Origin of the sequence: Paraburkholderia saeva (assembly GCF_907164555.1) — a bacterium.
Taxonomy (GTDB): Bacteria; Pseudomonadota; Gammaproteobacteria; order Burkholderiales; family Burkholderiaceae; genus Paraburkholderia; species Paraburkholderia saeva.
The window spans coordinates 458,848-516,518 of the sequence record NZ_CAJQZC010000004.1; the positions used below are offsets into that span (position 1 = coordinate 458,848).

At 62.7% G+C, this 57,671-nt stretch carries 49 protein-coding genes and 1 tRNA gene (2 of these 50 only partly in view); 37 read left to right on the forward strand and 13 right to left on the reverse strand.

Annotated features, from left to right (window positions below; translation table 11 throughout):
• On the reverse strand, positions 1-118 hold the 5' portion of the coding sequence (locus tag LPA36_RS13565) for a Bax inhibitor-1/YccA family protein (RefSeq protein ID WP_228877241.1). The gene continues 578 nt to the left of window position 1, outside the view; the window shows 118 of its 696 coding nt (coding positions 1-118); the start codon lies at positions 116-118; the stop codon falls past the left edge of the window.
• A 265-nt stretch (positions 119-383) separates the two neighbouring features.
• Here LPA36_RS13565 and ndk point away from each other — a divergent pair, with 265 nt between their 5' ends.
• The 17 genes from ndk to LPA36_RS13650 all read left to right on the forward strand — a co-directional run bounded on the left by ndk (position 384) and on the right by LPA36_RS13650 (position 19,686).
• A complete protein-coding gene (gene ndk / locus LPA36_RS13570; protein ID WP_228877242.1) occupies positions 384-809 on the forward strand; it encodes a nucleoside-diphosphate kinase in 426 nt (141 codons plus the stop codon).
• Between the two features lie 120 nt (positions 810-929).
• Complete coding sequence (gene rlmN, locus LPA36_RS13575) at positions 930-2,081, forward strand: 23S rRNA (adenine(2503)-C(2))-methyltransferase RlmN (RefSeq protein WP_228877244.1); 1,152 nt, start codon at positions 930-932, stop codon at positions 2,079-2,081.
• A gap of 184 nt (positions 2,082-2,265) precedes the next feature.
• Positions 2,266-3,372: a helix-turn-helix domain-containing protein gene (locus tag LPA36_RS13580; RefSeq protein WP_228877245.1), complete on the forward strand. Its 1,107-nt coding sequence runs from the start codon at positions 2,266-2,268 to the stop codon at positions 3,370-3,372.
• A gap of 83 nt (positions 3,373-3,455) precedes the next feature.
• Complete coding sequence (gene ispG, locus LPA36_RS13585) at positions 3,456-4,772, forward strand: flavodoxin-dependent (E)-4-hydroxy-3-methylbut-2-enyl-diphosphate synthase (RefSeq protein WP_228877246.1); 1,317 nt, start codon at positions 3,456-3,458, stop codon at positions 4,770-4,772.
• A 33-nt stretch (positions 4,773-4,805) separates the two neighbouring features.
• The gene (hisS, locus tag LPA36_RS13590; RefSeq protein WP_228877247.1) at positions 4,806-6,155 is read left to right on the forward strand and encodes a histidine--tRNA ligase; all 1,350 of its coding nucleotides are present in this window, start codon (positions 4,806-4,808) and stop codon (positions 6,153-6,155) included.
• 72 nt (positions 6,156-6,227) lie between these two features.
• Positions 6,228-6,857, forward strand: coding sequence for a YfgM family protein (locus tag LPA36_RS13595; protein WP_228877248.1), 630 nt, complete (start codon positions 6,228-6,230; stop codon positions 6,855-6,857).
• A 62-nt stretch (positions 6,858-6,919) separates the two neighbouring features.
• The gene (bamB, locus tag LPA36_RS13600; protein ID WP_228877250.1) at positions 6,920-8,065 is read left to right on the forward strand and encodes an outer membrane protein assembly factor BamB; all 1,146 of its coding nucleotides are present in this window, start codon (positions 6,920-6,922) and stop codon (positions 8,063-8,065) included.
• 464 nt (positions 8,066-8,529) lie between these two features.
• The gene (gene der / locus LPA36_RS13605; protein ID WP_228877251.1) at positions 8,530-9,867 is read left to right on the forward strand and encodes a ribosome biogenesis GTPase Der; all 1,338 of its coding nucleotides are present in this window, start codon (positions 8,530-8,532) and stop codon (positions 9,865-9,867) included.
• Positions 9,868-10,017: 150 nt separating this feature from the next.
• Positions 10,018-10,254, forward strand: a complete 237-nt coding sequence (gene hfq, locus LPA36_RS13610; protein ID WP_006051315.1) for an RNA chaperone Hfq — start codon at positions 10,018-10,020, stop codon at positions 10,252-10,254.
• Between the two features lie 58 nt (positions 10,255-10,312).
• Complete coding sequence (gene hflX, locus LPA36_RS13615; protein ID WP_228877252.1) at positions 10,313-11,500, forward strand: GTPase HflX; 1,188 nt, start codon at positions 10,313-10,315, stop codon at positions 11,498-11,500.
• Positions 11,501-11,549: 49 nt separating this feature from the next.
• Positions 11,550-12,938: an FtsH protease activity modulator HflK gene (hflK, locus tag LPA36_RS13620; RefSeq protein ID WP_228877257.1), complete on the forward strand. Its 1,389-nt coding sequence runs from the start codon at positions 11,550-11,552 to the stop codon at positions 12,936-12,938.
• Between the two features lie 11 nt (positions 12,939-12,949).
• Positions 12,950-13,858, forward strand: coding sequence for a protease modulator HflC (hflC, locus tag LPA36_RS13625; RefSeq protein ID WP_228877259.1), 909 nt, complete (start codon positions 12,950-12,952; stop codon positions 13,856-13,858).
• Positions 13,859-13,904: 46 nt separating this feature from the next.
• Positions 13,905-14,096, forward strand: coding sequence for a DUF2065 domain-containing protein (locus LPA36_RS13630; protein ID WP_228877261.1), 192 nt, complete (start codon positions 13,905-13,907; stop codon positions 14,094-14,096).
• A gap of 178 nt (positions 14,097-14,274) precedes the next feature.
• The gene (locus LPA36_RS13635) at positions 14,275-15,426 is read left to right on the forward strand and encodes an ATP phosphoribosyltransferase regulatory subunit (protein WP_228877263.1); all 1,152 of its coding nucleotides are present in this window, start codon (positions 14,275-14,277) and stop codon (positions 15,424-15,426) included.
• Positions 15,427-15,572: 146 nt separating this feature from the next.
• Positions 15,573-16,919 carry an adenylosuccinate synthase gene (locus LPA36_RS13640; RefSeq protein ID WP_228877265.1) on the forward strand — a complete coding sequence of 449 codons (1,347 nt, stop codon included), beginning with the start codon at positions 15,573-15,575 and terminating at the stop codon, positions 16,917-16,919.
• Positions 16,920-16,922: 3 nt separating this feature from the next.
• Positions 16,923-17,510, forward strand: coding sequence for a phosphoribosyltransferase (locus LPA36_RS13645; protein ID WP_228877272.1), 588 nt, complete (start codon positions 16,923-16,925; stop codon positions 17,508-17,510).
• A gap of 289 nt (positions 17,511-17,799) precedes the next feature.
• Positions 17,800-19,686: a potassium transporter Kup gene (locus LPA36_RS13650; RefSeq protein WP_228877273.1), complete on the forward strand. Its 1,887-nt coding sequence runs from the start codon at positions 17,800-17,802 to the stop codon at positions 19,684-19,686.
• A gap of 108 nt (positions 19,687-19,794) precedes the next feature.
• Here LPA36_RS13650 and LPA36_RS13655 read toward each other — a convergent pair whose 3' ends face one another.
• Positions 19,795-22,143: a Tex family protein gene (locus tag LPA36_RS13655; RefSeq protein ID WP_228877274.1), complete on the reverse strand. Its 2,349-nt coding sequence runs from the start codon at positions 22,141-22,143 to the stop codon at positions 19,795-19,797.
• A gap of 324 nt (positions 22,144-22,467) precedes the next feature.
• On the opposite strand from LPA36_RS13655, the gene LPA36_RS13660 reads away from it, so the two are divergent.
• From LPA36_RS13660 to LPA36_RS13670, 3 genes are all read left to right on the forward strand, one after another.
• The gene (locus tag LPA36_RS13660) at positions 22,468-23,382 is read left to right on the forward strand and encodes a coiled-coil domain-containing protein (protein ID WP_228877275.1); all 915 of its coding nucleotides are present in this window, start codon (positions 22,468-22,470) and stop codon (positions 23,380-23,382) included.
• An 81-nt stretch (positions 23,383-23,463) separates the two neighbouring features.
• Positions 23,464-23,682: a DUF465 domain-containing protein gene (locus LPA36_RS13665; protein ID WP_228877276.1), complete on the forward strand. Its 219-nt coding sequence runs from the start codon at positions 23,464-23,466 to the stop codon at positions 23,680-23,682.
• Positions 23,683-23,745: 63 nt separating this feature from the next.
• On the forward strand, positions 23,746-25,980 hold the full coding sequence (locus LPA36_RS13670) for an ATP-dependent DNA helicase (RefSeq protein WP_228877277.1): 2,235 nt from the start codon (positions 23,746-23,748) through the stop codon (positions 25,978-25,980).
• 221 nt (positions 25,981-26,201) lie between these two features.
• On the opposite strand, the gene LPA36_RS13675 is transcribed toward LPA36_RS13670, so the two are convergent.
• Positions 26,202-26,477 (reverse strand): hypothetical protein, encoded by a 276-nt coding sequence (locus LPA36_RS13675; RefSeq protein WP_228877278.1) that lies wholly within the window; start codon positions 26,475-26,477, stop codon positions 26,202-26,204.
• Between the two features lie 229 nt (positions 26,478-26,706).
• A complete protein-coding gene (locus tag LPA36_RS13680; RefSeq protein ID WP_228877280.1) occupies positions 26,707-27,945 on the reverse strand; it encodes a cupin domain-containing protein in 1,239 nt (412 codons plus the stop codon).
• A gap of 32 nt (positions 27,946-27,977) precedes the next feature.
• Here LPA36_RS13680 and LPA36_RS13685 point away from each other — a divergent pair, with 32 nt between their 5' ends.
• On the forward strand, positions 27,978-28,520 hold the full coding sequence (locus LPA36_RS13685; RefSeq protein ID WP_228877281.1) for an FKBP-type peptidyl-prolyl cis-trans isomerase: 543 nt from the start codon (positions 27,978-27,980) through the stop codon (positions 28,518-28,520).
• Here LPA36_RS13685 and LPA36_RS13690 read toward each other — a convergent pair.
• The 4 genes from LPA36_RS13690 to LPA36_RS13705 all read right to left on the reverse strand — a co-directional run bounded on the left by LPA36_RS13690 (position 28,500) and on the right by LPA36_RS13705 (position 34,751).
• Positions 28,500-29,795, reverse strand: a complete 1,296-nt coding sequence (locus LPA36_RS13690; protein WP_228877283.1) for a hypothetical protein — start codon at positions 29,793-29,795, stop codon at positions 28,500-28,502. The two genes, LPA36_RS13685 and LPA36_RS13690, sit on opposite strands and share 21 nt — an antisense overlap.
• Entirely contained in the window at positions 29,782-32,448 is a 2,667-nt protein-coding gene (gene mutS, locus LPA36_RS13695) for a DNA mismatch repair protein MutS (RefSeq protein ID WP_228877285.1), read from the reverse strand. The genes LPA36_RS13690 and mutS overlap by 14 nt, the downstream gene beginning before the upstream one ends.
• Before the next feature lie 88 nt (positions 32,449-32,536).
• Positions 32,537-33,835, reverse strand: a complete 1,299-nt coding sequence (gene lplT, locus LPA36_RS13700) for a lysophospholipid transporter LplT (RefSeq protein WP_228877524.1) — start codon at positions 33,833-33,835, stop codon at positions 32,537-32,539.
• Between the two features lie 112 nt (positions 33,836-33,947).
• Entirely contained in the window at positions 33,948-34,751 is an 804-nt protein-coding gene (locus LPA36_RS13705) for an inositol monophosphatase family protein (protein WP_228877286.1), read from the reverse strand.
• A 277-nt stretch (positions 34,752-35,028) separates the two neighbouring features.
• On the opposite strand from LPA36_RS13705, the gene LPA36_RS13710 reads away from it, so the two are divergent.
• Positions 35,029-35,886, forward strand: a complete 858-nt coding sequence (locus tag LPA36_RS13710) for an RNA methyltransferase (RefSeq protein ID WP_228877288.1) — start codon at positions 35,029-35,031, stop codon at positions 35,884-35,886.
• Between the two features lie 225 nt (positions 35,887-36,111).
• Complete coding sequence (gene cysE / locus LPA36_RS13715) at positions 36,112-36,912, forward strand: serine O-acetyltransferase (RefSeq protein ID WP_228877289.1); 801 nt, start codon at positions 36,112-36,114, stop codon at positions 36,910-36,912.
• Between the two features lie 92 nt (positions 36,913-37,004).
• Here the strand turns inward: cysE and LPA36_RS13720 are convergent, their stop codons facing one another.
• From LPA36_RS13720 to LPA36_RS13735, 4 genes are all read right to left on the reverse strand, one after another.
• Positions 37,005-37,814, reverse strand: a complete 810-nt coding sequence (locus tag LPA36_RS13720; protein ID WP_228877292.1) for a UDP-2,3-diacylglucosamine diphosphatase — start codon at positions 37,812-37,814, stop codon at positions 37,005-37,007.
• Positions 37,815-37,897: 83 nt separating this feature from the next.
• Positions 37,898-38,392, reverse strand: a complete 495-nt coding sequence (locus LPA36_RS13725; RefSeq protein ID WP_228877293.1) for a peptidylprolyl isomerase — start codon at positions 38,390-38,392, stop codon at positions 37,898-37,900.
• A 117-nt stretch (positions 38,393-38,509) separates the two neighbouring features.
• Positions 38,510-39,097: a peptidylprolyl isomerase gene (locus tag LPA36_RS13730; RefSeq protein ID WP_228877294.1), complete on the reverse strand. Its 588-nt coding sequence runs from the start codon at positions 39,095-39,097 to the stop codon at positions 38,510-38,512.
• A 51-nt stretch (positions 39,098-39,148) separates the two neighbouring features.
• Positions 39,149-39,859, reverse strand: a complete 711-nt coding sequence (locus LPA36_RS13735) for a tetratricopeptide repeat protein (RefSeq protein ID WP_228877295.1) — start codon at positions 39,857-39,859, stop codon at positions 39,149-39,151.
• 266 nt (positions 39,860-40,125) lie between these two features.
• On the opposite strand from LPA36_RS13735, the gene cysS reads away from it, so the two are divergent.
• The 9 genes from cysS to LPA36_RS13780 all read left to right on the forward strand — a co-directional run bounded on the left by cysS (position 40,126) and on the right by LPA36_RS13780 (position 50,204).
• Complete coding sequence (gene cysS, locus LPA36_RS13740; protein WP_228877296.1) at positions 40,126-41,535, forward strand: cysteine--tRNA ligase; 1,410 nt, start codon at positions 40,126-40,128, stop codon at positions 41,533-41,535.
• Between the two features lie 47 nt (positions 41,536-41,582).
• Positions 41,583-42,629: a DNA-3-methyladenine glycosylase family protein gene (locus LPA36_RS13745; RefSeq protein ID WP_228877297.1), complete on the forward strand. Its 1,047-nt coding sequence runs from the start codon at positions 41,583-41,585 to the stop codon at positions 42,627-42,629.
• 112 nt (positions 42,630-42,741) lie between these two features.
• A complete protein-coding gene (locus LPA36_RS13750) occupies positions 42,742-43,713 on the forward strand; it encodes an acetyl-CoA carboxylase carboxyltransferase subunit alpha (RefSeq protein ID WP_228877298.1) in 972 nt (323 codons plus the stop codon).
• A 40-nt stretch (positions 43,714-43,753) separates the two neighbouring features.
• A complete protein-coding gene (tilS, locus tag LPA36_RS13755; protein WP_228877299.1) occupies positions 43,754-45,181 on the forward strand; it encodes a tRNA lysidine(34) synthetase TilS in 1,428 nt (475 codons plus the stop codon).
• Positions 45,182-45,545: 364 nt separating this feature from the next.
• The gene (locus LPA36_RS13760) at positions 45,546-46,796 is read left to right on the forward strand and encodes an aspartate kinase (protein WP_228877300.1); all 1,251 of its coding nucleotides are present in this window, start codon (positions 45,546-45,548) and stop codon (positions 46,794-46,796) included.
• Between the two features lie 209 nt (positions 46,797-47,005).
• A tRNA-Ser gene (locus LPA36_RS13765) sits at positions 47,006-47,099 on the forward strand.
• 206 nt (positions 47,100-47,305) lie between these two features.
• The gene (locus LPA36_RS13770) at positions 47,306-47,485 is read left to right on the forward strand and encodes a DUF2934 domain-containing protein (protein ID WP_228877301.1); all 180 of its coding nucleotides are present in this window, start codon (positions 47,306-47,308) and stop codon (positions 47,483-47,485) included.
• A gap of 173 nt (positions 47,486-47,658) precedes the next feature.
• Positions 47,659-49,668, forward strand: a complete 2,010-nt coding sequence (locus LPA36_RS13775; protein WP_228877302.1) for an AI-2E family transporter — start codon at positions 47,659-47,661, stop codon at positions 49,666-49,668.
• Between the two features lie 179 nt (positions 49,669-49,847).
• Complete coding sequence (locus tag LPA36_RS13780) at positions 49,848-50,204, forward strand: hypothetical protein (protein ID WP_228877304.1); 357 nt, start codon at positions 49,848-49,850, stop codon at positions 50,202-50,204.
• Positions 50,205-50,306: 102 nt separating this feature from the next.
• On the opposite strand, the gene fabI is transcribed toward LPA36_RS13780, so the two are convergent.
• The gene (gene fabI / locus LPA36_RS13785; protein WP_228877305.1) at positions 50,307-51,098 is read right to left on the reverse strand and encodes an enoyl-ACP reductase FabI; all 792 of its coding nucleotides are present in this window, start codon (positions 51,096-51,098) and stop codon (positions 50,307-50,309) included.
• 328 nt (positions 51,099-51,426) lie between these two features.
• Between fabI and LPA36_RS13790 the strand changes: the two genes are divergently transcribed.
• From LPA36_RS13790 to LPA36_RS13810, 5 genes are all read left to right on the forward strand, one after another.
• A complete protein-coding gene (locus LPA36_RS13790; protein WP_228877307.1) occupies positions 51,427-53,238 on the forward strand; it encodes an extracellular solute-binding protein in 1,812 nt (603 codons plus the stop codon).
• Between the two features lie 81 nt (positions 53,239-53,319).
• A complete protein-coding gene (locus LPA36_RS13795) occupies positions 53,320-54,357 on the forward strand; it encodes a microcin C ABC transporter permease YejB (RefSeq protein ID WP_228877308.1) in 1,038 nt (345 codons plus the stop codon).
• Positions 54,311-55,453 carry an ABC transporter permease gene (locus tag LPA36_RS13800; RefSeq protein WP_407674274.1) on the forward strand — a complete coding sequence of 381 codons (1,143 nt, stop codon included), beginning with the start codon at positions 54,311-54,313 and terminating at the stop codon, positions 55,451-55,453. Before LPA36_RS13795 ends, LPA36_RS13800 begins: the two co-directional genes overlap by 47 nt.
• Complete coding sequence (locus LPA36_RS13805; protein WP_228877312.1) at positions 55,450-57,081, forward strand: ABC transporter ATP-binding protein; 1,632 nt, start codon at positions 55,450-55,452, stop codon at positions 57,079-57,081. The genes LPA36_RS13800 and LPA36_RS13805 overlap by 4 nt, the downstream gene beginning before the upstream one ends.
• A 125-nt stretch (positions 57,082-57,206) precedes the next feature.
• On the forward strand, positions 57,207-57,671 hold the 5' portion of the coding sequence (locus LPA36_RS13810; protein WP_228877314.1) for a C40 family peptidase. It continues 204 nt past the right edge of the window; the window shows 465 of its 669 coding nt (coding positions 1-465); its start codon is at positions 57,207-57,209; its stop codon lies beyond the right edge, outside the window.

A 57,671-nucleotide genomic window follows, 5' to 3' on the forward strand; every position in this document is an offset into this window, starting at 1 on the left:
CGAGGACTGTCGGAATCATCGACAGCGCGAGCAGCCAGTAGGTGTTCCTGAGTACGCGGTTGCGGGTTTCGACCGTGCTGATCGTACCGGTGCGGCCGAAATTGTAGGGCGAATTCATGGTTTCTCCTTGCGTCAGACGCAGTGTTGCGCAGTGGTTGTACAGCCCGGCTGGCCGTGATGCCGCCCGCCGCTGGTCCGTACAACCCCAAGATTACCCCGAGACCGGCAAGTTTCAATACCTGGCCGGACGGCGGATGGTGGGATGCCGGACACTTTGTTAGAGTCTTACAGTGCTGTAAGGGTTCAATCGCAATCATACAACGGAACATGCTACAATAGCGGATTCATTTGAATCTGTAACCTCTTAATTTTCTGGAGTTTTTATGGCGCTCGAACGCACCCTGTCGATTATCAAGCCGGACGCAGTGGCAAAGAACGTGATCGGTCAGATCTACAGCCGTTTCGAAAACGCTGGCCTCAAGATCATCGCTTCGCGCATGGTTCACCTGTCGCGCGCTGACGCTGAGAAGTTCTACGCTGTGCACGCTGCACGTCCGTTCTTCAAGGACCTCGTCGACTTCATGATCTCGGGTCCGGTGGTCGTGCAGGTTCTGGAAGGCGAAAACGCCATCCTGAAGCATCGTGACCTGATGGGCGCGACGGACCCGAAGAAGGCCGAAAAGGGCACAATTCGCGCTGATTTCGCGGACAGCATCGACGCGAACGCAGTCCACGGTTCGGACGCAGCCGAAACGGCCGCCGTCGAAATCGCATTCTTCTTCCCGGCAGTCAACGTTTACTCGCGTTAATCCGGGTAAGCGGCTGTCCAGGCAGTAAGGTAGAAGCAGCAGGAACGGGCGCGAACGGTACAGGCGTTCATGTGGCTTGTTGCATGAACGCAGGTTCGCACTGATATGGCAGGATTCGATATGGCGAGTAGTTCAACCGTCAACCTTCTCGATCTCGACGCACAGGGGCTCGTTGCATATTGCGACAGCCTCGGCGAAAAGCCGTTTCGCGCCAAGCAGTTGCAGCGCTGGATTCACCAGTACAACGCTGCAGACTTCGATGGCATGACCGATCTCGCAAAATCCCTCCGCGAAAAGCTGAAGGGGCGTGCAGAGATTTCGATGCCTGACATTGCAAGCGATCATATTTCCACCGACGGCACACGCAAGTGGCTGATCGACGTCGGCAACGGCAACGCGGTTGAAACAGTCTACATTCCCGAAGAAACGCGCGGCACGCTTTGCGTGTCGTCGCAGGCGGGGTGCGCGGTCAACTGCCGTTTCTGTTCCACCGGCAAACAGGGTTTCTCCCGCAATCTCACCACCGGCGAAATCATTGGCCAGTTGCGCATGGCCGAATTTGCGCTGCGCGCGTCGCGCGGTCCGGCCGGCGGGCGTGCGGTGGGCGGCGAAGGCAAGGGCGAGCGCGTCGTCACGAACGTCGTGATGATGGGGATGGGTGAGCCGTTGCTCAATTACGATGCCGTCGTGCCGGCCATGCGTCTGATGCTCGACGACAACGCGTATGGCCTGTCGCGTCGCCGTGTCACGCTGTCGACGTCGGGCGTTGTGCCGATGATGGACCGCCTGGGTGCGGATCTGCCTGTGGCGCTCGCGGTCTCGCTGCATGCGCCGAATGACGCATTGCGCGACGAGCTGGTGCCACTGAACAAGAAGTATCCGTTGCGTGAGTTGATAGCAGCCTGTCAGCGGTACCTGAAGGTTGCTCCGCGAGATTTCATTACATTTGAATATTGCATGCTCGACGGTGTGAACGACACCGAAAAGCATGCACGGGAACTGCTGGCCATCACGCGGGACGTGCCATGCAAGTTCAATCTGATTCCGTTCAATCCGTTTCCGGAGTCGGGGCTTCTGCGTTCGAAGCAGGACCAGATCAAACGGTTTGCGCAGGTGCTGATGGACGCAGGTGTCGTCACGACAGTGCGCAAGACTCGCGGCGACGATATCGATGCTGCCTGCGGTCAGCTGGCAGGTGCGGTCAAGGATCGCACCCGTCTTGCTGAACGCACCGGGAAGGCGGCGAAAATCATCGAGGTTCGCGCGATTTGAGTGTGGCGGAGTCCTCACGACTCCGGGACGTCGGGCGAACTGAAAAGAAAGTTTGCAAAATCGATCGGAAGCGGCGCAGAACGCCGCACATTTTGTTATAAACGGTCTGCGAATCCGAACTGATGCCTGAAAGGCAGGGACGGATCGTAAGAGTGAAAAAAGAATCGACGCGAAAGGATTTGGGATGAGTGAGCCGCAGCACCCGCAGCCGCACGAAACTGAGATGAACGCAAGCCGTTCAGCACCGGCCGCAGCACCGGCGGTGGCGCAGCCCGCGCTGGAATCACTTGCGGCAGTCGGGGCGCGACTGACCCAGCTACGGGAATCGAAGGGCTGGTCGGTCGAGGACGTGTCCTCGCGCCTCAAAGTGTCGCCGGCGAAGCTGCGCGCGCTCGAGAGCGGCGACGTCAGCCAGCTGCCGGACACGACATTCGCGCTTGGCGTTGTGCGCAGCTACGCGAAAATGCTCGGCACCGACCCTGCACCGTTCAGTCAGGCGTTGCGTCGCGTGAGGGGTGTGCCGGAACCGGATCTGTCAATGCCTGCTTCGTCGGGCCGCGATTTGCCGCGAGGCCGCGTATCGCTTTCACTTGGCAACAGCGCGCCGAAATCGCGCTCGTGGCTGTGGGGCGTGGCCGCGGTGATCGTCGGGGTCATTGCGCTCGCGATGTGGCACACGAATGGCGGTGACTCGTCGGCGTGGCTTGCACGGCTGAAAGCCGGCGCGAACAGCGCAACGGGTAGTGCGACTGGCGCATCGGGCGCGGTCGCGCAGGATCAGGCCGCTGCTTCGGCAACGGTCGCAGGGGAGGAGGCGGCATCCGCACCCGACGCACAGGCAGCAGCCGACGGGAGCGCATCCCAGGCGACGCCGATGCCGGCACCGCTCGCGACAACTGCCGCGCCGGCGTCTTCGGGCGTTTCGGCTTCGGCTTCGGCTTCGGCGCCGGCGTTAGCCCAGGCGGCGAAGCCGGCTGTCGCTGCGCCGGCAGCAAGCGCGCCGCAGCAGGCGTCCGCGGCGGAAGTGGCCGAGACGGCCGAAGGCCAGGCGACGGTCGGTATCAAGGTGACACAGGACAGCTGGTTCAGCGTGCGGCAGAAGGACGGCAAGGAAGTATTCTCCGGCCTCGTTCACGCGGGCGAATCGAAGGAGATTGCCGGCGAGGCGCCGTTCAAGGTTACGGTCGGCAACAAGGCAGGGCTTGATTCGATTTCGCTCGATGGCCTCGCGGTCGATTCGAGCAAGTACGAGTCATCCAAAGGGAACGTGGCGCGCTTCGCGTTGCCTTGAAACACGGTACGCGTCGCGGCAGGTTCGCCGCGGCGCTTTTTCAATTCTGGCGGCGCGTTTTGCGCGTGACGCCTGTGGTGTAAATGGGTCTTTCGATGCACTCCGAAGCTCAATCCCCTTCCAGCAGCAAGATTGTTTCAACCGATCCGGTGTTTGGCGGTCATGCGCCGCGCCGCTCGTCGCATGCTGTTGACGTGCGCTGGGGCGGCCAGATCGTCACGATCGGCGGCGACGCGCCGGTGCGCGTGCAGTCGATGACCAATACCGATACCGCGGACGCGATCGGCACGGCCATCCAGATCAAGGAACTTGCTCAGGCGGGTTCCGAGCTCGTGCGTATCACGGTGAACACGCCGGAAGCGGCCGCAGCCGTGCCGGCAGTGCGTGAGCAACTCGACCGGATGGGCGTGACGGTTCCGCTCGTTGGCGATTTCCACTACAACGGCCATCTGTTGTTGCGCGACTATCCGGCCTGCGCCGAATCGCTGTCGAAGTACCGGATCAATCCGGGCAACGTGGGCCACGGCGCGAAGCGCGACACGCAGTTCGCGCAGATGATCGAAGCCGCGATCCAGTACGACAAGCCGGTGCGTATCGGCGTCAACTGGGGCAGTCTCGACCAGGATCTGCTCGCGAAGATGATGGACGAGAACGCGGCGCGTTCCACGCCGTGGGAAGCGCAAAGCGTCATGTACGAAGCGCTGATCCAGTCTGCGATTGGGTCGGCGGAGCGTGCGGTCGAACTCGGCCTCGCCCGCAACAAGATCATTCTGTCGTGCAAGGTCAGCGGCGTGCAGGATCTGATCGCCGTGTATCGCGAGCTCGCACGCCGTTGCGAATTCGCGCTGCACCTCGGTCTGACGGAAGCCGGCATGGGTTCGAAGGGCATCGTCGCTTCGACGGCCGCATTGTCGGTGCTGCTGCAGCAGGGCATCGGCGACACGATCCGCATTTCGCTGACGCCGGAGCCGGGCGGATCACGTACGGGCGAAGTCATCGTCGGCCAGGAAATCCTGCAGACGATGGGCCTGCGCTCGTTCACGCCGATGGTGATCGCGTGTCCGGGCTGCGGTCGAACCACCAGCACACTGTTTCAGGAACTCGCATCGCAGATCCAGACGTATTTGCGCACGCAGATGCCGGTCTGGCGCGATACGTATCCTGGCGTCGAGAAGATGCACGTGGCCGTGATGGGCTGCATCGTGAACGGGCCGGGAGAATCGAAGCAGGCGAACATCGGTATCAGCCTGCCGGGTTCGGGCGAGAACCCCGCGGCACCGGTGTTCATCGACGGTGAAAAGGTCAAGACGCTGCGCGGCGAGCGTATCGCGGAAGAATTCCAGCAAATCGTGAGCGACTACGTCGAGCGCACTTACGGCCGTGCCGAAGTCGCCAACTGATTCGCTCAACCAGGATCGTCAGATAGAACACAGATGACTGAACAGAAGAAGAAGCTCGAGAAACTGTCCGGCGTGAAGGGCATGAATGACATCCTTCCGCAGGATGCCGGGCTGTGGGAATTTTTTGAATCGACCGTGAAGTCGATGCTGCGTTCGTATGGATACCAGAATATCCGCACGCCGATCATCGAGCACACGCAGCTGTTCACGCGCGGTATCGGCGAAGTCACCGACATCGTCGAAAAAGAGATGTACAGCTTCACCGACGCGTTGAACGGCGAGAATCTGACGATGCGTCCGGAAAATACGGCTGCGGTCGTGCGGGCGTCGATCGAGCACAACATGTTGTACGACGGTCCAAAGCGCCTGTGGTACATCGGGCCGATGTTCCGTCACGAGCGTCCGCAGCGCGGGCGTTATCGCCAGTTCCATCAGGTCGGCGTGGAGGCACTGGGTTTCGCGGGTCCGGATACAGACGCGGAAATCATCATGATGTGCCAGCGTCTCTGGGACGATCTCGGACTGATGGGCATCAAGCTCGAAATCAACTCGCTGGGTCTCGCTGAAGAACGGGCCGCGCACCGCGTCGAACTCATCGCGTACCTCGAAAAGCACATGGACGTGCTCGACGAAGACGCGAAGCGTCGTCTCTACACGAACCCGCTGCGCGTGCTCGATACGAAGAACCCCGCATTGCAGGAAGTCGCGCAGAACGCACCGAAGCTGATCGATTTTCTCGGCGAGGAATCCCTCGCGCATTTCGAAGGGCTGCAACGCATCCTGAAAGCGAACAACATTCCGTTCAGGATCAATCCGCGTCTGGTGCGTGGTCTCGATTACTACAACCTGACAGTGTTCGAATGGGTGACCGACAAGCTCGGCGCACAGGGCACCGTGGCGGCCGGCGGTCGTTACGATCCGCTGATCGAACAGCTGGGCGGCAAGCCGACGGCTGCGTGCGGCTGGGCGATGGGCATCGAGCGCATTCTCGAACTGCTGAAGGAAGAGAAGCTCGTACCTGAAGACGAAGGCTGCGATGTGTACCTCGTGCATCAGGGCGACGCGGCGCGCGAGCAGGCGTTCATCATCGGCGAGCGGCTGCGCGATACGGGCCTCGACGTAATCCTGCATTGCAGCCCGGATGGCCAGTCGGCCAGCTTCAAGTCGCAGATGAAACGTGCCGATGCAAGTGGCGCGGCGTTCGCGGTGATCCTTGGTGAAGACGAGATCGCGAACGGTACAGTCGGCGTGAAACCGTTGCGCAATGCTGGCGCAGAAGGCGTAAAAAGCGAACAGCGGAACGTGCCGGCTGAAGACTTGACCGAATTTCTAATCAATGCGATGGTTGCATCCGCCGATGAAGGCGACGACGGCGACGACTGATCGCGCGGTGCGCCGAACGCGGCGTGAAGTACGACAAAGACAAGGTATCAAGGAAGAAGGAATCGCCTCGCGATGAGTTACCACGACGAACAAGAATCGATTGAAAGCGTAAAGGCATGGTGGTCGCAGTGGGGTAATGCAACCACGTGGATCGTGCTGGCAGTGCTCGTCGCCGCAGCCGGCTGGAACGGCTGGAATTTCTGGCAACGTCGTCAGGCGGCGGAGGCGGCCGTGCTGTACGACCAGGTCCAGCAGTCGTTCGCCTCGGGCGACAAGGCGAAGATCACCCGAGTCACGGCGGACATGGAAGACAAGTTCAGCGGCACCGCGTATGCGCAGATGACCGCGCTCGGTGCAGCGAAAGCGCTCTACACCGCCGGCGACGAGCCGGCAGCGAAGGCGCAGTTGCAGTGGGCCGTTGACCACGCGAAGGACGACGAGTTCAGGCAGATCGCGAAATTGCGTCTCGCTTCGCTGCTGCTCGACGAGAAGGCCTATGATGCAGGGCTCGCATTGCTGGCCGAACCGCAGTCCGACGCATTCAAGGGCGTCGTGGCGGACGGTCGCGGCGATCTGCTCGCAGCCCAGGGCAAGCGCGACGATGCACGCGCAGCCTACAAGCTCGCGCTCGACACGCTGTCGAAGAACGACACGTCGACGCGTCAGTTGATCCAGTTCAAGCTGGATGCGCTCGGCGGCTGACCGGCGCGTCGCGTGATCAACGGTTCCATTTGATAAATTCTCAATTAATGCTTCGTCCACCGATGAATCTGCTGAAACGTTACGCTGTGCCCGTTGCCTGTGCGATGACCGTCCTTACGCTGGCGGCTTGCTCATCCACGAAAGACGAGCGCCGCGTGCCGACGCCGCTCACCGAGTTCAAGCCCGTGCTCGACGTGCAGCAGACGTGGAAGTCGAGCGTCGGCAAGGCGGGCCGCTATCTGTTCTCGCCGGTCGCCGTCGGCGATGCGGTGTATGCAGCGGGCGCGAACGGTTCGGTCGCAAAGATCGACGCGCAAACCGGCAAGGACATCTGGCGGACGAAGGTTGACGACGATCTCTCCGCAGGCGTCGGCAGCGACGGCAATCTGACGGCAGTCGGCGCGCTGAAGGGCGGCGTCTTCGTGCTCGGCCCGGACGGCAAGCTGCTGTGGAAGGGCACGGCACCCGGCGAAATCATCTCGCCGCCGCTGGTCGGCAACGGCCTCGTGGTCGTTCGCACGGTGGACGGCCAGATCACGGCTTTCAATGCGCAGACGGGCGAGCAGAAATGGAATTACCGCAACCGCGCGGTGCCGCTCAACCTGCGTGTCTCGTCGGGTATGACATTCGCGGGCGATCAGGCCGTGCTGGCCGGTTTCCCGGGCGGCGCGTTCGCCGCAATCAACCTGCAGACGGGCGACGCGTTCTGGCAGACGCCGGTGTCCTATCCAAAGGGCGTGACGGAAGTCGAGCGTATCAACGACGTGACCGGTGCTCCGGCGCTTCTTGGCGCGCAAACCTGTGCCGTGACGTTCCAGGGGCAGATTGGCTGTTTTGACGCGAATTCGGGCCGCGCCGTGTGGGAGCACAAATTCTCGAGCACGAGCGGCCTCGCGGAAGATGAAGCCGTCGTCGTCGCAGGTGACGACTGGGCGGTCATGCAGGCGTTCGACTCCGCGACCGGCCGTCCGCTGTGGACCAACGACAAGCTGAAGAGCCGGGACGTCGGCGTGCCGTTCCTGCTGGGTCACGCAGCCGTGGTGGGCGATTTCGAGGGCTACGTTCATTTCCTGTCGCGCGACGACGGTTCGTTCGTTGCCCGCATGAAGACCGATGGCAGCGCAATTACTGCCGCTCCGGTCCTCGCGGGCGACACACTCGTCGTGCAGACGCACGACGGCGACCTGTACGGTTTCCGTCCGCGCTGATCGCACGCACGCAGCTTCGTTCGATCTGATCGACGCGCTGGCCGGCTTTGCCGGCCGCACGTATTTCTGGCGTAGCATCCATTACGCTGCGCCCGTGTTGGGAATGGAGATACAGGCTGCCGGCCCGGCTGGTCCGGCGGTCCAGTAAAAAGTAGTACCTGGGCGGCGCGGTGGGTGCGCGCCTGTCGCGAAATGCGACGTCCGGTTCAAGCGCCGTCCGCAACGCAGGATCTGCAGACGCTTAAGGCCTCGCGCATGCCGCATGCAGTTCCTGCGCGCATCGTATGAAGGTCGCGCCAGCCAGCCAGTTCCTCGTCGGCCGGGAGATGCATCGATGGTTCGCATCCCGGGTGTGACCGATTTCGTGATAATTTTTGTCAAACGCAGCCAACAGGCAGTCATGCGGCGTCGCCGTACGGCCCGTCGAGTCTCTCGACCTTGCGTTTCACTGTGAACAACATCTGATGAAACCCGTTATTGCCCTCGTCGGGCGCCCCAATGTGGGGAAATCCACGCTGTTCAACCGTCTCACGCGTTCGCGTGATGCGCTCGTCGCCGATCTGCCGGGGCTGACGCGTGACCGTCACTACGGCGAAGGGCGAACGGGCGAGCGGCCGTATCTGGTCGTCGACACGGGCGGTTTCGAGCCGGTCGCGAAGGACGGCATCCTGCACGAAATGGCGCGCCAGACGCGCCAGGCGGTGGAGGAGTCGGACGTCGTCGTGTTTATCGTCGACGGCCGCAATGGCCTCGCGCCGCAGGACAAGTCGATCGCCGACTACCTGCGCAAGACTGGCCGGCCGATTTTCCTCGTCGTGAACAAGGCCGAGGGCATGAAGTACAGCGCGGTAGCCGCTGACTTCTACGAACTTGGCCTCGGCGACCCGCGCGCGATTTCCGCGGCGCACGGCGACGGCGTGACGGAAATGATCAACGAGGCGCTCGGCGTCGCGTACGCGGGTCATCCGGAGGAGGAAGACGAAGACAAGGACGCGCGCGGCATCAAGATCGCGATCGTCGGGCGCCCGAACGTCGGCAAGTCGACGCTGATCAATACGCTCGTCGGCGAAGATCGCGTGATCGCATTCGACATGCCCGGCACGACGCGCGATTCGATCTACGTCGACTTCGAGCGTCAGGGCAAGAATTACACGCTGATTGATACGGCCGGCTTGCGGCGCCGCGGCAAGGTGTTCGAGGCAATCGAGAAATTCTCGGTGGTGAAGACGCTGCAGTCGATCTCGGATGCGAACGTCGTGATCCTGCTGCTCGACGCGCGCCAGGATATTTCGGAGCAGGACGCGCACATCGCCGGCTTCGTCGTCGAGCAGGGACGTGCGCTCGTGGTCGGCGTGAACAAATGGGACGGTCTCGATTCGCACGTGCGCGAGCGCACGAAAGCGGATCTGGAGCGCAAGCTAAAATTTCTCGACTTCGCCAAGTTTCACTTCATTTCGGCGGCGGAGAAAACGGGTATCGGCCAGCTGATGCGATCAGTCGATGACGCCTACGCCGCCGCCATGGCGAAGCTGCCGACGCCGAAGCTGACCCGCGCGCTGATCGACGCGGTCGAGTTCCAGCAGCCCCGACGTCGTGGACCGGTGCGTCCGAAGTTGCGCTACGCGCACCAGGGTGGACAGAACCCGCCGATCATCGTGATTCACGGCAACGCACTCGACGCAATTACTGAAACGTATAAGCGCTACCTCGAAAACCGCTTCCGGGAAACTTTCGCGCTGACCGGGACTCCATTGCGCATAGAGTTCCGTTCGTCGACGAACCCTTACGCGGATAAAGGCTGAAACCCCGAAACCCGCGTGTGTGCTGGGTTTGGCCGGATGGCCAGGCGGCTCGCGCACAAACAAAAATCGGCTATAGTGTAGCGGTTGACGGCGAATTTCTTTTTCTTCGCCGTCAATTCAGTCAACCTGCAAAAAAATACGGAGTTTGCTATGAGCAACAAAGGGCAATTGTTACAAGACCCGTTTTTGAACGCACTGCGCAAAGAGCACGTGCCGGTCTCGATCTATCTGGTCAACGGCATCAAGCTTCAAGGGAACATCGAATCGTTCGACCAGTACGTCGTGTTGCTCCGGAATACGGTTACCCAGATGGTCTACAAGCACGCAATCTCGACAGTCGTGCCGGCCCGTCCGGTGAATTTCCACCCGGATTCTGAACAGTCCTAACCCCTCGTCGCGGCCGGCATAGCATCGCCCGTCGGCGATCTCTCCCGGCCGCTTCATTTTGATACCCTCCAATTTGACCAACGCAGCGCTTGTCGGTATCGACTTCGGAAAGATCGATTTCGAAGCCAGTCTCGAAGAACTCAGTCTGCTCGCGCAAAGCGCGGGTGCGAATCCTGTAGTCACCCTCACCGGACGTCGGTCCGCCCCTGACGCCAAGATGTTCGTCGGCAGCGGCAAGGCCGAGGAACTGCGTCTTGCGTGTGAGGCGAATGACATCGAAATCGTCATCTTCAATCACGCACTTGCTCCTGCGCAGCAGCGCAATCTGGAGCAGGCGCTTAACAGGCGCGTGATCGACCGGACGAGCCTCATTCTCGACATCTTCGCCCAACGCGCCCGCAGCCACGAAGGCAAGCTGCAGGTGGAGTTGGCGCAGTTGCAATACCTCGCTACGCGGCTGATCCGCGCATGGACTCACCTTGAGCGGCAGAAGGGTGGTATTGGCCTGCGCGGTCCGGGTGAAACGCAGCTCGAAACCGACCGCCGCCTGATCGGCGAGCGCATCAAGGCGCTCAAGACGCGGCTCGAAAAGCTGCGGCGCCAGCATGGCACGCAGCGCCGGCAGCGCGAGCGCAATCGCACGATGTCGGTGTCGCTCGTCGGCTATACGAACGCGGGCAAGTCCACGCTCTTCAATGCGCTGACCAAGGCGCAGGCTTACGCCGCCGACCAGCTGTTCGCCACGCTCGATACGACGTCGCGCCGCGTGTATCTGGGCGACGAGGTGGGCCAGGTGGTGGTGTCCGACACGGTCGGCTTCATCCGCGAACTGCCTCACCAGCTGGTGGCCGCTTTCCGCGCGACGCTCGAAGAAACCATTCACGCCGATCTGCTGCTGCATGTCGTCGATGCATCGAGCGCCGTGCGGCTCGACCAGATCGACCAGGTGAACGTCGTGCTGCACGAAATCGGTGCGGACGCGATCCGGCAGGTGCTGGTCTTCAACAAGATCGACGCCGTGCCTGAGCTGGCGGCCCGTGGCGACACGGTCGAGCGGGATGAGTATGGTAATATTTCGCGCGTCTTTTTGAGCGCGCGCACCGGGCAGGGGCTGGACACGCTGCGCGCTGCCATCGCCGAAATCGCGACCGCCGAATACCTTTCCGACCAGGAACGTCCATTGCCGGAAGAAGACCGGCCAGCGGCACCAACCGACGACCGCAAGGTCCCAGAACTCGGGCATTGACCCGTTCCAATTGCATTGACCGGCTGTCTACTCTGGTGAACGAACACAGGTGAACGATTACAACGAGCGGAGTACATGGCTGCGCGTGCGCGCCATTTTCTCGATGAACGATCCGCGCTGGGGCCGGGGCGACGGCAATGGCGACAAGCAGCGTCCGAACGATCCGAAGCGTCCGCCAAACGGCAAGGATGGCGAAAGCCCGCCCGATCTCGACGAGATGTGGCGCGACTTCAACCGCCGTCTGTCGCGCGTGTTCGGTCGCAAGGGCGGTGGTTCAGGCAACGGCGAGCGCCGCCCGGACAACGGCCGCGGCGCGCGCATCGGTGTGGGCATCGTCATCGGCGTGCTGATCGCGATCTGGCTGGGTAGCGGCGTGTTCGTCGTGCAGGACGGTCAGGCGGGTGTGGTCTCGCAGTTCGGCCAGTATCGTTACACGGCCGGTCAGGGCGCTCACTGGCGTCTGCCGTATCCGTTCGAATCGCACGAGATGGTCAACGTCGGTCAGGTGCGTTCGGTCGAAATCGGCCGTAATAACGTCGTACGCATGCCCAACGTGAAAGACGCATCGATGCTGACGCACGACGGCGGTATCGTCGACGTGCGGTTCTCGGTGCAATACCAGATCCGCAAGCCGACCGACTACCTGTTCCGCAGCGTTGACCCCGATCAAACGGTGACACAGGCCGCGCAGGCTGCGATCCGTCAGATCGTGGGCGCCCGCAGCACGGACAGTGTCCTCGATCAGGATCGCGAAGCAATCCGCCTGCAGCTCACTGATTCCATCCAGCGTTCGCTCGACGAATTCCACACGGGTCTTGCCGTGACCGGTGTCACGATTCAGGGTGTTACGCCGCCCGAACAGGTCCAGTCCGCGTTCGACGATGCCGCGAAAGCGCAGCAGGATCGCGCGCGTGTAAAGACCGACGCCGAGGCGTATGCGAACGACCTGTTGCCGCGCGCGCAGGCCGACGCCGCCCGCATGATCGACGACGCACATGCTTACAGCGAGCGCGTCGTGGCTCAGGCGCAGGGCGATGCCGAGCGCTTTAGCCAGGTCTACGCTCAATACTCGAAGGCGCCCGCCGTGATCCGCGAGCGCATGTACCTGGACACCATGCAGCATATCTACTCGAATACGACGAAGGTGTTCGTCGACAGCAAGTCGGCGAACAACGTGCTGTATCTGCCGCTCGACAAGCTCGTCGAGCAGACGCGCCAGCGCGCTGCCGATGCCGCAAACGGCGCTCAGGCCGGCCCGGGTTCGCCCGCGGCAGCGCCGCAGGGCGCGAGCGGCGCTGCTGCGACGGCGGCACCGCTGCCTGCGTCGGGTGCGTCGGCCGTGCCGGCCAGTGGCGCAAGCCAGGCGGCCGCAGCGAGCGAAGCGTTCCGTTCGCGCGATTCGTTCCGTAGTCGCGGTCGCGACGAAGAACTGCAATAAGGAGCGCGAACATGAACCGAATCATTGCGCTCGTCATTGCTGTTGTGATCGTGCTGTTCGCCGCATCGTCGATGGTGTATGTGGTCGACCAGCGTCACATGGCCGTCGTGTCCGCCCATGGCGACACAGCACCCAGACTCGTCGGCCCCGGCCTGCACGTCAAGTTGCCGCCGCCGCTGCAAACCGCAACGCTCGTCGATACGCGCATCCAGTCTGTCGACGCACCGGACGCCGACCGCTATGTCACGTCCGACAAGATCGATATTCTCGTGAATCCGGTGATCCGCTATCGCGTGACCGATCCGCTGAAGCTCTTCGCGGATACGAAGGGTGACGCGCAGGGGTTGCCTGAACGGCTGGCTGCGATGTCGCGCGACGCCCTCGGCGACGTCTTCGCGAAGGCTACACTCGCCGATGCGCTGGCAAAGCAGCAGGACATCGCAGCCGAAGCGCGTACGGCGATGCAGAAGGTCACGGCGCCGCTCGGCATCGATGTGATCGACGTGCAGCTGACACGCATCGACTTTCCGGCGGCCATGACCGACTCCGTCTACAAGCGCATGATGGCGGTACGCGAGCAGATCGCGAGCGACGTGCGCGCGCTGGGCGCGACCGAAGCCGACAAGATCCGGGCGGATGCGAGCCTGAAGCAACAGCAGGTTGTTGCGGACGCTTATCGCGAAGCGCAGAAGATCAAGGGCGAGGGCGATGGCAACGCGGCATCGATCGCCGCCGAGGCCTTTGGCCGCGACCCGCAGTTCTATGAGTTTTACCAGAGCATGCAGGCGTACCGGAACAGCTTCAAGCCGAATGACGTGATCGTGGTCGATTCAGGCAGCGAGTTCTTCCGCTTCATGCGCAGCCCGACGGGCGGCACGTCGCCGGACGCCGCCGCTGCTGCCCCCGCCCGCAAACACTGATTACCGGAGCGTCGCGCGCCTTGCGCGCAGCGACGCCGTCATTCGAATGGATATAGCCGGCTCGTTACTGCTCGCGATCGCCCTGATGCTGATCATCGAGGGGATGTTCCCCTTTGTGTTCCCGAGCGCCTGGCGCGACACGTTTCGTAGAATTGCGGAGCGACCCGTGAATCAGGTGCGCATCGGCGGCCTGATCGTGATGGTGCTCGGGCTGGTGTTGCTGCTGATCGCGACATAGGCGCAATCTGGGTGCCTCGTGAGCGAGGCGGGTTCGCAAGACGCACGCGCCACGAACGCGAGCGAGGCGCGATACGGGTGCTGCGCCAGCCCGGCCCGCTCGCAGGCGCTTTCCGCCATTTACCCGTCATATACCGGTGCGCCCGCGCGCCCGTGTTCAACGTCGTAGGACTGTATCGATGTCGACCTGGTTACTTCCCGAGAATATTGCCGACGTGCTGCCGTCGGAGGCCCGCAAGATCGAAGAGTTGCGTCGCCGGCTGCTGGACCGTTTTCGCGCCTACGGCTACGAAATGGTCATGCCGCCGATGCTGGAATACCTCGAATCGCTACTGACAAGCGGCGGCACCGACCTGAACCTGCGCACGTTCAAGCTCGTCGACCAGATGTCGGGCCGCACGCTCGGTCTGCGCGCCGACATCACGCCGCAGGTTGCGCGTATCGACGCCCACCTGCTGAACCGCCAGGGCGTGACGCGTCTGTGCTACGCAGGCAACGTGCTGCACACGCGTCCGCGCGGCCTGCACGCAACGCGTGAACAGATCCAGATCGGCGCTGAAATCTACGGTCACGCCGGCCTCGAAGCCGATCTCGAGATCCAGCAGTTGATGCTCGATGCACTGCGTCTTGCCGGTCTCGCGAAAGTGCGGCTCGATCTGTGCCATGCGGGCGTGCTCTCCGCGCTGATCGCGAACGAACCGAAAGCCGTCGCGCTCGGTGAAGCGCTGTACGAAGCGCTCGCCGGCAAGGACGTGCCGCGTCTCGCCGAACTGACCGCGGACCTTTTGCCCGCGACACGCGACGCACTGCGCGTCCTGCCGACGCTCTACGGCGATGCCTCGGTGCTCGCCGAAGCCCGCACGCGGCTGCCGGCGACGTCGGAAATCGCGCGTGCGCTCGACGACCTCGCGTTCCTCGCGGCGCAGGTCGACGGCGCCGAAGTGATGATCGATCTGGCCGACCTTCGCGGCTACGCGTACCACAGCGGCGTGATGTTCTCGGCCTATGTCGACGGCGTGCCGAATGCGGTGGCGCGCGGCGGACGTTACGACAAGGTCGGCGAAGCGTACGGTCGTGCGCGACCCGCGACCGGCTTCTCGCTCGATCTGCGCGAAGTGGCGCGGATCTCGCCCGTCGAGGCGCGCAGCAGCGCGATCCTGGCGCCGTGGCAACACGACGACGCGTTGCGTGCGAGCGTTGCCGCGTTGCGCGACGCCGGCGAAGTGGTGATCCAGGCGCTGCCAGGCCACGATCACGATCTGGATGAATTCGCGTGCGACCGCGTGCTGGTCGAACGCAACGGTGCCTGGGTCGTGGAAGCACGTTCCTGAACAGCGGAAAATACGGGCGCAGCGAGCCGCCGCGTCGACTTTGAAATACCCGGAATAACGGCCATGCCGTTGAGCGGAAACGGAAAAAATCCGGAACCTTCCGCGAATATCGGTAGAATACGTTTTTAACCAGCTTACGAAACAACATGTCTGCCAGCGCAGTGAATGTGAACCCCGGGCGCAACGTCGTCGTCGTGGGAACCCAGTGGGGTGATGAGGGCAAGGGCAAGATCGTCGACTGGCTGACGGACCACGCCCAGGGCGTCGTGCGCTTCCAGGGCGGTCACAATGCCGGCCACACGCTCATCATCGGCGGCAAGAAAACCATCTTGCGTCTGATTCCGTCGGGCATCATGCATCCCGGCGTTGCGTGCTACATCGGTAATGGCGTCGTGTTGTCGCCGGAAGCGCTGTTCAAGGAAATCGGCGAACTCGAAGCCGCGGGCGTGGATGTTCAAAAGCGTCTGTTCATTTCCGAAGCCACCACCCTGATCCTCCCGTATCACATCGCCATCGACCAGGCGCGCGAAGCGCATCGCGGCGCGGGCAAGATCGGTACAACGGGGCGCGGTATCGGCCCAGCCTACGAAGACAAGGTCGCACGCCGGGGCTTGCGCGTGCAGGATCTGTTCGAGCCGGAAGCATTCGCCGAACGCCTGCGCGAAAACCTCGACTTCCATAATTTTGTGCTGACGCAGTACCTCGGCGCGCCGGCAGTCGACTTCCAGCAGACGCTCGACATGATGTTGAGCTATGCAGACCGCCTGAAGCCGATGGTCACCGACGTGTCGCGTCGTCTCTACGACGAAAATCATGCTGGCCACAACCTGCTGTTCGAAGGTGCGCAAGGCACGCTGCTCGACATCGATCACGGTACGTATCCGTTCGTCACGTCGAGCAACTGCGTGGCCGGTGCGGCCACGTCGGGCGCGGGCGTCGGTCCGCAAAAACTGAACTACATCCTCGGCATCACGAAGGCGTATTGCACGCGTGTCGGTTCGGGCCCATTCCCGAGCGAACTGTACGACGCCGATAACGCGGCCCGCCAGGAACAGATCGGCCTCACGCTCGCCACGGTGGGCAAGGAATTCGGCTCGGTCACGGGTCGTCCGCGCCGTACCGGCTGGCTCGACGCCGCCGCGCTGCGTCGCTCGATCCAGATCAACGGCGTGTCGGGGTTGTGCATCACGAAGCTCGATGTCCTCGACGGTGTCAACGAAGTCAAACTGTGCGTCGGCTACAAGCTCGACGGCAAGGACGTCGACATCCTGCCGCGCGGTGCATCGGAAGTCGCGCGTTGCGAACCGGTATACGAAACGTTTGGCGGCTGGAAGGAAAGCACCATCGGCATCACCGACTGGAACAGGCTGCCCGCCAACGCGCAGGCGTATCTCACGCGTGTGCAGGAAGTGGCCGGCGTGCCGATCGATATGGTTTCCACGGGTCCGGACCGTGACGAGACCATTCTCCTTCGTCATCCGTTCAAGGCTTAAGTTATGACGCAGGGTGTGCCCATGATTGCGATGAAAGATCCTCGCAACGATGAAAAGAATCTTTGGGTCGGCTGGGACGAGTATCACCGTCTGATCGAATTGCTGGCACTTGCGGTGCATGAGTCCGGCTGGAAATTCGACAAGATCCTGTGCCTCGCGCGCGGCGGTCTGCGCGTCGGCGACCAGCTCTCGCGTATCTATGATCTGCCGCTGGCGATTCTTGCGACGAGTTCGTATCGCGAGGCGGCTGGCACGGAGCAGGGCGAGCTCGACATCGCGCAGTACATCACGATGACGCGCGGCGAACTGTCGGGCAACGTGCTGCTTGTCGACGATCTCGTCGATTCCGGTGTGACGCTCGCGCGCGTGCAGCAGCATCTGAAGGAACGTTATCCGGCCATCACGTCGGTGCGCTCGGCGGTGCTCTGGTACAAGGGCTGCTCGAAAGTGACGCCCGATTATCACGTGCAGTACCTGCCCACCAATCCGTGGATCCATCAGCCGTTTGAGGAGTGGGACACGGTTCGCCCGCACAATCTTGGCGCGTGGATCAAGCGCGGTACCGCGCAGGATGCAGCGTCGAAACCGTGATGACAGTCCGGGCGATCACTGCATGGTGTGTCGCATAGAAACGGAGCCCGCAAGGGCTCCGTTTTTTTTGGCCCCCACCGGCGGGCGTGACGGTGGTCATGGTTACGCGATCGCCCGTTCCGGGGCCACGCCAGAAAACGTTTCAGCAAGCACAGACGGGCCCTTGGGGCGATGCTACACTGCGCGGACGGTCCTCGTGGTGTATCCGCAACATGCCGGCCGGTCGGTCATGACGGCCAGTTTAGAATAGCGCTCGCTCTTCCGATCAGGAACGGATTTTTTCGCGTTTATGACAAATACCAACCACGGGCGCAGGCAGCCTCTGCCTTCTCTCGCTATCGCTGCGATCGGTGTGGTCTTCGGCGACATCGGCACGAGCCCGTTGTATTCGCTTAAGGAAGCGTTCTCCCCGTCACACGGGATTCCGCTCACCGACGCATCCATTCTTGGCGTGATCTCGCTGCTGTTCTGGGCGATCGTCATCGTCGTCGGCGTTAAATACGTGCTGTTCGTGATGCGCGCCGACAACAACGGCGAGGGTGGCGTGCTGGCCCTGATGGCGCTCTCGTTAAGATCGTTCGATCACTCGAGCAAGGCGGCCGGCATGCTGATGATGCTCGGCATCTTCGGTGCCTGCATGTTTTACGGCGACGCAGTGATCACGCCGGCCATTTCGGTGATGTCCGCGGTCGAAGGGTTGCAGATCGCGGCGCCGAAGCTGTCGCATCTCGTGATGCCGCTCACTATCGTCATTCTCATCCTGCTGTTCTGGATCCAGCGGCACGGCACCGCGCTCGTCGGGCGTCTGTTCGGTCCGATCATGGTGCTGTGGTTCCTGACGATTGCCGTGCTCGGCCTCATGCACATCGTGCAGTCGCCCGGCGTCATCGCCGCGCTCAATCCGTATTACGCGTTTTCGTTCATGTCGGCGCACGTGCTGCAGGCGTATGTCGTGCTTGGCTCGGTCGTGCTGGTACTGACCGGTGCCGAAGCGCTCTACGCAGACATGGGTCACTTCGGCGCGCAGCCGATCCGGGTGGCGTGGTACGTCCTCGTGATGCCCTCGCTCGTGCTGAACTACTTCGGGCAGGGCGCGCTGCTGATGCACGACCCGAAAGCGATCGAGAACCCGTTCTTCCTGCTCGCACCCGACTGGGCGCTCCTGCCGCTCGTGATCCTGTCGACGGTCGCGACGGTGATCGCATCGCAGGCGGTGATCTCCGGCGCCTATTCGCTGACGAGCCAGGCGATCCAGCTCGGCTACGTGCCGCGCATGAAGATCCTGCATACATCGGAACTGGCCATCGGGCAGATCTACGTGCCGGTCGTGAACTGGATGCTACTTTTCATCATCATCTGCATCGTGATCAGCTTCAAGAGTTCGGACAACCTTGCAGCGGCCTACGGAATTGCCGTGACCGCGACGATGGTGATCACGACTGTGCTCGCGTGCGTCGTGATGGTGAAGGTGTGGAACTGGAACAAGCTGCTGGTCGCGCTTATCATCGCGCTCTTCATGACGGTCGATCTTGGTTTCTTCGGCGCGAATCTGCTGAAGGTCGAGGAGGGCGGCTGGCTGCCGCTCGGCATCGGCGCGCTGCTGTTCTTCCTGTTGATGACATGGTTCAAGGGCCGCATGATCGTCAAGGAGCGCACGGCCGCCGACGGTATTCCGTTGATGCCGTTCCTGCAGGGGCTGCTTGCGCATCCGCCGCATCGCGTATCGGGTACCGCGATCTATCTGACCGGCAGCGACACGCTTGTTCCGGTGAGCCTGCTCCACAATCTGAAGCACAACAAGGTGCTGCACGAACGCACGATTTTTCTGACGTTCATCACGCGGGATATTCCCTATGTGAACGACGAAGAGCGCGTCACCGTGAAGGGCCTCGACGGCGGGCTGTATCTCGTGAAGGCCGCCTATGGTTTTAACGAAACGCCGGATGTGAAGGCCGTGCTGCTCGATATCGGCCGCACGCATGACATGACGTTCGAAATCATGGATACGTCGTTCTTCCTCGCGCGTGAAACGGTGGTGCCGACGCAGTTGCCAGGCATGTCGGTGTGGCGCGAGCGTGTGTTCGCGTGGATGCATCAGAACGCGGCGAAGCCGACTGATTTCTTCAGCATTCCGGCCAATCGTGTGGTCGAACTGGGAACGAAGATCGAGATCTGAACGTTTCGTGATGAACAAAAAAAGCCCACGCAGATGAACCGACGCGTGGGTTTTTTTTGTATGTGATGCGCGTGCGGCCCGCCGTGGCACCGCACGTATCTGTCAGGTTTAGCGCTTCAGTTTGGCAAACGCAGCCGCCATTGCGCCGGCCGGCTCCGCGTCACGCGAGCGCTGCTGCTGTCCACGTCCACCACCGTTGCCACCGCCGCCCGGACGACCCGTGCCGCGGTCCTGCTGACCACCGCTGCGCGGCGCCGAGCTGGCTTGGAAATCGTCGTCGAGACGCATCGTAAGCGAGATACGCTGGCGCTTCACGTCGACTTCCTGCACCTTCACCTTCACGACCTGGCCGGCCTTCACGACTTCGTGCGGGTCCTTGATGAACTTCGTCGACATCGCCGATACGTGCACGAGTCCGTCCTGATGCACGCCGATATCGATGAACGCGCCAAACGCCGCGACGTTCGTCACGACGCCTTCGAGCACCATGCCCGGCACGAGATCGGACACCTTCTCGACGCCCTCGCGGAACGTGGCCGTCTTGAACTCGGGGCGCGGATCGCGGCCCGGCTTTTCGAGTTCGGAGAGAATGTCGCGCACGGTCGGCAGACCGAAGCGATCGTCGACGAATTCGGTCGGCGACAGGCCCGACAGTGCTTCGCGATTGCCGAGCACGTCGCCGACATGCTTGCTGATCTTCGCGAGCATGCGTTCGACGAGCGGATACGCTTCCGGGTGTACCGACGAGCGGTCGAGCGGATTCTCGCCACCGTTGATGCGCAGGAACCCGGCGGCCTGTTCGAACGTCTTCTCGCCGAGACGCGGCACGCGACGCAGATGCTCGCGCGAAGGGAACGGACCGTTCGCATCGCGATAGTCGACGATATTGCGCGCCAGCGTCGCGTTCAAACCCGACACGCGCGCGAGCAGCGCAACCGATGCCGTATTTGCATCGACGCCCACGGCGTTCACGCAATCCTCGACCACGGCATCGAGCGAGCGCGCGAGTTCGCGCTGGTTCACATCGTGCTGATACTGGCCGACGCCGATCGCCTTCGGATCGATCTTGACGAGCTCGGCGAGCGGATCCTGCAGACGTCGCGCGATCGACACCGCGCCACGCAGCGACACGTCCATGTCCGGGAATTCCTTCGCCGCGAGTTCCGACGCCGAGTACACGGACGCGCCCGCTTCGGACACCACGATCTTCTGCAACTTGAATTCCGGATGACGCGCGATCAGTTCGCTCGCGAGCTTGTCCGTTTCACGCGATGCCGTGCCGTTGCCGATGCTGATCAGCTCAGCCTGCGTCTGCGCGCAGATGCGCGCCAGCTTCGCGATCGAGCCGTCCCAGTCGCGGCGCGGCTCGTGCGGATAGATCACGTCGGTGGCGAGCACCTTGCCAGTCCGGTCGACCACCGCGACCTTCACGCCGGTGCGCATGCCCGGATCGAGCCCAATGACGGCCTTCGGGCCGGCCGGCGCGGCCAGCAGCAGGTCCTTCAGATTGCGCGCGAACACGCGGATCGCCTCATGCTCGGCTTCGTCGCGCAGATTCGTGAGCAGTTCGTTTTCGATGTGCGGCTGCACCTTCACGCGCCAGCACCAGCGGCATACGTCCGAGAGCCATTTGTCGGCGGCGCGGTTCTGGTTCGCGATGCCGAAATGGCGTGCAATCATCGCTTCGCCTGGATGCGGTACCTGAGCGTCGAGCTCTTCGCCGAGCCCCAGCTTGATCATCAGCACGCCCGCGTTGCGGCCGCGGAAGAGCGCGAGCGCGCGATGCGACGGCACCGTGCGGATCGTTTCGGAATAGTCGTAGTAGTCGCGGAATTTTTCTTCTTCCGCGTTTTCCTTGCCCTCGACCACTTTCGACGACACCACGCCCTGGTTGAACAGGTAGTCGCGCAGCTTGCCGAGCACTTCCGCGGTTTCGCCGAACTGTTCGGAGAGAATATCGCGCGCGCCGTCGAGCGCGGCCTTCACGTCAGCCACGCCCTTTTCGGCGTCGACATAGCCCGCTGCTTCGGTTTGCGGATCGAGCGTGGGGTCGGCGAGGAGCGCGTCGGCGAGCGGCTGCAGGCCGGCTTCGCGCGCGATCTGCGCACGTGTGCGGCGCTTGGGCTTGTAGGGCAGATACAGGTCTTCGAGCACCTGCTTGCTGTCCGCGGCCTCGATCGCGGTGCGCAGTTCGTCGGTGAGCTTGCCCTGTTCGTCGATGCTGGCGATGATCGTTGCGCGCCGCTCTTCGAGTTCGCGCAGATACAGAAGCCGTTCTTCGAGGTTACGCAGCTGCGTATCGTCGAGATTGCCGGTCACTTCCTTGCGGTAACGAGCGATAAACGGAACAGTCGATCCTTCATCGAGGAGTTGCACCGCAGCCGCGACCTGGCGCGGCTGGACGGCGAGTTCGGTGGCGATGCGCTGTACGATCTTGAGTGCTACGGTTTCCGTCATAAGGTATGCGTGTTCCTGCAGGTTTCGATCAGGGCCGCCTGAGATGCCGCGTCGGGCGAACCCGTGGCGACCGGTTGCTGACGCGGGGCATTTTGCCATAAATGCCGGAGCGCTCAGGCGCGGGATGTTAGAATTTCGGGCATGTTCCGTTGCCCATCTACGACGTTGCCGACCTCCCGTTTCCCGTTCGCTGTGCCTCGTGACCTGCGCGTTTGTGCGTCGGTCGGCCCGTTTTCCGGTTTGTCTGCGAAGGCGCGTCCGGGTTCAACGCCAGGGGCGCGTTTGAATTTTCTGCGGGCGGCGCTCGGTGTCTGCGTTGCAGCAGTGTCATTCGCAGTCGCGTTGCCGGTGCAGGCCCAGAATCCGTCTGTACAGGCGGCTGCCGGTGACGCGGCGTCCGCCGTGCCGGGTGCGCAGGCCGGGTCGCCGGACGCCAGTGGCAACGACTTCGACGCCCGCCAGAAAGTGCTCAATACGCGTACCGAAGAGAACAACTACAAGTTTGCGGTCGCACAGCACAACTGCTATAGCACGTTCTTCGTGAATCACTGCATCGGCAAGGCGCGCGACGCGATGCGCGAAGTCGCGGCGGATATCCGCAAGCAGCAGCTCGCGCTTGATGACGAACAGCGCGTCGAACGCGCGCGCAAGCGTGATCAGGAGGCTGCGATCAGGCGGGCGCGCGACGAAGCGGAAGCGCCGCAGCGTGCCGCGGACGACGCGCGTAACGCCCAGGCATTCGAAGACAAGCAGCGCCAGCACGAACTCGATCAGGCGCAGCGTAATGCCGAAGCGCCGCAACGCGCCGCAAACGAACAGGCATACCAGGCGAAGCAGCAACAGCACGCGATCGATCAGGCGCAGCGCAGCGCGGAAGCGCCGCAGCGCGCGTCGAACGCTGCCGCGTATCAGGGCAAGCAGCAACAGCACGCAATCGATCAGGCGCAACGCGGCGTCTCCGCTTCAGATGCAGCGGCGAACCAGAAGGCTTACGATTCGAAGCAGTCCGATTACCAGCGCAAGCTCGACGAGGCACGCCAGCAGGGCGCCCAGAAGGCGCAGGAGCGGGTCGAGAAGACGCAACGCTACGACCAGAAGCAGATCGATGCCGCGCAGCACAAGGCCGACGTCGAGGCGCGCCAGAAACAGGCCGCCGAGAAAGCGCAGCAAAAGGCCGAGCAGGAGAAGCAGGAGCAGTTAAAGCAGGAGCAGTTACAACAACAGCAACAGAGTCAGTAACGCGTTTTTGGCCGGACAGCAACCTCAGGCGAGCAGGGCTGCCACGGGCGGCCCCCCGCCACTTCGGAGGAGGAGGCGAGCATGCGCGATCATCAGCACGTCATCAACGCGAATACCCTTCGCGACCGCATTCTGCAGCTGGAATCGGAGCACAGTGGTCTTGATCGCCTGATCGACAAGGTGTCGGAAGACCCCGGCATCGACGACCTCGAGATAAAACGCCTGAAAAAGCGCAAGCTCAAGGTCAAGGACACCATCATCTTGCTGCAGTTGCAGCTCGAACCGGACGCGCGCGCATGAGTTCGCGACCTGGCAGGCGCCGGGTCGCGCCGCGCGCGACGGACTTTGCAGGAATCGCTTGCCTTGAATTCACCGTCTCTTTCACCTTCCCGTCAGCCGTCAGGCGACGACGCCGCTGCGCCGCGCGATAAAAACGCCGCGGCGGGCGCGCTCATCGCCACGCTGAACCCGAAGCGCGTTACCCAGCTCGACGATATCTTCGCCGCCGACGGGCTGCTCGCGCGGCAGATCGACGGCTATCGTTCGCGTGCCTCGCAGATCGAGATGGCGCGCGCCGTTGCGGCTGCAATGGAGGCGTCCGGCAAGGCGCTTGCTGAGCCGGCGATGTTCGAACTGCAGCAGCGTCCCGCACGGCGTCTGCAAGGCGCGGCGTCTGCCGACGCGGCACAATCGCCGGATGCCGCTGGCGTTTCCGACGCAGGAGAGAATACGCTGATCGTCGAGGCGGGCACGGGCACCGGCAAGACCTACGCGTACCTCGTGCCGGCGATGCTGTGGGGCGGCAAGGTCATTGTCTCGACCGGCACGAAGCATCTGCAGGACCAGCTCTTTCAACGCGACATTCCAACCGTACGTGATGCGCTCGCGGTGCCGGTATCGGTCGCGATGCTGAAGGGCCGGGCGAACTACCTGTGCCACTACTATCTGCAGCGCACTGCCGACAACGGCCGTCTGCCGTCACGCCAGGAAACGTCGTATCTGCAGGACATCATCCGCTTCGCGAAGATCACGCGCACGGGCGACAAGGCCGAGCTCGCGAGCGTGCCGGAAACCGCGCAGGTGTGGTCGATGGTGACGTCGACGCGCGAAAACTGTCTCGGTCAGGAGTGTCCGCATTACAAGGACTGTTTCGTGATGCAGGCACGTCGCGAAGCGCAGCAGGCCGACATCGTCGTCGTGAATCACCATCTGTTTTTCGCGGACATCATGTTGCGCGACACCGGCATGGCCGAACTGCTGCCGACCGCCAATACAATCGTCTTCGACGAAGCGCATCAGTTGCCCGAAACCGCGACGCTGTTCTTCGGCGAGACGTTGTCGACCACGCAGTTCCTCGAACTTGCGCGCGACTCGGTCGCAGAGGGCCTCGGTCACGCGCGCGATGCAGTCGAATGGGTGAAGCTTGGCGGCGCGCTCGAACGTGCGGCGCGCGACGTGCGGCTCGCATTCAGGGAAGATTCAGTGCGGATGTCGATCGGCCAGTTGCCGGATGATCATCCTCTGTTTGCTGCGCTGGAGGCGCTCGAAACCGAACTCGACGCGCTCGCGGGCGCGCTCGCGGGGCACGCGGAGCGGGCCGAGTCGATCGGCGCCTGCCTGCGTCGCGCGCGCGAACTGCAAGGCATCCTGACTGGCTGGACGACACCGCCGACGGATACCGAACGCGAGGCAGCCAGCGACGACAAGTCAAAAGACGCAACCGATCCGAATGAAAAAGTCCGCTGGATCGAAGTGTTCTCGCATACGGTCCAGTTGCACGAAACGCCGTTGTCGGTCGCGCCGATTTTCGCGAAGCAGCGCGCCGGCGTGCCGCGTGCGTGGATCTTCACGTCGGCGACGCTGTCGGTGCGTGGCGACTTCACGCACTACGCCGCGCAGATGGGGCTGAACGCGCGCCGCTCGATGACGTTGCCAAGCCCGTTCGATTACGCCACGCAAGGTCTGCTGTACGTGCCGCGCAATCTGCCGCAGCCTTCGTCGCCGGTTTTCACCGATGCTGTTTTCGACGCGGCGCTGCCCGCCATCGAGGCGTCCGGCGGCGGTGTCTTCATGCTGTGCACCACATTGCGCGCCGTCGATCGCATCGCGACGAAGCTGCGCGATACGATCGAATCGCGTGGCTGGAGCTATCCGCTGCTCGTGCAGGGCGACGCAAGCCGCACCGAGTTGCTGGAGCGATTTCGCGCGTATGGCAATGCGATCCTGGTCGGCAGCCAGAGCTTCTGGGAAGGCGTGGACGTGCGGGGCGATGCGCTGTCGCTGGTGGTGATCGACAAGCTGCCGTTCGCGCCACCGGACGACCCCGTGCTGTCGGCGCGACTCGACGCGTTGACGAAGAAAGGACTGAGCCCGTTTGCGGTCCACCAGTTGCCCCAGGCAGTCATCACGCTGAAGCAGGGTGCGGGGCGTCTGATCCGCGCAGAAACGGATCGTGGCGTGTTGATGATCTGCGATACGCGGCTCGTCGACAAGCCGTATGGCCGACGTATCTGGCAAAGCCTGCCGCCCTTCAGGCGCACACGTGAAATCGACGTGGTCCGCGAGTTCTATGCGGAAGCCGCGTCGCCGCCTGAGTGATGCGTCGCACATGAAGCGGACAGCGCGCTCGCCTGACGCGCGTTGTCGTTCATCGTCCGGCACTGAGGCAGGGTGCACGTAGCGAATGGTTTGACCCAACGCCGGCTCACCAAAGCAAAACGCCACGAATGTGAATTCGTGGCGTTTTGCTTTACCGCATCGGAAGATCGGGTAGACCTCCCGATGCGGTATTCGCCCAGAGGCGAACCCTTTACTACAGCTTACTGGCTTGCGCCCGATGCCGGAGCAGCAGCCGAAGCAGCAGCGTCCGAAGCGGCAGCGCCTGCATCCGATGCAGCCGTCGTAGCCGTAGCAGCAGCGTCGCTCGCAGCAGCAGCAGCGCCCGATGCAGCAGCTGCCGAATCCGAAGCTGCAGCGGCCGGAGCCGAAGCAGCAGCAGCATCGCTAGCCGGGGCAGCTGCCTGATCGCTGCTCTTGTTGCATGCAGCCAGTGCCACAGCTGCCAACAGGGATGCTACGAGGAGGGATTTCTTCATGATCACGTCCTTTTATGGTTAAAGGTAAGCAACAGCGCAAAATATTACCGGTAATGTGCTCCAACACCAACCTGGGCCGCTGGTGGAGACGCACTTCATGAGCGTGAATCTTCCCTACGGCTTGGGCGGAAATTATATGCACTTTCGTATCGACCGTCGATAAATCCGGGGTCAATACGTTGTCTTTCTCATACAAATTTTATCGGTACGGTATTACACGTAGACGGACCTAGGCAAGCTCGCCTACCTGTATCCAGCCCGCACAATACCACTCGTGTAGCAGTGCTGTCACCGACGAATCGTCAGAGAGTGTTACAAAGCGTTTCGCACTCATAAAACGGCTGTCAGCGAGTTCAACCAGCCACTTTTTCACAACCGCGAGCCTGTTTTCTTCCCCATTCAGGAAGTAAAAGCGGGCGTCATACAACAGGATCGATTTGTGATCGAGCCGGATGCCATTTTTCGATGCGCGTTCGATAAAACGCGTCTCTGTCAATGGCCGCGCGGGTGGATCGAATACGACGCTCGGTTTCGGCTCGCTCAGATACGTGCCGAGGAACGTCGAGATATCGCGCTCGTTCCAGGAGACCTTCGCAAGTATCGCGCCAACCCGTTCGACGAGCGCCGCGGGTAGTTGCGCCGGATTGATCACGGCAGGTTGTTTCGGGTCGCGATAGAGCTCGCGGGCACCGTCTCCCGAGTCGTCGCGGGCGCCACGCTCGGCCAGATGGTAGAGAAACTGGCCTGTCAGTTCCTGCGTGGACGGCGCGCGAAAGCCGATCGAGCAGGTCATGCATTCGCCTTCGGCGATGCCGTCGTGCGCGATGTGCGGCGGCAGATACAGCATATCGCCGGGCTCCAGCACCCATTCCTCTTCGGGCTCGAAGTGCTGTAAAACTTTCAACGGCAGGTCGGGGCGCAGGGACAGGTCGCGCTGCGCGCCGAACCGCCAGCGGCGCCTGCCGTGGACCTGCAGCAGAAAGACGTCGTAGGAGTCAAAATGCGCGCCGACGCCGCCGCCATCGGTCGCGTAAGAAATCATCAGGTCGTCCAGACGGGCGTCCGGCACGAAGCGAAACCGGTCGAGCAGGGCGCGGGCACGGTCGTCGTGCAGATCGACGCCCTGAACCAGCAGCGTCCAGGCGCGCTGTTTGATGGGCGGCAGTTCGTCGGGCGCGAAAGGGCCGTGTTCGAGTTGCCAGCGGTTGCGAAAGTGCGTGATCAGGCGGGACTCGACATCGTCCCGATCGGCGAGCTCGAAAAGCCCATCGCGCGAGAGCGGCGGGACGATATCCGGAATGGCGTTGCGGATCAGCAGCGGCTTTTTCTGCCAGTAACGGCGCATGAATTGCGCCGGCGTCAGGTTGCCGAGGAGTGCCGTCGGCGTATCCGGCAGGGGCGGGGAAACGCGTGAAACGTTTCGGGCCGAAGCCGTGCCTGGCGGGTGGTCAAGGGGCCGCTTGGGCATCGTATAATGTGAGTTGTATTCTGGAGAAACGAATGAAAATCGCAAAGAACACCGTCGTATCGGTCGCTTACAAGCTGTCGGATGCGCAGGGCAATCTGATTGAAGAAAGCGACGAGCCGATGGTCTATCTGCACGGCGGCTATGATGGCACGTTCCCCAAGATCGAGGAAGCGCTCGATAGCCAGGAAGCGGGCTATGAAACCCAGGTTCAGCTTGAGCCGGCAGACGCGTTCGGCGAGTACGATCCCGATCTCGTGAAAATCGAGCCGCGCGAGCGTTTCCCCGAGCCGCTCGAAGTCGGCATGCAGTTCGAAGGCACGCCGGAAGAAGGCGACGAAGACCTCGATTCGCTGATCTACACCGTGACGGACGTCGCGGAAGACAAGGTCGTGCTCGACGGCAACCATCCGCTCGCCGGCATGGCGCTGCGCTTTGCCCTGACAGTCAAGGAAGTGCGCGAAGCGACCGAAGACGAAATCCAGCACGAGCACGCCCACGGCGCTGATGGTCTCGAAGTCCTCGACGACGATGACGAAGAAGACGACGACAACAAATCAGGGCCCACGCTGCACTGAACTGGCAGGCGCAGCGGGGAAAGCGGGCGGCATGTTCGGGGTAGCCGTGCTGCCCGTTGAGTTGCCCGCGCCGTTGCCCGTGTTTCCACCGCTGCCGGGCGCCGGTTGCGGCATCGGTAGCGGCGTCGTCGGCGCCAGGTCGGATGCGGGCGGCATCGACGGAATTTCTGGCATCGACGGCACGGGCTCCTCGTGCAAGCTGTTCGATGGCGCGGCCGCTGGCATCGGCACGCTTTTCGGTACGTCCCGCACGCTCACCCGGAACGGCGGCCTTCGCGCCGTATCCGCATCAATTTCGATCCACTGATTCAACCGGTCTCGCGGCGCAAACGCAATGCGGGTGAGATTTGTCACCTGTACGCCCTTGTCATTGCGCAATGGCTGATCGATCTGGAATCCGGCAGGCACGCTCTGATCGTCGTGATGAACGACGAGGATCGGGCCGCGAAAAGTCTGCGCCAGTTTGACGAGGCTGCGTTTGAGTTCCAGGTAACCGTCGCGCCGCTGGTTGCGCGCGAAGCGCAACCACGCGAAGCGGTCGGGACGCTCGTAACGTTCGGGATCGGGGTCACCCTGCATGAACACGACGATCGCGCGCGCACCACGGCGCTTCGCGAATTCGGCCGCGTGTTCGAGCCAGAACGCGTTTGCCACGACGCGATCCTCAAATTCTCCGTTCCGGCCGCCTGCATTCAAATAGTGGTTGTTTGGCGACGGCACGTTCAGCGCAAGAAACACCGTATCTTCCACCTGCCAGCGTACGTTTTCCCGATACGGATGAAAGCGCGACACTTCGCTTTCGCGCGTGAGCGCAACCGGATTCTGGCCCATCGAGGAGGCGTCCGCGAACACGGTCTGCCGTAGCAGATCCAGCCGTTCGACTGGATCGTAGCTGCCTGCCGGTGCAGTGCCGCAGTCGGCCCAGTCGTGCTGGCCGGCCACGAAGATGAGCGCCGGTCGCGCAGCTTCGAGCAACGTCTGGCGTCGTTCGTACAGCGCGTCGTTGCAGGTTTCCCTTGCGCCCTTCAGATTGCCGTCGTAGACGATAAACGAGACGTTGCTGTCGCGACCGATGGTGTCGAGCAGACGTTGCGTCGGTGCTTCATCGGCCGGGCTTTCGAGCGTGCCGCTGATGACCGCGAACGCGTAGCGCGAGCCGGCCGCATATGCCGCCACCGGCTGCGCGCCGATCACACTGCATGCCAGCGCAATGGCAAGTGCCGCGCGGATATCGCGCGGGCACCACTGGGGCCACGGACGTTCAACGGTCCGCATCCGGCGCGCTGGCCAGGTCTTGCAGTTCGTAGAGCAGCTGGAGCGCGTCGCGCGCGCTCAGCCCGTCCACGTCGATTGCACGCAGCTTTTCGATGGCCGCCTGATGTTGCGGCGTGGGTTCGGTCGCCGGCTCGTCGTCTGCATCTTCAACTTGCACCGGCGCCGCGAAGAGGTCGAGTTGCGGCGTGCCCTGCGCGACCGACTGCTGTTCGAGATGCGCGAGATGCCGGCGAGCGGCGCGAATCACGGCTGACGGCACGCCAGCCAGTTGCGCGACCTGCAAGCCGTAACTCTGGTTCGCGGGGCCCTCCTCGACGGCGTGCAGGAACACGATGCCGTGCCCGTGTTCGACCGCAGAAAGATGGACGTTCGCCGCCTGCGGAAATTCGGTGGGGAGTTGCGTGAGTTCAAAGTAATGCGTCGCGAAGAGCGTGTGGCAGCCGTTGTGCGCAAGCAGATGCCGGGCAATTGCCCATGCAAGCGCGAGACCGTCGAAGGTCGATGTGCCGCGGCCGATCTCGTCCATGAGCACGAGACTTTGTGGCGTCGCGTCGTTGAGGATCGCCGCGGCTTCGGTCATTTCGACCATGAACGTCGAGCGGCCACCTGCGAGGTCGTCGGCTGCGCCGATGCGTGTGAAGATGCGGTCGATCGGGCCGAAGCGCGCGCGTCGTGCGGGCACATAACTGCCGACGTACGCCATCAGCGCGATCAGCGCGGTCTGACGCATGAACGTCGATTTGCCGCCCATGTTTGGACCGGTGATCAGCAGCAGCTTGCGTTCGTGCGAGAGCGTGCAGTCGTTCGCGATGAACTGTTCGACCTGCGCTTCGACAACCGGATGGCGGCCCTGCTCGATCTCGATACCGGCTTCGCTGGAGAACGTCGGCGCGACCCAGTCGAGCGCGCGCGCGCGTTCCGCAAGCGCCGCGAGCAGATCGAGTTCCGCAAGCGCCGAAGCCACGCGCTGGCAGTCGGCGATGAACGGCAGCAGCGATTGCAGCAGCGCGTCATACAGCGATTTCTCGCGTGCGAGCGCGCGTTCCTGTGCGGAGAGCGCCTTGTCTTCGAACGTTTTCAGTTCCGGCGTAATGTAGCGTTCGGCGTTTTTCAGCGTCTGGCGACGACGGTAGTCGTCGGGCACCTTGTCCGTCTGGCCGCGCGTGACCTCGATATAGAAGCCGTGAACCTTGTTGTACTCGACGCGCAGGTTCGAAATGCCGGTGCGCGCGCGTTCGCGCGTTTCGAGGTCGATCAGGAACTGCCCGCAGTTCTCGGAGATGTCACGCAGTTCATCCAGATCCGCATCGTAGCCGCGGGCGATCACGCCGCCGTCACGCACCATTGCGGCGGGTTCGGGCGCGACCGCGCGCGTCAGCAGTTCGACGCAGTCCATGGGTGGCGCGAGCGACAGGTCGATCTGGGCGAGCGAATCCGATGCACCCGCAAGCAGTGCAATCTGCGTGCGCAGCGCGGGCAGCGCGATGAACGTGTCGCGCAGGCTCGACAGGTCGCGGGGACGCGCCGACAGCAGCGCGAGGCGCCCCGTGATGCGTTCGATATCGGAGATCTGCCGCAGTGCGGTACGGAGTGCGTCGAGACTCGCGGCCGCCGGCGCGTCGAGCAGCGCCCCGATGGCTTGCTGACGTGCCTCTGCAATCGCGGAAGCGCGCGGTGGATGATGCAGCCAGTGCCGCAGGAGCCGGCTGCCCATCGTCGTGCAGCATGTATCGAGCAGCGAACACAGCGTGGGTGACTCGGTGCCGCGCAGCGTCTCGGTCAACTCCAGATTGCGCCGCGTTGCCGGATCGAGACCAATGTATTCCGACTCGGATTCGACCTTCAGGCTGCGGACGTGACGCAGTTGCTGCCCCTGCGTTGCCGCCGCGTACAGCAGCAGCGCGCCGGCTGCACCACAGGCGCTCGCGAGTGAATGCGCGCCGAAGCCGTCGAGGCTCGCCACGTTCAACTGGTCGCACAGACGCTGCGTACCCGAAGCCACATCGAAGTGCCATGCCGGCACCCGCGTGACGGCGCCGGTGCCCGTGGCAGGCGTTGCGCCCGTATCGGTTGCCGTATCAGCGACAAGCATCTCAGCCGGGCGGATCCGCTCCAGCACGGCGGCGACCTGATCGGGCGCCACTTCGGCAAGACGCAACCCGCCGCTCGCGAGATTCAGCCAGGCGAGCCCGACCGTGGTCGCCACGCCGCGCCGGTTGTGGCCGACGCACATCGCAAGCAGGTACGCGTCGTTCTTGTCGGACAGCAGCGCCGCGTCAGTCAGCGTGCCCGGTGTGACGACGCGCATCACCTTGCGCTCGACAGGCCCCTTCGACGTAGCCGGGTCGCCAATCTGTTCGCAGATCGCCACCGATTCGCCGAGCTTCACGAGCTTCGCCAGATACTGTTCGACGGCGTGATGCGGCACGCCGGCCATCTTGATCGGGTTGCCCGCCGACGCGCCGCGCTGCGTCAGCGTCAGATCGAGCAGGCGCGCGGCTTTCTCCGCGTCTTCGAAAAAGAGCTCGTAGAAGTCGCCCATCCGGTAGAACACGAGCGTGCCCGGATGTTCGCTCTTGATGCGCAGGTATTGCTGCATCATCGGCGTATGTTGTGCGACGGTTTCGTTGGGTGTTGCGATTGGAGTGCCCATCCTGATGTCGTGCCATGGTGTTCAGGGCGTGAGTTTAACCCGCCCGCGCCACCTGTGAACCTGGCCGGTTGGCCGGTGCACGCCGGCGTCATTCTTCGACCAGCGCCCGCATGTCGACCTTGCGTGCATTCGCGAGGCTGCGGCGTCTGGCGAGCCACATCATGAACGTGATAAACGTGCCGAACACGACGATGATCCACTGCACCGGCAGCTTCGCCGTCAGCATCAACGCGTATGCGCCGAGCATCAGAAGAACAGCCAGGTTCTGGTTGAAGTTCTGCACGGCGATCGAGTGTCCCGCGGTGAGCAGCGTGGCGCCGCGATGCTGCAGGATCGCGTTCATCGGCACGATGAAGAAGCCCGACAGCGCGCCCAGCAGAATCATCAGCGGATAGGCGAGCACGATATACACCGGCGCGACGAACGGGCCGATCCGGATGCCCATGCCCGCCGGAAAAAGCCCCTTGCTATAGAACGCCATCGCGATCGCCACCGCCCCCGTCACGATGCCGACCGGCAGCACGCGCAGCGAGCCGCGCAGCGGCACCCACGCAGCCGCGGCCGCGGCGCCGACGGCAATGCCGAGACCCGTGATGCCCTGCATGACCGCCGCTTTCGACAGCGACAGGCCGAGATTCGCATCCGCCCACTTCAGCACGAGCAGTTGCAGCGTGACGGCGCCGCCCCACATGAGCGTCGTGACCCAGAGCGCGATCTGCGCGAGCTTGTCGGCCCACAGCACGTTGAAGCTGTTCGCGAAGTCGCCAACGAGCTTCTTCGGCTCGGCAAGCCGGTTCGGATAACGCGCGCCGGTGTCCGGAATCGCGACGTTGATCGCCGCGGCTGCCGCGTACGTGAGCATCACGGCGAGCATCGCGAGATCGGCGGCGGTGTGGATGACCGGAAGATGCGCCCGCGCGACGAACTTCGTCGCGATTGTGCTGATGAGTGCGCCGCCCACCATCGTGCCGACGATCGTCGAGAGCACCGTCGCCGATTCCAGCCAGGCGTTGGCGGCGACCAGTTTTTCGGCGGGCAGCAGTTCGGTCAGGATGCCGTATTTGGCAGGCGAATACGCCGCCGCGCCGAAGCCGACCACGCCGTACGCGATCATCGGATGAACACCTGCAATCATCATCAGGCATCCCGCCGCCTTCAGCGCGTTCGAGACGAACATCACGTGACGCTTTTGCAGCGCGTCGGCGAACGCGCCGACGAAGGGCGCGAGCAGCACGTAGGAAATCGTGAAGAAGATCTGCAGCAGCGGCGTAATCCACGCCGGCGACTGGATGACAGTCAGGAGCGCAATCGCCGCGATGAGCAGCGCGTTGTCCGCCAGCGACGACACAAACTGTGCCGCAATGATCGTATAGAAGCCTTTTTTCATGAAGCGGACCGGAGCGCGCAACAGGAAGCGTCGCGCTGGATTCGAACCGGTTGTCGAACGCACGCCGACGCCATAACAAAAAAGCGGCCAGAGCCGCTTTTTTATCCGTGCATCAAGCCGCTTGCTGCTTCGTGCGGCTGTACTTGGTGAGGATCGGCACCATCTGCGCGTACATCTTCGGATTGCCGGCGACGACTTCGCCCACGTGAAGGAAGTCCGAGTCGCCCGTGTAGTTGCCCACGAGACCGCCCGCTTCCGTGATCAGCAGGCTGCCTGCCGCCATGTCCCATGCGTTGATGCCCTGCTCGAAGAAGCCGTCGAGACGGCCCGCGGCGACGTTTGCCAGATCGAGCGCGGCGGCGCCGGGGCGGCGCAGGCCCGCGCAGGCATTCGTCATCTCGGTGAAGAGGCGGTTGTACGCTTCGAGGCCATCCTTTTCGCGGAACGGGAAGCCGGTGCCGATCAGGCCGTCGGCCAGACGGTCGCGGCGGCCCACGCGGATGCGGCGGTCGTTCAGGTACGCGCCACGGCCGCGCGAGGCGGTGAAGAGATCGTTGCGGGTCGGGTCATAGACGACGGCCTGCGTCACGATGCCCTTGTGCGCGAGCGCGATCGACACGCAGTAATACTGGAAACCGTGGATGAAGTTCGTGGTGCCGTCGAGCGGGTCGATGATCCACTGGAATTCCGACTCGTTGTCGGATTTGCCGGATTCTTCGGCGAGGATCGCGTGATCGGGGTAGGCGGTCTTCAGCGTATCGATGATCGCGGCTTCCGACGCCTTGTCGACCTCCGTGACGAAATCGTTGTGCTGCTTTTTGCTGACCTGGATGAGGTCCAGATCGAGCGACGCGCGGTTGATGATCTGCCCGCCGCGACGAGCGGCCTTGACAGCGATGTTTAGCATGGGATGCATGAGCCGGGATCCTTGTGCCGGACAGCCGAAAGCGGCGGTCCGGTAATAGCGGTAAACAACCGGAACGTTCGCTTTGAAGTGATCAAACACGCGTTCCGTCGACGGAGACGAATTGAAGAAGAGCGGGGCGAGGCCCCCTGAAACGTTCAGGGACGACGCGAATTTCGTGATTTTACCCGAGTCTGGCCGCTTTCGGCAGCGCCGCGCGCGCTCGCGCCCGAAAGCCGGCTCCGGCAACGGTGGATGGCGCTACCATAGGGGTTCTCCAGTCAGTCGAATGTCACCCGTGGCCGAAATTCAGCACCCGTCTTCTCCTTCCCGCGATTCATCCGCAACGTCTGGCGCGCCTGGCGACAGCGCGGGTCCCGTTCGCGGCGGCTTCACGTCGACGCGCTTCGTGCTCGTCGAGCCGAGTCATCCCGGGAACGTCGGTGCGGCGGCGCGCGCGGTCAAGACGATGGGTTTCTCGCGGCTGGTGCTCGTCGCGCCGCGCGTTTCGAACGTGCAGAACGACCCGGAGGCGGTTGCGATGGCAAGCGGCGCCGACGACGTGCTGGCGTCCGCCCACGTCGTGCCGACGCTCACTGACGCATTGAACGGAGTCCACTGGTCGATCGCGCTCACGGCCCGGGCCCGTGAATACGGTCCGCCGCAGCTCTCGCCGCGTGTCGCCGCGGTGGAGGCGCGCAACCACGCGGCACAGGGCGAGATCGCGCTGGTGTTCGGCAACGAACGCACGGGCCTCTCGAACGAGGACGTTGAGCGTTGCAGTGTGCTCGCGCATATTCCGGCCAATCCGGCGTATAGCTCGCTCAACCTCGCGCAGGCCATCCAGGTGCTGTCGTATGAATTGCGCATGGCTTATCTGGACATGCAAGTCGCCAGCAGCAGCGCCACGGGCAATATCGATCCGGACGCGTCGCCACGCGCGGCCAGCGAAGAAATCGAACGCATGTACGTGCATCTGGAAAACGCGCTGATCGCGCTCGAGTTTCTCGATCCCGCGAATCCGAAGAAACTGATGTCCCGTCTGCGGCGGCTCTTCGCCCGTTCGGGGCTCGAGCGCGAGGAAGTCAACATCGTGCGCGGTATCGCCAAACATATCCTGCTGAAGGTGAAGCCGTCCGGCAAGTAGACCGGATGCGACCGGCGGCGCCGCGCGCCCTTTGGGTTCAGGATGACGACCTTGCTGGCCACGCGGGCTTCGAGCAGCGTTTCCGCAATGCCCCTACAATCGCTGAAAACGTCATAAGCAAAGCGGCAGGGCTGGATTCGCAGCCCGCCGTCCAGCGCGCGTTGCCCGTTGCCAGGTGTTGCCACCGGCGGCAGCGCAGCCTCACCCCACGTCAGCCTGATTGCCATGTTCAAAAGACTTCGCGAAGACATCGCCACGATCCGTGAGCGCGATCCCGCCGCCCGCAGCGCCTGGGAAGTCCTCACGTGTTATCCGGGCCTTCATGCGCTCGTGCTGCACCGTCTCGCGCACGCATGCTGGCGCGCCGGGCGCCGCTGGCTCGCGCGCTTCGTGTCGCAGCTCGCGCGCTTTCTGACCGGTATCGAAATCCACCCGGGCGCAACCGTCGGCCGGCGCGTGTTCATCGATCACGGCATGGGCGTCGTGATCGGCGAAACCGCCGAAATCGGTGACGACTGCACGATCTATCAGGGCGTGACGCTCGGCGGCACGTCGCTCGAGCGCGGCGCGAAGCGGCATCCGACACTCGGCCGCGGCGTGATCGTCGGTGCGGGTGCGAAAGTGCTCGGCGGCTTTACGATCGGCGCGGAGGCGAAGATCGGCTCGAACGCCGTCGTCGTGAAGCCGGTGCCCCCGGGCGGCACGGCGGTCGGTAATCCGGCGCGCGTGATCGTGCCCGCTGCAAGCGCAACACGATCGGCGGGGAGGGCGGGCGACGGGAAACCAGCGTCGGCCCGAAGCGGCTTCTGCGCTTATGGCATCACGCCGAATGCGGACGATCCGGTGTCACTCGCCATTCACGGATTGATCGATCACGCGGCGACGCAGTCGCAGCGCATCGACGAAATCGTCGCAGCGCTGGAGCGGCTCGGCACGAGCCTCGAAGCGTTGAACGGCGCCGATGCGGCGCTGCTCGATCTGCGGCGGCTGTCGGCGGCGATTGAAGGGAAGGTCGAGCAGAGTTGATCGCGCACGCGCTGCGATCGCCGTTTCATCTGCGATTGCCGTGTGCGGGCGTGGGCATGTGTGGCGCCTGGGGCTTTACCGTGCGGCCCGGATCAATCCAGCGGCAACACCTTGAAGCCCTCGGAATCGATACGCAGATAACCGCCGCGCCGTGTGCCGTGATCGAGTTCCCAGTCGGGCAGAACCCAGCGTGTGCCACCGGGTTCGACGTGCGTCGCGGGGCGATGCGTGTGGCCGTGAATGATTGTCCTCGTGCCGGATTTGCGAAACATCGCCGCGACCGCTTTCGACGTCACGTCGTATTTCGGCGAGACGGGGCGCGAGCGGCCTTCCTCGCTCGCTGAGCGCATCCGTTCAGCGAGTTTCCTGCGCCACCTGAACGGCCACGCGAGAAACAGCGCCTGCGCAACCCGACTGCGCGCGAAGCGGCGAAACAGCTGGTAGCCGCGATCGGCCGTGCAAAGTCCGTCGCCGTGCGCGAGCGTGACGCGCGTACCGAACGCGGTGATGACAAACGGATCCGGCAGCCATATCGCGCCGGCCGCTTTCATGAAGCGCTTGCCAAGCAGGAAATCCCGGTTGCCATGCATGATGTAGAGCGCGATGCCGCGCTCGGTCAACGTGTGCATCAGCGCCGCCATGCGGGCGACGAACCGGTCACCATCGGGCGCGACCAGCATGTCGTCGCCGATCCAGTACTCGAACAGATCGCCCAGAATGAAAACCGAATCCGCCTGATCGGCCGTTACGCGGATGAAATGCTCGAACGCCGCGACGGTGCGCGGAATCGCCTCGCTCAGGTGAAGATCGGAAATGAATAAAAACGGGCGTGCGGCATGCGGGCGTCTGCCCTCGCCAGGCACGCCCGCAGCGACGCTTCGCAGCGGCGTTTCTTGCAGCATTGAAGGTGCTCGTGATGTCCTGCGTTAAACCGAAAGAGGCGGCGTGAAACGCCGCCTCTCTCAACTCGCGCGTGAGGCCGGTGTTACCCGGCGATCACAGCCTTTTCGATGATGACGTCGTCGACCGGCACGTCCTGGTGAAAGCCCTTCGAGCCCGTCTTCACCTTGCGGATGGCGTCGAGCACGTCCAGACCTTCGACCACCTTGCCGAACACCGCGTAGCCCCAGCCCTGCGGCGTCGGCGACGAGTGGTTCAGGAAGTCGTTGTCGTTCACGTTGATGAAGAACTGGGCGGTTGCCGAGTGCGGATCGTTCGTGCGCGCCATGGCCACCGAACCCTTGACGTTCTTCAGTCCATTGTTCGCTTCGTTCGTGATTGGCGCTTCGGTCGGCTTTTGCTTCATGCCCGGCTCGAAACCGCCGCCCTGAACCATGAAGCCGTCGATTACGCGGTGGAACACCGTGTTGTCGTAATGACCGGCCTTCACGTAGTTGAGGAAGTTTTCAACCGACTTCGGCGCTTTTTCGGCGTCCAGTTCGAGTTTGATGATGCCGTGGTTCGTGTGCAGTTCGACCATGATGGGATCCTTTGACTGACAGGTGAGTGAAGGGCGCGGACGGCACGTTCGGCCAGTCCGCGCGGAGGTGTTCCTGCGGGTGCGTTCGGTGCGCTTTCAGGACGCGTTGTTACCCGCTTACTTGCTGACGACAGTCGCCGACTGGATCACGACCTGCTTTTGCGGCACGTCGGACATCGGGCCGCGCGTGGTGGTCGGTTCGCCTTCGATCTTCTTCACGACGTCCATGCCCGACGTGACCTTGCCGAACACGGCGTAGCCGTTGCCGTCTGGATTCGGATAATCGAGGCCGGCGTTATCCACTGTATTGATGAAGAACTGCGCCGTGGCCGAATTCGGATCGCTCGTACGCGCCATCGACAGCGTACCCGCAGCATTTTTCAGGCCGTTGCGGCTTTCGAGCGGAATCGGCGCACGCGTCGGCTTTTCGGCGAAGCTCGTCGTGTAGCCGCCGCCCTGGATCATGAAGCCCGGAATCACGCGATGAAAAATCGTGCCGCTGTACTGGCCGGACTTCACGTAGTCGAGGAAATTCGCGACGGTCTTCGGCGCCTTCTCAGGATACAGCTCGACACGAATGTCGCCTTCCGATGTCTTGAAGAGGACGGACGGGTGCGCGGCCTGTGCCTGTGAACCCGTTTGTGCAAAAGCGGGTGCGTTCGCGATCAGGGCGGCGCTGCCGAGCGCCAACATCAACCATTTCATGTAAATCCTCGGGGTGGAAAAATCGGGGTGACGAAAGAAGGCCCGTTGGGTCTATTGCGACGGCGCGACGTAAGGCGGCACCGCGAGCGAGCCGGTCGGGCCACCGAACTGGAAGGACGGGCTTTCAGTCACATTGTTCACGGCGCGCGCGGTGTAGTCGTCGACCGCTGCGGCGCTCTTGTGCGCGGGTTTCTTGCTGCCCGCCGGCGGCGAGACGATCTTCTGGATGTCGGCGAGACGCTGCTGCGTGGCCCCGCTCGCGTGACCGATACCCTGCGCGCGCCTGTACGATTCGGCGGCAAGGCGCAGATACAGGTCGCCGAGGTTTTCATACGCGAGGCCGTAGTTCGGATTGACGCGGGTCGCGGTTTCGAGCGCAGCGCGGGCTTCCGGATAGCGGCCTTCCTTCGCGTAGAGCGCGGCGAGGTTGTTGTACGGTTCGGGCAGCTCCGGGTACAGCTGCGTGAGCTCGGTGAACGCGGCGATGGCGTCGTCGGCGCGATTGAGGCGCGCGAGCACCGTCGCGCGCTTGAACTTCGCCTGCGCGTCACGCGGATTCGACGCGATGCGCGCGTCGAGCTGCTTCAGCGCGCCATCCCAGTCTTTCTGAGCGATCGACGCGTCGATTTGCGGTGTGCCGTCCACGACAGCTTTCGACTGCGCGTGCGCGGCGGGACCCGCCAATACCATGAAGGCGACGCCGCAAAAGGCAGTCGCGGCGAGGGTCGCAGCGCGTCGCGCGCGGCCGCTGGAAGGTTTCATAGGCTCAGGTCTGGGTGTTATACTCCGACCCATTCTAACAAAAGGTCTGCGCGTTCCGTTGAACCACAGACTGTCTTTTCGCCACTCGTGGTCGTCTCCGCCTTGAATGCAGCCTGACCGCAGCACAAAATGCCCCGGTTTGGTGTCAGCTTCGTTTGCCTGCTGTTCCTGTCGTGCCCGCCCAGGTTGTGAATCGGGTCGCGAAGCGCCGGGTGCAGCATGCACGTAACACAATGCGGATTTCTTTCGGCCCACGCATCGTCTCTATGGAATCTCTGCGCATCTACAACACGCTCGCGCGTGACAAGCAATCTTTCGTGCCGCGTGAAGCGGGCGTCGTGCGGATGTATGTCTGCGGGATGACCGTGTACGACTACTGCCACGTCGGTCATGCGCGCGTGATGGTGGTGTTCGATATCGTCCAGCGCTGGCTGCGTACACTTGGCTATCAGGTCACGTATGTACGCAACATCACCGATATCGATGACAAGATCATTCGACGCGCTGTCGAAAACGGCGAGACAATCAAGTCGCTGACCGACCGCTTTATCGCCGCGCTGCATGAAGACGCGGACGCGCTCGGCATCGCGCGGCCCGACATCGAGCCGCGTGCCACTGACTTCATTCCGCAGATGCTCGGCATGATCGAGGCGCTCGAAGCAAACGGCTACGCGTATCAGGCGACAGACGGCGACGTAAATTACGCCGTGCGCAAGTTCGCGAACTACGGACAGCTCTCGGGCAAGTCGATCGAGGACCTGCGCGCGGGCGAACGCGTCGCGGCGAACGATGCGAAGCAGGATCCGCTCGACTTCGTCTTATGGAAGAAGTCGAAGCCGGAAGAACCCGCCGACACCGGCTGGGATTCGAAGTACGGCCGTGGCCGTCCCGGTTGGCATATTGAATGCTCGGCGATGAGCTGCAGCCTGCTCGGCGAGCACTTCGACATTCACGGCGGCGGTCAGGATCTGCAGTTTCCGCATCATGAGAACGAACTCGCGCAAAGCGAAGGCGCGTCCGGTCAAACGTTTGTCAATTACTGGATGCATAACGGCTACGTGCAGATCGACAATGAGAAGATGTCCAAGTCGCTCGGCAACTTCTTTACGATCCGCGAAGTGCTTGCGCAATACGACGCCGAAGTCGTACGCTTTTTCATCGCGCGTGCGCATTACCGTTCGCCGCTGAATTACAGCGATACGCACATCGACGACGCACGCGGTGCCCTTACGCGCCTTTACACTGCACTGAAGGACGTCGGGCTTGACGAAGCAGCAGGCGATGCATTGCCCGACTGGAACGAAGCGCACGCGCAGCGCTTCCAGGCCGCGATGAACGACGACTTCAACACGCCTGTTGCGGTGTCGGTGCTGTTTGAACTGGCGAGTGAAGTGAACCGCACGCGCGACGCGGCGCTCGCACAACAGTTGCGGTCGCTCGGACGTCTGCTGGGGTTGCTCGGTCGCGCGCCGCGTGCGTTTTTGCAGCAGGCCGCGGGTAGCGCGAACGAAGGCACGTTCGATGCCGCCGCGATCGAAGCCAGGATCGCAGCACGCGTCGCCGCCAAGCAGGCGAAAGATTACGTCGAAGCAGACCGGATCCGGGCGGAGTTGCTCGAAGCAGGTATTGCACTTGAAGACAAACCGGGCGGGTTGACAGAGTGGCGCCGCGTGTGAGCGCGCCCCGAACATTCCTCTGATCGACTCGCCAGGCAGGAGGCAGGATGGCAATGGCCACGAAGACGCCGGCTAAACGAGCCGCGTCTCACACAGGCGCGACAGCCGTAGTGAAAACGACACGCGCACGCAGTAACGCAAGACCTTCGCTGACGGCTGCATCGTCAGCGGGCAACGGCGCGACGACGGCGAAAGCTTCCGCCAAGGCGTCGGCGAAAGTGTCCGCTGGACTCGCTTCGAAAGTGGCGGGCAAGCGCGCGCTCAACGGCGTATCGCATGCGCCTCACAAGATCGCGAAGCCCGTGCGCAAGGCGCACGTGAAAGGCAATGGCGCGCTACCGGCGGAGCTGGCAGGCGACGTGCAGGAACTCGCACGCGACAGGCTGCACGATGGGGAAGTCGTGCGCAAAACGCGTGCATCGACGTCGAGCGAAGTCGCCGTGCCAGTGCAGATCGGCGGCCTTGCGCCCGAGGTGACGCGGCCGCCGTATTGGGACAAGGCGTGCGCCGATCTCGTCAAGCGCGACCGCATTCTCAAGAAGCTGATTCCGAAGTTCGGCCCGGTGCATCTGCTAAGCCGCGGCGATCCGTTTGTCACGCTCGCGCGCTCGGTCGTCGGCCAGCAGATTTCCGTCGCGTCCGCGCAGGCCGTGTGGCAGCGCATTGAAACAGCGTGTCCGAAGCTCGTGCCGCAACAGTTCATCAAGCTCGGGCAGGAAAAGTTGATGGCGTGCGGGCTGTCGAAACGCAAGTCGGAATACGTGCTTGATCTCGCGCAGCACTTCGTGTCGGGCGCGCTGCACGTCGGCAAGTGGGAATCGATGGAAGACGAGGCGGTCATCGCCGAACTCACGCAGATTCGCGGCATCGGTCGATGGACAGCGGAGATGTTCCTCGTCTTCAACCTGTCGCGCCCGGACGTCCTGCCGCTCGACGACCTGGGCCTCATTCGCGCGATCAGCGTGAACTACTTCAGCGGCGAGCCAGTCACGCGCAGCGAAGCGCGCGAGGTCGCGGCGAACTGGGAGCCGTGGCGCACCGTTGCAACCTGGTATATGTGGCGTAGCCTCGATCCATTGCCGGTCGACGATTGAGTAACCCAAACTGCAACTATCGATATCTCAAAATCGATAGTTGCGACACGGTATTGACACAGCCGAGCGCGGTTAGAATACGCGCTGCCGGTAAGTCCAAGGATTACAACCAATGAAGACCACGTTTCTGGATTTCGAACAGCCGATCGCTGAACTCGAAGCGAAGATCGAAGAATTGCGCTTCGTGCAGGACGATTCGGCCGTCGATATTTCGGAAGAGATCGAGCGGCTGTCGAAGAAGAGCCAGCAACTCACCAAAGACCTCTACGCGAACCTGAGCCCATGGCAGGTTTCGCAGATCGCGCGTCATCCGCAGCGTCCGTACACGTTCGACTACGTGAGCGAACTCTTCACCGATTTCCACGAGCTTCACGGCGACCGCAGCTATGCGGACGACCTGTCGATCGTCGGCGGCCTTGCGCGTTTCAACGGCCAGCCGTGCATGGTGATCGGTCACCAGAAGGGCCGCGACACGAAGGAGCGCGCGCTGCGCAATTTCGGCATGCCGCGCCCGGAAGGCTATCGCAAGGCTGAGCGCTTCATGCGTCTTGCCGAGAAATTCGGTCTGCCCATTTTCACGTTCATCGATACGCCGGGCGCCTATCCGGGCATCGGCGCGGAAGAGCGCGGTCAGTCGGAAGCGATCGGTCGCAATCTGTACGTGATGGCCGAGCTGAAAACGCCCCTCATCGCGACGATCATCGGCGAAGGCGGTTCGGGCGGCGCGCTCGCGATTGCCGTCGGCGACAGCGTGCTGATGCTGCAGTTCTCGACCTATTCGGTGATTTCGCCGGAAGGCTGTGCGTCGATCCTGTGGAAGAGCGCCGCGAAGGCACCTGAAGCCGCTGAAGCGCTGGGTCTCACCGCGCATCGTCTGAAGGCGCTGGGTCTCATCGACAAGATCGTCAACGAGCCGCTCGGCGGCGCGCATCGCGATCCGAAGGGCATGGCTGCGATGCTGCGCCGTGCGCTCGCCGATTCCCTGCGTCAGTTCCAGGGCATGAGCATTCAGGACCTGAAGCAACGCCGCTTCGAACGCCTGATGGCGTACGGCAAGTTCAAGGAAATGACGCCCGGCGTTTAAGCCGGCGTCCGTTCTCAAGGGTGCATCGCGCCTTTCTGCCGTGACTCTTCCTGCTGAAAATCCCGCCGACCGCCTCGTTCTCGATGCGGTCGGCGCGGCGTTTTCTGCGCTGCCTCCCGGCGCGCGTGTGGCCGTCGCGTTCAGCGGCGGGCTCGACTCGACTTCGCTGCTCGATGCGGCGGTGCGTGTGGCCGGCGCGGCGCGGTGCGTGGCGTTACACGTCCATCATGGCCTGAGCCCGCATGCGGACGAATGGCTCGCGCATTGCGACGCGTTTGCGCGCGAGCGTGGCGTAACGTTCGAGGCGCGGCATGTCGATATCTCCCGCGAGAGCGGTGTGAGCATCGAGGCCGCGGCGCGCGACGCGCGCTATCGAGCGCTCGACGAAATGTGTGTCGGTCACGATATACCGGCGATGTGGCTCGCGCAGCACGCGGACGACCAGGCCGAAACGGTGCTGCTGCAATTGTTGCGCGGAGCCGGGCTTGCCGGGCTTGCCGCGATGGCGCCCGAACGGCTCGCCCCGGGCGCCCGGATCGTACGATTCAGGCCGCTGCTGCATGTGCTGCGCGCGCAGCTCGAACAGTATGCGCATGCTCGTGACCTGAGCTGGATCGACGACGAATCGAACGCAGACACACGTTACGCACGCAATGCGCTGCGTCATGAGGTATTGCCGCAACTGGCGGTCCATTTTCCGGGGTTTCGCGACGCGCTTTCACGTACGGCGACGCATGCCGCCGCCGCCCAGCGTCTGCTCGACGAGCTTGCACGTATCGATCTGCAGCAGGCCGCCCGCAACGATGCGCGCGCACTGTCGCGTGACGCATTGCTCGCGCTCGACGATGAGCGCGCGATCAACCTGCTGCGCTACTGGATACGCACGCTCGGCCTGCCGGCTGCTTCGACGGCGCGCCTTGCCGATGCGCTGCGCCAGCTTCGCGACGTCACGCGCGATCACGGCATGCGTGTCGATCACGCGGGCCAGAGTCTGCGTAACTATCGCGACGAAATTTACTGGGAAGCAGGGGAGAGCGCCGAACCCGCCGATGAAACCGCGATCGACGCACGGCCCGTGAGCGAGTTGACGTGGCGCGGCGAATCGATCTGGCGTTTGCCGCAGTGGCGGGGCACCTTCGTGTTCGCCGAAGTCGAAGCGGACGATCCCGACGCGATCGCCGAGCCGCTCCTCACGCGAGCGCCGCTGGCGGCGCGTTCGCGCGCGGGCGGCGAACGCATGCGTGTGGATGCGAACGGATCGAGCCGGACGCTGAAAAACCTGTTCCAGGAGCGTGGCGTGCCGTCGTGGAAGCGCGATGTGCCGCTCGTTTTCAGCGGCGATGCGCTCCTCTTCGTGCCGCTCGTCGGTATCAATCGCGAGACGGCAACTATCGCCGCCGATGAACCCGAAGCCAACGCATCGCGCTATTTTCGCCTCGACTGGCGCCCGGATGTGCTGATCGCCTGACAGTTCGCGAGAAGACCGGAAAATGTCCCGAAAAAGCGCGCAAATCCTTTGTGCACAAGCGTTTGGAGGCCGTTTTTACGGGATTCCGGCTTGTCTTTTTTCGCTCGATCAGGTACTTTAACCTGTTTGCCCGGCGAGATTTTGCCGTGTTTTTATCGTAATCCCGGTCATGTCCGGACCGGTTGCCAGCCGCACCCCGCTCGCAGCCTGCCGTTACGGGCAAACCAAAAAGGGCAAATCCTGCGCAAGTTGCACGCGCGCTGCATTTACGCCGCCACACTCCATCGTCATTCCTGTACGTTGCCTGTTGTGCGGTCGTCTCCAGCGCGCCGAAGCGCGGTCACCACTCCAGTTCAGAACGACAATGGCACTCATCGTACATAAATACGGCGGTACTTCGATGGGCTCGGTCGAGCGCATCAAGAACGTCGCGAAGCGCGTCGCCAAATGGCACAAGGCCGGCCACAAGATGGTCGTCGTGCCGTCGGCGATGTCCGGCGAAACGAACCGTCTGATCGGTCTCGCCAAAGAAATTTCCGCCCAGCCGGATCCGCGCGAACTCGACATGATCGCGTCCACTGGCGAGCAGGTCAGCGTCGGTTTGCTGTCGATCGCCCTGCAGGAAGCGGGCGTCGATGCGGTCAGCTACGCTGGCTGGCAAGTGCCGGTGAAAACCGACAGCGCGTTCACGAAAGCGCGTATCAGCGATATCGACGGCGAACGCGTGCTGCGCGATCTTGACGCGGGCAAGGTCGTCGTGATCACGGGCTTCCAGGGCATCGATCCGGAAGGCCACATCACGACGCTTGGGCGCGGCGGTTCGGATACGTCGGCGGTCGCGGTGGCTGCGGCGCTGAAAGCCGACGAGTGCCTGATCTATACCGACGTCGACGGCGTCTACACGACAGACCCGCGCGTGGTCGAAGAGGCGCGACGCCTCGATTGCGTGACGTTCGAAGAGATGCTGGAAATGGCCAGCCTCGGTTCGAAGGTGCTGCAGATCCGCTCGGTTGAATTCGCCGGCAAATATCGGGTGAAGACGCGTGTGCTGTCGAGCCTGACGGATCCGATGATCCCGCTCGAAACGGAAATGACGTCGGGCACCCTGATTACTTTTGAAGAAGACGAGACCATGGAAAAAGCAGTCATCTCGGGAATCGCGTTCCAGCGCGACGAAGCACGTATCGCCGTGATGGGTGTGCCTGACAAGCCGGGCATCGCGTATCAGATCCTCGGCCCGGTGGCGGACGCGAATATCGACGTCGACATGATCATCCAGAACCAGAGCGTCGAAGGCAAGACGGCGTTCACGTTCACGGTCGGTCGTGGCGACTATCAGCGCGCGATGGACATCCTCACGGGTCAGGTGAAGGGTCACGTGAACGCCGAGCAGGTGCTGGGCGATCCGAAGGTATCGAAGGTTTCGGTGGTCGGTGTCGGCATGCGTTCGCACGTCGGTATCGCGAGCACGATGTTCCGCACGCTGTCGGAAGAGGGCATCAACATCCAGATGATCTCGACGTCCGAAATCAAGATCTCGGTACTCATCGACGAGAAGTACATGGAGCTCGCCGTGCGCGCGCTGCATAAGGCATTCGAACTCGATCAGGCGTAACGATGTGCGGCGGGCCCATTACGGGCTTGCCCGCGTGTCTGCTTGCCTGCGAATGCATGGCGGGTGCATGAGCGTGGGTGAGTTCGAGAGGAATTCACGCGTCGATGACGAACTGGCACAAAAAATGTGTCGTAGAAATTGACCACGTTGCGTGAACCCGCTATTATCTTGGCTTCGTCGCGCTGACTCCCTGCGCGAGCGAAAGTTTGGGAGACGTGGCCGAGAGGTCGAAGGCACTCCCCTGCTAAGGGAGCATCTGGGCCAAAACCTGGATCGAGGGTTCGAATCCCTCCGTCTCCGCCAGCGATGGCGGCGAAACCCCGTAAGTTCTCGGACTTACGGGGTTTTTGTTTTTCTGCTGCGTAGTTTCCCTTCCGCGCACATTCATATGTCGCGCAAATCGCGGCACGCCGATTGCTCCATTGACCTCGTTGAAACGAAATGTTTGAGGCGCGTTGAGCGCACGCCTTGCTGGCGCGCGGGTCACGCGAACCCACGGAGGTCACGTCATGGACAACACTTCAATCGAAGAGCAGATTCGGACCCGCGCCTATCACCTCTGGGAGAGCGCACGCGATCCCAAGGGCACGCCCGATGAATACTGGGAACAGGCCCGCGCCGAAATCCAGAGAGAGCAGAGCGGCGGCAAGGCGCTGGAAAGCGGCGCTGATCCGGATGGCAAGGCCTGAGCCGGGAGCCCCGGTGTAGCGCAGTGCGAGCAGGCGGATATCCATGCTGCGTTTCCGCCTGAAGGGCACTTTCCTGCCGTTGCATTTCCCGTCCTGACCCGACACGCGGCGATGATTCATCCCGCGCGTCTTCACAGCGCAGCGTCAGTCACGAAGCATCCGGATCACTTCATATGAACGAGTCGCCCGATCTGCGTCAGCGGCGCAAGACGTCACACGTGACTGCTTCCGCGACGCCCACCGTTCAGGGGCTGATCACGCTCGCGGTCGGCGTGACGGTGGTCGCCGGTCTCTACTTCGCGCGCGAGGTGCTGATTCCGATCACGCTCGCGATCCTGCTAAGTTTTCTTGTCGCGCCGCTTGCGGATCTGCTGTGGCGCTTGCGACTCGGGCACGTCGTTTCAGTGTTTCTTGCCGTGACGATGTCGGTCTCGGTGATGGTCGTGCTGGGCGGCGTCATCGCCACGCAGATGACCGATCTGGCGTCCGGCATTCCGCGCTATCAGGCGACGATCGAACACAAGATGGACGCGGCGCACGGTTTGACGATCGGTCGGCTGAACCGTCTGATCAGCGCGGCCGGGCAGGCGTTTCAGCACGCGACGGTGGAGAAGCCGCCATCGCCGCCACCGCAGCGTGCATCGAGTTCGCCCGAGGCACGCCCTGATGCGGCCGTGCCGGTCGAGGTACGCGAGCCTGTCCCCACGCCGCTTGAACTCGCGCGGCGCGTGCTGTCGCCGATCATCAGTCCGCTCGAAACCGCGTTTATCGTCTTTGTCGTGACCGTCGTGATCCTGCTTCAGCGCGACGATCTGCGCGACCGCGCGATACGGCTATTCGGTTCGCGCGACCTGCATCGCACGACAACCGTGATGGATGAAGCGGCACGACGTCTGAGCCGCTACTTTGTCTCGCAACTTGGCGTGAACGCCGGGGTTGGCGTCGTCATCGGCGTGGGTCTCTTTTTTATCGGGGTGCCGAGTCCGGTGTTATGGGGCATTCTCGCCGCGCTGCTGCGTCTCGTGCCGTATGTCGGTATCTGGATTTCCGCCGCGCTCGCAACAGCGCTCGCGGCCGCTGTGAGTCCCGAGTGGACGATGGCGATCGCGTCGCTGGCGCTTTTCGTGGTGGTGGAGGTGCTGGTTGGGCAGGTCGTCGAGCCGTTGCTGTACGGACATAGCACAGGTCTCTCGCCGTTCTCGGTCGTGGTCGCCGCGATTTTCTGGAGCTGGATCTGGGGGCCCATCGGGCTGATTTTGTCGACGCCCTTGACACTGTGTCTCCTCGTGCTCGGGCGCCATGTGCGGCGGCTCGAATTTCTCGACGTGCTGCTGGGCGATCAGCCCGCGTTGACGCCGGTCGAGAACTTTTATCAGCGCATCCTGGCGGGCGACGCGGACGAAGCGCTGGAGCAGGCGGAAATCCTGCTCCGCGACCGGCCACTCTCGGCGTACTACGACGAGGTCGCGATCAAGGGCCTGCAGCTCGCTGCGAACGATGTCCAGCGCGGTAGCGTGACGGCAACCCAGCTCGCGCGCATCGAGACGACGGCGAGCGACCTCATCGAGGGACTGGAAAGTTTCGATGACGACCCGCGCGCAGACGTCGAACCGGTCTTTGCGTCATCTGAAGACAGCGCGCACCGGCTCGCACCCACGACCCCGGAAAACGACAGCACGCGAGAGCCGACGTTCGCAGATGTCGAACCGGTAGTGCCGCAGATTCCCGCGCATGGCGCACAGCGTCGCGTGCTGTGCGTGGCCGGGCGCGGACCGCTGGATGAACTCGCTACGTCGATCCTCGCGCAACTGCTCGCGAAACACGGCTTCGATTGCCGGGCGTTGCCGCATGAGGCCGTGTCCCGCACCGGCATCGACACGCTCGATGCCACGACGGCATCGGTAGTCTGCATTTTCTATCTGGGCATCGACGGCATTCCGTCGCACCTGCGCTATCTCGTGCGGCGCGTGCGCCAGCGTGCGCCACACGCGTCGATCGTCGTGGGACTCTGGCCCGAAGGCGATACGGACGGGTGGAGCGGAAATCTGCAGGACGCGATGGGCGCAGACTACTACGCGACGTCGCTGCGCGACATGGTGAACGCGTGCATGACGTCGGGGCAACGCACGGGCCTCGCCCGCGAGGCGATCGCGGAGCGTCCCCTGGATGACATGGCCGCGTGACTCACGCCCTCATTTCTTGATGCCTGAAATCTTTGCAAATCTGCCAGCCATGTAACGACACGTAACGGAGTCGCGGAGGATGCGAGGTTGTGCATCAGTTATTACAAAGTTGAAATACGCGATTGGCGACGTTAAGTTATATTCCGGTCCAACAAAATCAACTCGCCAAAGGTGAATTCATGAAGTCGGCTCGTGTTGTTTCGTTGTTGATCGGTGCGCTGGCGGTCGGGGCGTCAGGCGTTGCGATGGCAGGCGTGAGCGTGGGTGTCAATATCGGCATTCCCGCTCCTGTCTACGTTGCGCCGGCGCCGGTTTACGCGCCGCCTCCGCCTCCGCCGGTTGTCTATCAGCCCGCGCCGGTGTATGGGGCGCCGGTGTATGGTGCCCCGGCGATCGTGATCGGCTGGCACGGTGACCGTTACTACGACGGCCACCGCTACTGGGCGCGCGATGACTGGTATCGTCATCATCCTCCCGGCCATGACTATCATGACCACGGTCACCACGACAATGGTCATCACAACGGCTGGCACTAGGCGTGTTGTGATGCTGCGCGTGGAAAGAAAAAGCCGCCTGGACGGGCGGCTTTTTCTTTGCTGCTGCGATCAGGGTGGTAACCGCTGATTCGCGTTATCGCGTTACTCGGCGACACCCGCCATGCCGCCTACGACTTCGCTAAAGCCGCTGTCGACGTGCACGATTTCAGCGGTCACGCCGCCGGCGAGGTCGGAGAGCAGGAACGCTGCGGTATTGCCGACCTGCTCGATCGTCACATTGCGCTTGAGCGGTGCGTTGTTTTCGACGAATTCGAGGATCTTGCCGAAGCCCTTGATGCCGCTTGCTGCAAGCGTCTTGATCGGGCCAGCCGAAATGCCGTTCACCCGAATGCCCTTGCCGCCCAGCGAGACCGCCAGATAACGCACGCTCGCTTCGAGCGACGCCTTGGCGAGACCCATCGTGTTGTAGTTCGGGATGGCCTTTTCGGCGCCGAGGTAGCTGAGCGTGAGGAGTGCCGCATCGTTCGACAGCATCGGGAGTGCGGCCTTCGCAAGCGCGGGGAAGCTGTACGCGGAGATGTCGTGCGCGATGCGGAAGTTCTCGCGCGTCATCCCGTCGAGGAAGTCGCCGGCGATCGCTTCGCGCGGCGCGAAACCGATCGAGTGGACGAGGCCGTCGAGGCTGTCCCAGCGTTCCTTCAGCGAGACGAAGAGGGCGTCGATCTGTGCGTCGTCCGCAACATCGCACGGGAAGATCAGGTCGCTGCCGAATTCGGCGGCGAATTCGGTGATGCGGTCCTTGAAGCGTTCGCCGACATACGTGAAGGCGAGCTCGGCGCCTTCGCGTTTGCAGGCCTGCGCGATACCGTATGCAATGGAACGGTTCGACAGCAGGCCGGTCAGCAGGATTCGTTTACCAGCGAGAAAGCCCATGAAATCTCCAGATGAAGTCTGCGCGCCGTGACGTTCGGCCCTGATCGGCCAGGTTTGGCCGGGTTTGATGTGCGTTGAAGCTGGATCGAACCGGGCCCCGTCCTGGCCGGATGGCCATGATGTGGCCAGACGTTCGGATCGCGCGGGTTTATTGGGTAGAATTCTCTCACATTGCAACTGCCCCCTGACCAATAAGGCCCCTATGACGACTGGCTTGCCAACTGGCTCGCAATGGCCGCATCCGTTTCGTGCTGGATGGCATACCGTGATTCGCGTGTTGTCGTGGGCGGGCGTCAGGGCACGGTCGCGGTCGGAGCGCGCATGTTCGATGGCGTTTGCAGCTGGCGTCATCGCATTGTTCGCAGCGCAGCCGGCGCAAGCGGTCTATGCAATCGCTCAATATGGCGAGCCGAAATATCCAGCTGATTTCAAGCACTTCGATTACGTGAATCCGTCGGCACCGCGCGGCGGCACGCTCGTGCTCGCGAATCCCGACCGTCTTACGAGCTTCGACAAGTTCAATCCGTTCACGCTGCGGGGCAACGCTGCACCGGGCCTCGGCGTGATGTTCGAAAGCCTGATGACGGGTAGCTCGGATGAAGTCGCGTCGGCCTATGGCCTGCTGGCCGACGACGTCAACATCGCGCCCGATGGCCTGTCAACGACGTTTCACATCAACCCGCGCGCGCACTTTTCGAACGGCGATCCCGTCACGGCCGACGACGTCAAATACTCATTCGATACGTTGAAAAGTCCGAAGGCCGCGCCGCAGTTCGCCGCGTATTTCGCGGAGATCACGCGCGCCGTGGTGGTCGACCCGAAGACGATCCGCTTCGAGTTCCATCAACGCAATCGCGAGTTGCCGTTAATCGCAGGCGGAGTGCCGGTGTTCTCGCGCAAGTGGGGGGCGAAGCCGGACGGCAGTCACGTCGCGTTCGACCAGATTGCGTTCGAGGAGCCGATCGGCAGCGGGCCGTATGTCATCGAGCGCTACGATAACGGTCGCAACATCACCTATCGGCGCGATCCGAACTACTGGGGCGCGGCGTTACCAGTGCGCGTGGGCACGTTCAACTTCGAGCGCATCACCTACAAGCTGTACTCCGATGAAATCGCGCGACGCGAAGCGTTCAAGGCGGGTGAATACGACGCGTTCGTCGAATATGTCGCGCGCAGCTGGGTGCGCCGCGACGTCGGCAAGAAGTTCGACAGTGGCGAGCTGATCAAGCGCGAGTTTGTGCAGCATAACGGCACGGGCATGCAGGGCTTTATCCTGAACCAGCGCAGGCCGCTCTTTCAGGATGTGCGCGTGCGCAAGGCGCTCGATCTCGCGCTCGATTTTCAGTGGCTCAACCGGCAGCTTTTTTACAGCCAGTACAAGCGGATCGACAGCTTTTTCGCAAACACGGACCTGCAGGCGAGCGGGCTTCCTTCAGCCGGCGAACTTGCGTTGTTGAACCCGTGGCGCGCGAAACTCGATCCAGCGATTTTCGGGCCGCCGCCGAAGCAACCCGATACCGATCCGCCGGGATCGTTACGCGCCAACCTGTTGCAGGCTCGCGCGCTCCTCACCGAAGCGGGCTGGACATATCGCGATGGCGCGTTGCGTAACGCAAAGGGCGAACCATTCGAGTTCGAGATTCTTGACGACTCAGGTTCGGCGGCAGCGATGGAGCCGATCACGGCGACATTCGTGCGCAATCTGGGCAAGCTGGGCATCGTTGCGCGTTTTCGCGTCGTTGATTTCGCGCTGTACCAGAAGCGTCTCGATGCATTCGACTTCGACGCCACCACGATCCGTTTTCCCGACGTGCAGGTGCCGGGCTCCGAGGAGATCGACCGGTTCGGCAGCAAGGCCGCGGGGGAAACGGGTTCGGGCAACTATATTGGCCTGAAGTCGCCGGTCGTCGATTCGATCCTGAGCTCGCTGATCCAGGCGCAGACGCGCGAACAACTGGTCGACGCGACCCACGCGCTCGACCGCATACTGATGCATGGTTACTATGTGGTGCCGCACTGGTACAGCGCGACGCATCGCGTTGCGTACCGTCGCGGCATGGCATGGCCGAAGACGTTGCCGCTGTACTATTCGGCCAACGACTGGATTACGTCGACGTGGTGGTTCGAGCCAAAGCCCTGACGTGATGTGACGCATCACGCAGGTATTCAGCTGTCGCCGCATCCCTTCAATTGCACTGGACCACGTCCTGGACGCTCGACCATGTGGAGCTACATTCTCAAACGTCTGCTGTTGATGATTCCGACGCTGCTCGGCGTGTTGACGCTGACGTTCGTCGTGATCCAGTTCGTGCCGGGCGGTCCCGTCGAGCAGGCCGTGCACGATCTGCGCAAGGGCGCGGAGCAGGGCGCGACGTTTGGCATGCGCGCGCATTCGGGCGTCGACGCCCAGCAGATCGCGCAACTCAAGGCGCTGTACGGCTTCGACAAGCCGCCGCTCGAGCGTTACGTGCTGATGCTCAAACGCTTTGCGCGGTTCGATCTCGGGCAGAGCTATTTTCGCCATCAAAGCGTGTGGTCGCTGATCGTGTCGAAGCTGCCGGTGTCGATCAGCATCGGGCTCTGGACGTTCTTTCTGACCTATCTCATCTCCGTGCCGCTCGGTATCGCGAAAGCAGTGCGAAACGGCTCGCGTTTCGATGTCGCGACAAGCCTGCTGGTGCTGGTCGGCTACGCGATTCCCGGCTTTGTACTTGGCGTGCTGCTCCTCGTGCTGTTTGGCGGCGGATCGTTTCTGCAACTCTTTCCGCTGCGCAATCTCACGTCCGATAACTGGGAGCAGCTAAGTATCGGCGGCAAGATTCTCGATTACCTGTGGCACATCACGCTACCGATTTTCGCTTCTGTCATAGGCAGCTTCGCCGTCATCACAATGCTGACGAAGAATGCCTTTCTCGACGAAATCCGCAAGCAATACGTCCTGACCGCGCGCGCGAAAGGCCTCTCCGAGCGGCGCGTATTGTGGAAGCACGTGTTTCGCAACGCGCTGCTGCCGTTGATCGTCGGTTTTCCCGGCGCGTTCATCGGCGCGTTCTTCACGGGCAGCCTCCTGATCGAGACGCTGTTCTCGCTCGATGGTCTCGGCCTGCTGTCCTACGAATCGGTGGTGCGCCGCGACTATCCGGTCGTGCTCGGCACGCTCTATCTGTTCACGCTGATCGGTCTTGCGACGAAGCTGATTTCCGACCTGTGCTATGTGTGGGTCGACCCCCGCATTCAATTCGAACAACTGGAGCGCTGACTTGAGCCAGGCCGTTCCACATACCCGCAACGAGACAGTTCGCGCGCTCGTGTCGCCGTCGCCGGCTCGTCGCATCTGGATGCGCTTCAGGCAGCAGCGTCTCGGCTACTGGAGTCTGATCATTTTTATTGTGGCCTTCGCGGCGAGTCTCGCGGGGCCGCTGTGGTCGAACGACAAGCCGCTCGTTGCGCGCTACGAAGGTCACCTGTACTTTCCGCTTTTCGAGACCTATCCGGAAACGACGTTCGGTGGCGACTTCCCGACGCCTGCGGACTATCTCGACCCGTATATCCGGCATCGCTTCGATGCGCCCGGCAATTTCGCGATCTATCCGCCAAATCCGTATTACTACGACACGCTCAACTATTTCTCGAAGGTGCCCAATCCCGCGCCGCCTTCACGCGATAACTGGCTCGGCACGGACGACCGCGGCCGCGATCTGTTCGCGCGACTGCTGTACGGCTTTCGCGTGTCGGTGGAATTCGCGCTGGTGCTGACGCTCATCGGCACCGTCATCGGCATCTTCACGGGCGCGATACAGGGTTACTTCGGCGGCAGGACGGATATCGTCGGTCAACGTCTGATCGAGATATGGAGCGCGATGCCTGAGCTGTATCTGCTGATCATTTTCGCGTCGATTTTCGAGCCGGGCTTCATCCTCCTGATCGTGCTGCTGTCGCTTTTCGGCTGGATCGGCCTGTCGGATTATGTGCGCGCGGAGTTCCTGCGCAACCGTCAGCAGGATTACGTGCGCGCGGCGCGGGCGATGGGGCTTTCGAACTGGCAGATCATCTGGCGTCACGTACTGCCAAACAGTCTCACGCCCGTCATCACGTTCCTGCCGTTCCGGATGAGCGGCTCGATTCTCGCACTGACAAGCCTCGATTTTCTCGGCCTCGGCGTGCCGTCGCCGACGCCCAGTCTTGGCGAACTGCTCGCGCAGGGCAAGGCCAATCTCGACGCGTGGTGGATCTCGCTGTCGACGTTTGGCGTGCTGGTCGCCACGTTGCTGCTGCTGACATTCATGGGCGACGCGCTACGCAACGCGCTCGATACCCGCATCGCTGACGCGATGCGCGCGGGAGGCAACCAGTGAGCGGCGCGAACGCATCCACTAAAGCGTCTTTCGAGGGGCCGCTGCTTGCGCTCGATCGTCTGCACGTGACGTTCGGTGACACGGTCGCGGTCAACGACGTGACGCTTGCCATCGAGCGCGGCGAACGGGTGGCGCTCGTCGGCGAATCGGGTTCGGGCAAGAGCGTGACGGCGCTCTCGATCCTGCGTCTCCTGAGCGACGCGCAGGTGAGCGGCTCGATCCGGTTCAACGGCGAAGAACTTCTGACGAAGAGCGAACGCGAGATGCGCGGCCTGCGTGGCTCCGACATCGCGATGATCTTCCAGGAGCCGATGACGGCGCTCAATCCGCTCTACACAATCGGCGACCAGATTGCCGAGACGATCGTGATACACGACGGCGTGTCGCCGCTCGAGGCGCGCAAGCGCACAGTGGCGCTGCTCGCGCGCACCGGTATCGCCGAGCCGGAAAAGCGCGTCAACAGCTATCCGCATCAGTTATCGGGCGGCCAGCGTCAGCGCGCGATGATCGCAATGGCGTTGTCATGCCGGCCGCGTCTGCTGCTCGCCGACGAGCCGACCACGGCGCTCGACGTCACGATTCGCGCGCAGATCGTCGAGTTGCTGCTCGAACTCCAGCGCGACGAAGCGCAGAAGCGCGGCATGGCCGTGCTGCTGATCACGCATGATCTCAATCTCGTCCGTCATTTCGCGCAGCGCGTCGCCGTGATGGAGAAGGGCGTGCTCGTCGAAAGCGGACCGGTCGAGCAGCTGTTCGCCTCGCCGCAGCATCCGTACACGCAGCGTCTGCTGGAGAGTCGCCCGGAGCGGACCGTGATGCCGGTGATGCCGATCGCGCCGGTCATCCTTGAAGCGCGCGACGTCTCGGTCGATTTCCGAACGAAGTTGCCGGGCATGGGGGGGTGGTTCCGGTCGGGGCGTTTTCGCGCGGTGGCGGACGCGGATGTGTCGGTGAGGCAGGGCGAGACGCTCGGTATCGTCGGCGAATCGGGATCGGGAAAATCTACCCTTGCGATGGCGCTACTCGGGTTGCAACGCACGGCGACGGGCGAAATCGATTTCCAGGGGAAGGCGCTCAGGCGCTATCGGGGGCGCGAACAGACCGCGCTGCGCTCGAACATGCAGGTGGTCTTTCAGGATCCGTTCAGTTCACTTTCGCCGCGACAGACGATCGAGCGGATCGTTGGCGAAGGTCTGGCGCTGCATCGGCCGCAACTGGGTGCGCAAGGGCGGCGCGAGAAGGTGATCTCGGTGCTGCGTGAAGTCGGTTTGGACCGGACGGTGCTGCAGCGCTATCCACACGAATTCTCTGGTGGCCAGCGGCAGCGGATCGCCATTGCCCGGGCGCTGGTGCTGGAACCGCGGCTCCTGGTGCTCGATGAACCGACCAGTGCGCTCGATGTTTCGATCCAGCAACAGGTGCTCAAGCTGTTAGTCGGTCTGCAGCAGAAATACAACCTCGGGTTCATTTTCATCAGCCATGACCTTGCCGTCATTGGCGCAATGGCGCATCGGGTCGCGGTCATGCAGAACGGTTCTATCGTGGAATCCGGCGATGTGGAGAAAATTTTTGCTGCCCCAGGTCACCCTTACACACGAAAGCTGCTGAAAGCTTCGTTCGCGACCTAACATTCACCAATTGGGTGCGTGTCTCGATTGTATTTTTCTATTTGTTTTGACAGATAAATACTTACTGGCTAGTATCGACAAAACTTTCCGTATCCCACTGATTTTTAGGCAAAAAATACCGACCAATGCAGCACCGATCTCTAACCCAGGCTTGTACGCGCGTCGTCGCCGGGATGTTTATCGGCGTCATGATGGCTGCAGCTCCCGGCGCGTTCGCCGACGAAGTAAGCAGTATTAACCAGAACGCCACATTTTCGATCCAGAATGGATCGAATTCATTATCTTCCTCCAGTTCGCAAACCCAAAGCGCCGCATCGTCAAGCGATAGCGGCGCCCGGTCATTTCTTTCCGGCATGGCCGGAAAGGCCGGTGACGTCGTGGTGGGCGCGCTCAACATGATTGGCGTGCGCTACCGCTGGGGTGGCAACACGCCGGATTCGGGTCTCGATTGCAGTGGCTTCGTCCGCTACGTGTTCCAGGACACGCTGGGCATGGCGCTCCCGCGTCGCGCCGAAGAAATGAGCCGGGTCGGCGAAAAGGTCCGCATGAGCGAGCTGAAGCCGGGCGATCTCGTGTTCTTCAACACGATG

Coding starts and splice junctions, on each gene's coding strand:
- ispG (WP_228877246.1), top strand. CDS start 3,456: ATGGGTCTTTCGATGCACTCCGAAGCTCAATCCCCTTCCAGCAGCAAG.
- LPA36_RS13730 (WP_228877294.1), bottom strand. CDS start 39,097: ATGAAATGGTTGATGTTGGCGCTCGGCAGCGCCGCCCTGATCGCGAAC.
- LPA36_RS13685 (WP_228877281.1), top strand. CDS start 27,978: ATGAAAATCGCAAAGAACACCGTCGTATCGGTCGCTTACAAGCTGTCG.
- cysE (WP_228877289.1), top strand. CDS start 36,112: ATGTTCAAAAGACTTCGCGAAGACATCGCCACGATCCGTGAGCGCGAT.
- LPA36_RS13725 (WP_228877293.1), bottom strand. CDS start 38,392: ATGGTCGAACTGCACACGAACCACGGCATCATCAAACTCGAACTGGAC.
- ndk (WP_228877242.1), top strand. CDS start 384: ATGGCGCTCGAACGCACCCTGTCGATTATCAAGCCGGACGCAGTGGCA.
- LPA36_RS13760 (WP_228877300.1), top strand. CDS start 45,546: ATGGCACTCATCGTACATAAATACGGCGGTACTTCGATGGGCTCGGTC.
- LPA36_RS13800 (WP_407674274.1), top strand. CDS start 54,311: ATGTGTGGGTCGACCCCCGCATTCAATTCGAACAACTGGAGCGCTGAC.
- LPA36_RS13580 (WP_228877245.1), top strand. CDS start 2,266: ATGAGTGAGCCGCAGCACCCGCAGCCGCACGAAACTGAGATGAACGCA.
- LPA36_RS13745 (WP_228877297.1), top strand. CDS start 41,583: ATGGCAATGGCCACGAAGACGCCGGCTAAACGAGCCGCGTCTCACACA.
- rlmN (WP_228877244.1), top strand. CDS start 930: ATGGCGAGTAGTTCAACCGTCAACCTTCTCGATCTCGACGCACAGGGG.
- LPA36_RS13650 (WP_228877273.1), top strand. CDS start 17,800: ATGACAAATACCAACCACGGGCGCAGGCAGCCTCTGCCTTCTCTCGCT.
- LPA36_RS13635 (WP_228877263.1), top strand. CDS start 14,275: ATGTCGACCTGGTTACTTCCCGAGAATATTGCCGACGTGCTGCCGTCG.
- LPA36_RS13705 (WP_228877286.1), bottom strand. CDS start 34,751: ATGCATCCCATGCTAAACATCGCTGTCAAGGCCGCTCGTCGCGGCGGG.
- LPA36_RS13655 (WP_228877274.1), bottom strand. CDS start 22,143: ATGACGGAAACCGTAGCACTCAAGATCGTACAGCGCATCGCCACCGAA.
- LPA36_RS13680 (WP_228877280.1), bottom strand. CDS start 27,945: ATGCCCAAGCGGCCCCTTGACCACCCGCCAGGCACGGCTTCGGCCCGA.
- LPA36_RS13630 (WP_228877261.1), top strand. CDS start 13,905: ATGGATATAGCCGGCTCGTTACTGCTCGCGATCGCCCTGATGCTGATC.
- LPA36_RS13790 (WP_228877307.1), top strand. CDS start 51,427: ATGGCGTTTGCAGCTGGCGTCATCGCATTGTTCGCAGCGCAGCCGGCG.
- LPA36_RS13640 (WP_228877265.1), top strand. CDS start 15,573: ATGTCTGCCAGCGCAGTGAATGTGAACCCCGGGCGCAACGTCGTCGTC.
- der (WP_228877251.1), top strand. CDS start 8,530: ATGAAACCCGTTATTGCCCTCGTCGGGCGCCCCAATGTGGGGAAATCC.
- mutS (WP_228877285.1), bottom strand. CDS start 32,448: ATGGGCACTCCAATCGCAACACCCAACGAAACCGTCGCACAACATACG.
- lplT (WP_228877524.1), bottom strand. CDS start 33,835: ATGAAAAAAGGCTTCTATACGATCATTGCGGCACAGTTTGTGTCGTCG.
- LPA36_RS13770 (WP_228877301.1), top strand. CDS start 47,306: ATGGACAACACTTCAATCGAAGAGCAGATTCGGACCCGCGCCTATCAC.
- LPA36_RS13780 (WP_228877304.1), top strand. CDS start 49,848: ATGAAGTCGGCTCGTGTTGTTTCGTTGTTGATCGGTGCGCTGGCGGTC.
- LPA36_RS13675 (WP_228877278.1), bottom strand. CDS start 26,477: ATGAAGAAATCCCTCCTCGTAGCATCCCTGTTGGCAGCTGTGGCACTG.
- LPA36_RS13735 (WP_228877295.1), bottom strand. CDS start 39,859: ATGAAACCTTCCAGCGGCCGCGCGCGACGCGCTGCGACCCTCGCCGCG.
- LPA36_RS13645 (WP_228877272.1), top strand. CDS start 16,923: ATGACGCAGGGTGTGCCCATGATTGCGATGAAAGATCCTCGCAACGAT.
- LPA36_RS13710 (WP_228877288.1), top strand. CDS start 35,029: ATGTCACCCGTGGCCGAAATTCAGCACCCGTCTTCTCCTTCCCGCGAT.
- LPA36_RS13775 (WP_228877302.1), top strand. CDS start 47,659: ATGAACGAGTCGCCCGATCTGCGTCAGCGGCGCAAGACGTCACACGTG.
- LPA36_RS13665 (WP_228877276.1), top strand. CDS start 23,464: ATGCGCGATCATCAGCACGTCATCAACGCGAATACCCTTCGCGACCGC.
- fabI (WP_228877305.1), bottom strand. CDS start 51,098: ATGGGCTTTCTCGCTGGTAAACGAATCCTGCTGACCGGCCTGCTGTCG.
- LPA36_RS13690 (WP_228877283.1), bottom strand. CDS start 29,795: ATGCGGACCGTTGAACGTCCGTGGCCCCAGTGGTGCCCGCGCGATATC.
- hfq (WP_006051315.1), top strand. CDS start 10,018: ATGAGCAACAAAGGGCAATTGTTACAAGACCCGTTTTTGAACGCACTG.
- bamB (WP_228877250.1), top strand. CDS start 6,920: ATGAATCTGCTGAAACGTTACGCTGTGCCCGTTGCCTGTGCGATGACC.
- LPA36_RS13595 (WP_228877248.1), top strand. CDS start 6,228: ATGAGTTACCACGACGAACAAGAATCGATTGAAAGCGTAAAGGCATGG.
- LPA36_RS13720 (WP_228877292.1), bottom strand. CDS start 37,814: ATGCTGCAAGAAACGCCGCTGCGAAGCGTCGCTGCGGGCGTGCCTGGC.
- LPA36_RS13795 (WP_228877308.1), top strand. CDS start 53,320: ATGTGGAGCTACATTCTCAAACGTCTGCTGTTGATGATTCCGACGCTG.
- hisS (WP_228877247.1), top strand. CDS start 4,806: ATGACTGAACAGAAGAAGAAGCTCGAGAAACTGTCCGGCGTGAAGGGC.
- cysS (WP_228877296.1), top strand. CDS start 40,126: ATGGAATCTCTGCGCATCTACAACACGCTCGCGCGTGACAAGCAATCT.
- LPA36_RS13750 (WP_228877298.1), top strand. CDS start 42,742: ATGAAGACCACGTTTCTGGATTTCGAACAGCCGATCGCTGAACTCGAA.
- hflC (WP_228877259.1), top strand. CDS start 12,950: ATGAACCGAATCATTGCGCTCGTCATTGCTGTTGTGATCGTGCTGTTC.